The following is a 57,671-nucleotide window of genomic DNA, read 5'->3' on the forward strand; positions in this document are numbered from 1 at the left end:
TTACGCGCGGTCATGTTACTCAGTATATTACTGAGTGAATCAATTTTACGCTTATCAGAAACTTTAAAACCACCATCAATATAACGGTCGTTCGCAATTTTAAGCTGGTTCTTAATGTTTACAATATCTCTGTTATCTGAAATGACACTTCCACCTACGTATGGATCACTACCTCTTAGCTTTGCTTCAATTGCCGCTATAGCACCTTGATTTGACTGTATAGACCTCACTGCCTGAGCTTTTAACTCTTCATTCTGAGAAATCTGACTGTAAACAATTTCACTTTGCTTATCCAGATTCAGGACGCCATTGGCCATCTTGAAATTCCTCAAAGCCTCGTTTTTCTGATTCATCACATCTTCCTTCTTACGCAGCAAGGAATCCAGCATAACGATAGAGTTATTCTGATTGAAATTTACATCAAGTGTATAGTTTGAAATGAATTCCTTTGCCAGCGTATTCACTACATAAGCAGAAAGTTCAGGATTCTCAGAAAGGTATTTTACCGTGATGAAATCACTGCCATCACCATGGCTGATACTCAGTTTTTTATCCAGCGATTTTTCATCATACCCCATTGAGGCCACAATATTATAAAGCGGATACTTCTCTTTATTATCAGCAACAGTTAAGACACTTTTCTTTTCGAGCTTACTCTTCACAAGCTCAATCAATTCCTTTTTTTGAGGAGCTGATAAAGAATCAATCTTCTGGCTGTATTTCTTAAATGAATTCTCAGGACTTTCTAAATCATGCAGGATCAAATTATAAGAAAGAATACTCATGATTTTTTTCATTTTCATCTTCTCCATAATATTGGCGAACTGCTGACTGGTTTGGTAGTAATCCCTCCCCTGTCCGGCTTCCGTATAGACTTGCTTTGATTGATCTACCAACCCTGTTGAAATCTGCGCTTCTGAACTGTATTCATTGGGCATATTTTTCACCATAAAGTATGTTATTGCCACAGCAACAACAGGCACGATGATTACAAGCCACTTGTATCGGTTTAAATGTTTTGAAAAATCCTTAAAATCCATTGAGGTAAAATAATAATAAATATAGTTATTTAACTTCTGATAATTTCACACCAATAATCTCTTCCAATGAATCTTTTGCGGACAGAAGACTTACTTCAGATTGGATCTTAGAGGTTAATGAGGTCGATAAGTTAATTCTGGATTGGTTGTAGATATCTAATGAAATTTCACCCTTCTCAAACTTGTATTTTAAGTTATCCGCCACATTTTTATTGTCTTGTACACTTTGTGTATTTATCTTCAACTGACTAAGCTGCTGAATATAAGCGTAATATCTACGTTTCACTTCTACTTCAATTGCAAGTTCATATTCTTCAGCCTGATACTGAGCGATTTTTAAATCAGATTTAGCCTTTTTTGCGTTAAATGGTTTTTGAAGAAAGTTGCCAAGGTTAAGGTTTATTCCAAACTGGAATCCATTTACATTATATGGATTAATCGGATCTAATACTGTTTTATCCTGAGGTCTATAGAAATAGGACCCATTGAATATATCCAGATAAGAAAGTGATGTGATTGGAATTTCTGCTTTTGCTTTAGTAACCGTTTCATTTAACGCTTTCCTTCTTGGGTAATTTTGCTTAGCCAATGAAATGTATTTCTCCAGATCAGCGTACTTAATATCTCCGATGATTGATTCCTGGGCATACGTATCCAGGCTTAAGAACATTAATACAATTAATGCCATTTTAAATAGATTTTTCATGATTTGAGGTGGTTAATAGGGTTATTCTAAGCGTTTATTTTTTTAATCAGGTTAATTTCAGGCTATACTTCTTCTTTTTGAATCAGTGCAGGAATCGTTTTCAATATAATTTTCAGGTCTAGTAAGATCGAATAATTGTCTGCATAAAAGTTGTCCAACTCTTTACGTTCAGTTTCAGACATATCTTTCTTCCCTCTTTTACTGATTTGCCATAGGCCGGTTAAACCTGCCGGACCCAAAAACCGGGTAGACCATTCATTAGTTGTCAGTTGTTCTGCTTCATACAGTGGCAGTGGGCGATTGCCTACCAACGACATATCTCCAATGAAAACATTGATCAGCTGTGGCAGCTCGTCGATACTTGTTTTCCTTAAAAAAGCCCCTAGTTTGGTAATTCTAGGGTCGTCTTTAAATTTCACAAAAGCGGCTTTACTATTCTTTTTATCAGATTCATTAGCATACTGATTCAGATCAGCGATAGAGTCGAGCATCTTATCTGCATCACTTCTCATTGATCTGAACTTATAAAAATCAAAAATGCGATAACCTGCGCCTACCCTTTTACTCTTATAAATTACCGGTCCTTTAGATTCCAGGCGGACTAAAATGGCCACGATAATAAACAAAGGAAATAAAGCCAATAGGGCCATACCTGATGCAATCAGGTCAAACGCGCGTTTAGCGAAGGGTGTTTGGTATTCTACTTCTACCTGTTGGGCAAGTTCCATCAGCTTGGGTTTGATTAACTTAAATTTAACTAAAAAATTAAGTCTTTCACAGAAATCTTCTAAAGGAAATGGATAGGTGTAATAATCGTTCACCTTTAGCTCCAGGGCTTTCATTCTCCATTTCTTATCTTCTTTAATACCAAGAAGGACAATTATCAATCCCTGAAGTAATGGGTTTTTCTTAATTTCTCTGATCTGATCAAAGCAATTCTTATTGTCGTCTACTTCAATTAAAATAATATCAGGTAAAGTCAACAGAGATTGTTGATCCAGGTATCTTTTAAAATCTTCAGGATCCTCCATTTGCTCCACATTGGCATCAAACTCCTCAGAAATCACACTTTTAAGGAGTTTCCCAAAATGCACAATCTTAGCATTTATCTGAGGACGATTAATTGTAGAGGTATTCATTATACGATAAGTTGAGCAATTTGAGTTTTTAATGTAGCCGGATTAAAAGGTTTTTCCATATAACTGTCTATCTTAAACGGCATATTTTTTACTTTTTCAGCAAGATCTTCAGCACCAGACAACAGGATCACCGGGGTATTTCTGTAGAAGCCACTGATTTTCAAATTTCTGATTAAGGAGCTACCATCAAAGTAAGGCATCATCAAATCAGAGATAATCAAATCAGGATCATTCCCTTCTTCCAACCATGCAATCGCCTCTATTCCACTCTTTTTGATGATTAAATCATAATCTGCGGCTAAGATAAAACTCAACAACTTGAGAATACTAAGTTCATCATCAACAATTAATATACTTCTCTTGTGAGCGGTTTTACTTTCCATGTATTCTTTCGTGTGCGTCTTACCTGAACTCCATAACAAAAATTTATCCAAATATGGAGAATGATCTGTTTCAGGAGACCTGGGTGTACTGTTGTTGTTACTGATTTTATCTGTAAACATAATGCTTTTTCTAGTTAAAACTTTAATTAAACTTTCTTTGATTTAAAAAAAGCAGGAATTACTATACTCTGCATTTCCCATCAGCTCAATTATTTTATTTTGATCACAAACGTCTGCGTACGACTTTCCCCTTCGGTCCAGTCTTTCAACTCATTAGACACTACTCTACCAAAAGAATCCATCACTAAAAGTCTGATTTTTTGCTCCTCTTTTGAAAGTACTTTTGTGATCAGATTAAAGCCATCCGCATAAAAAAAAGCAATATCATTACTTCCCCTGTCGATCCTCACCTGGTAATCCTTATTATTAACCTGATAGTTTATCACACATTTATTACATTCAACTCTTAAAAGCCCTGCATTTTTTAAAACTTCAGGGGCATCACTATCTAAAGCCTCCTTTTTACAGCTGCCCAGTAACACAACAACGAATAACAATAATGGATATAATGCCCTCATTTTCCTGTAGTTTAATGAAATATTAAAGGAAAAAACCAAGCCAGGCCTTTATTTTGGCAGAATCAACCTGAAAATAAAGCAATAAACTTAGATGCAAGCTAACTGAGCGCTATTTTCGATATTAAAAATATAATTGATGATTTCATAAACATCAATTATAGGTGGTTTATTTTCCCAATAAAGACCCCATTGTGGGCATTTTTCTACAACTTATCACCCTAAAATAATAGGTGTTACACCGCTAAATTAGCCTGTAAAGCGTATTTTGAACCATTTTATTTGTCCATCAGCGGACTTGGTTCAGGAGGGGTATTCGGATATCTGAGGTCATTTTCACCATCGGGATTCCCCGAAACCCGTTCATGGTCGCTATTCAGATAGCTGTTAAACGAAAAATCCTCGGAAGAGCCATCGGCATCCAGTCCAAGGTTGTTCTTTTCTTCATAAATTCTGTTGCTAAGCTTGTTTTTCCTGTAATTCATCCTGATATCGTTTATATTATTCTTTAATTTTCCAGCAGACCTGTCCTGTTAAAAATTCAGCTCCTACCTGATGGAATATAAGCATGTTCATACAAGCAATCCTATTGCTCTGGAATCCAGCTAAAACATACCTAAAGTAGATATTAGTCCGGATAAATTAACAAGCAGCGCTGATATAGGTTTTAACAAAATAAAATTTCCTGAATTTAAAATATCCTCCACCCTCATTTTAAGATTTTGATATTAATGTTCAATTCATTATTTTCACCTCGAAATATATATATAAGAATATGCGTACAACAGGAAAAGTTAAATGGTTTAATTCTGCAAAAGGGTTTGGATTTATAACTCCAGAAGATGGAGGAAAAGATATTTTCGTACATTTTTCTGCGATTGCAGGAGATTCATTCAGAGAATTGAATGAAGGAGACAGCGTAGAATTCGAATTGAATGAAGGAAAAAAAGGTCCTGAGGCTTCTAACGTAACCGTTCTTTAGTCTTTACATTCATTTTATAAAGGGGGGTATGCTCAGGCATCACCCCTTTTTTTATTTATAACAGACCATGCTAAACAAGTCAACAGCTATAAAAAAACAGACCATCAGCATTCTTGGCTGTGGCTGGTATGGATTGGCACTGGCCAAACGCCTTCTGGCCGCAGGATATGCGGTGAAAGGCTCTACCACCAGTCCGGAGAAAGTCGAAATTCTTTCTTCCCTGGGCATCCAGGCCTTTCTACTTAATTTTCAGGAGCAGGAAATAAAGAATGATCCCGATTTTTTTAACACAGACATCTTAGTCATTGCTATACCTCCGAAAAGAAGCAGCTCGGAACAGTCTACTTTTTCAGGAAAAATCCAAAAGATCTCTAGCCTTGCGCAAGCAGCAAAAGTTCCACAGGTGATTTTTATCAGCTCCACAGCAGTCTATGGGGAGTCTAATGCTGAAATCACCGCAGCCAGCCAGCCACTACCTGATACTGCATCAGGGAAAGCAATGCTGGAAACAGAGCAATTATTATCTGCCAACACTTCCTTTTCGACAACCATCCTCCGTTTTGCCGGACTCATCGGACCGGGAAGAAATCCAGGAAGGTTCTTTGCCGGAAAGCAAGACATCCCTAACGGGCAGGCTCCGGTTAATCTGGTCCACCAGGAAGACTGTGTCGAATTTACCCTGGCGCTCATCCACCAGGCTGCCTTCGGTGTTATTTACAATGTATGTAGTCCAGACCACCCCAGCAAACAGGAATTCTACGTCAAAGCAGCGCGGCAATCTCAACTTCCTTTACCATCCTTCAACGATGAGCTGTTAAAATGGAAAATTATTTCCGGTTTACCGGCCAATTCTGCTTTCAATTATGAATACCGGATCGCTGATTTTTCAAAATGGATGGACACTGATAGCTTATAAATTGATATATTGCTGCATTTAAGGAATAGCGGAAATATGAAATTGACCATTTGGGGAGCAGCAAGACAGGTAACAGGGAGCATGCATCTGCTGGAATTAGCGGATTACAAAATACTCGTAGACTGTGGTCTGGATTATGAGAAAGACACCTACCAGGAAGAGAATCAGTACTTTCCTTTTGATCCTGCGTCTATAGATGTAGTGATCCTTACTCATGCACATATTGATCATTCCGGAAATCTCCCTACCTTAATCAGGATGGGTTTTGAAGGGCAGATCCTCTGCACCCCACCTACTGCCGATCTTACAGAATTACTTTTACTCGATTCTGTTAACATTTTTCTCAGCAAACAAACCAAACCAGGTAAAGGGCGTAGAAAAAGAGGCCCGGGTCCGCAGCCACTTTACCTGCACAAACATGTTATGGATACTGTGGACAGGTTTGTAACCGTTAATTTCCATAAAACATTCCGGATTAATCCGGAGGTTTCCCTGGAATTCATTCCTGTTGGTCACCTTCTGGGTGCCGCAGCGGTTGTTTTAACCTTACAGGATCATGGTATCACTAAAAAGATTGCGTTTACCGGTGATATTGGCCGCAGCAACTATCCGGTATTGGGAGATCCTGAACCGATTCCTGAGGTAGACTATCTGGTTTCCGAATCTACTTATGGCGGAAGGCTACACAGCTCAGAGATGAGCCTGGAGCAGAAACTAATCGAAACTATTCAGGAATCCTGTATCAAAAATCCGGGCAGACTAATCATTCCGGCCTTTAGTATCGGCAGAACCCAGTCACTGGTGTTTGCCTTAAATCAAATCTTTAGTAAGGGCTTACTTCCTTATGTTAAAATATTTGTGGATAGTCCACTGGCCGAATCTGCGACCACCATTTACCGCAAGCATTATCATTTGTTAAATCAGGAGGCTCAGGATTTCTACAAACAGGAGGGTGATCAGTTTGAGTTTGAGGGACTCTCCTATGTACATGATAAACGCGAAAGTATTTCCATTTCGAATTACCATGAGCCTTGTATCATCATTTCTTCGGCAGGAATGCTGGAAGGTGGAAGGATACAAGATCACCTATATTATAATATACAGAACTATTATTGCACCATCCTATTTATCGGATACTGTTCAAAAGGCACTCTGGGACACCGTTTACTTCGGGGAGATTCCATTGTCAGACTTAGAAACCGGGACTTAATGGTCTATGCTACCATTCAGAAAACGGATCTTCTAAGCGGCCACGGTGATCATAAAGACCTGGTGAACACGGTAAAACAACAAGATCCTTTAAAACTAAAACAGGTACTTCTGGTGCATGGCGAGGATAAAAGCTTGCAAAGTCTGGCGGAAGCACTACGTGAAATCGACTATAAAGTCAGCATTCCAGAACCGGGAGAAGCCTTCGATTTATAGTTTTTGTATTAAATACTATACACAAAATCTGAGCGTTGTTCGCGTTAGATGGAAATTTCATACGATTTCAACAAATCAATAACCTACTCATTACTAGCTCACTCCTGAATATTTAAGAGCTAACAGGTGTTTGGCAAGATTATTTCAAGGGGGTTTGTAGTTCAGCAATTGAAGAACGCAAATACCTAATTGAAAAGAATATGAAATCTAAAATTACAAAAGCCGCAATGGTAGTGACCCTATTGGGTGCATCATCGCAATTATTCGCACAAGATACAAACCCTGATGCAACTGGTCGCTTCGGGAAAAAAGAATTCCGCACCTGGTCAATTGGTGGTCATGCAGGTATACTTAGCTCAAACACTATTTTTAATGGTAGCGATCGTGATTTTAATACTGCCAGAGAGGCATTAGGATACGGTGGATACATCAAAAAACAAATCCTTCCTGCTTTAGGCCTTCAGGCTGATTTCCTTGCCGGAAAAGTAAAAGGCTCAGGACCGTTGAACCAACTTGGTACTCCAAAATACCTGGGTAACAACAATGCATTTGAGACGCACCTGGAATGGTCGGCAGCTTTAACAGCAGTTTATAACCTGGCTAACATCAGCATCAACAACGAAAATGCAGTTTTGATCCCTTACGTTAAAGGTGGTGTGGGTTATATGTCTTCAGGTAATGAAGTTACTGATGGTACTGTTACACAACAAAATCACTACAAGGACGGATATTTTATCCCTGTAGGTGCAGGTTTCAAACTTGGTATAGCTAAAGGCATTAATTTAGACTTTGGTTATGATGTGAACTTTACAAAAACAGCTGAATTTGATGGCTACAACACTGGTAAGTTTGATAAATTCTCTTACGGCCATGCGGGTATCGAATTTGCATTGGGTAGCAAATCAAAACCACAATTACAAAACTACAGCTCATTGGCTAACCTACGTAACCAAACCGCAGAAGAAAGTGCCGCATTAAGAAATGCATTATCTACAGCTGAGCAGAAGATCGAAAGAGATAGAGAAGTGTATGCTAAAGAAATGGGTGATGATGATAAAGACGGTGTAGCGAACAAATTTGACAAATGTCCTGGTACAGCTTCAGGAGTTGTTGTTGATGGTTCAGGATGTCCATTAAATGCTCCTGCTACCATTATCAGAGAAAAAGTAATCATCACAGAAGCTGACCGTAAGGTTGTATCTGAAGCGATTAAAAACTTAGAATTTGATTTAGGAAAAGCAACCATCCGTGATAAATCTTATGCTTCTTTAAATCGTGTTGCAGCACTTTTAGTAGAAAAGAACTTCAGCCTTAAATTAGCTGGTCATACGGATAACACTGGTTCTATGGCTTTAAACTTACGTTTATCGAAAGACAGAGCAGAAGCAGTAAAAGCTTATTTAGTATCACAAGGAGCTAATCCTTCACGTATTGAAGCAGTAGGTTACGGTCCAAACCAACCAATTGCAAGCAACAAAACTGCTACTGGTCGTCAGGAAAACCGTAGAGTTGAATTTACATTATACTAGTTTAATCAATTCATAAGAATGGAGACCGGCAAGCAATTACCGGTTTTTTTTATGGGCAAAAATAAAAAGACTATTTTCGCATCTGAACATCTGAACATATAGCCCCTAATTATGAAACTACGCTCCTCCTTAATTCTTCTTTTGGCAAGCCTGATCTTTGTATCCTGCAGTACCAGTCCTCAAAAAAAAAGAATGGTATTGGCCATACCAGTTTATGGGCAAAGTTTAGCACTTGGAGAAGAAGCGATCAGAATTACAGATTTTGACACCTTCGGTACGCAAACAAATCATATGGTAGTCACAGAAAATCTGGATGAAAATTTCGGGTATTATTCGGACACCCATTTTAAACAGTGGATGAAAAAGATGCTGAACGACCATGACCGGGCGTTTGAGCTTTCTGTATATGGCATGGCGGAAGTTGTAGCAAAACACCTCAAAGAACAAGGCTATGGCGATAGTCTCCTGATCTCCACCTTCCCGGGGGGACAAGGTGCAACCGGCATTGCTGACATGAGTAAGGGGACCAAAGCTTATAAAAAATTTATAGAAGAAATAGAGGTTTCTTATCAAAAAGCCAAAGATAAAGGCTGGGATTTTGTAGTCCCTGCTTTTTGCTGGATGCAAGGAGAAGATGATATCGTATGGAAGAAATCCGGGAATTACAAGAAAGACCTGAAACAGTTTCAAACAGACCTGAACAGAGATATCAAAGCCATTACTAAACAGCGCGCCGATGTGGTCTGTATTACCTATCAAACCAATTGCTTAACATTGTCAAAAGAATTTAATGAAAATAATTTTAGCGGCAGGGAGACCGAAATACCCCAGGCACAGTTAGAACTGATTAATGAGGACGACCTGTTTATCCCAAGCGGCCCTACCTATCCTTATTCTTTTGTAGGGGAACGTGTGCATATTGATGGTATTTCACAAAAGCGACTGGGCTATCTGGCTGGATTATCAGTCATCAGGCTCCTGGATTCAAAACCTGCAAAAGGCCTCTACCCTATTGGATTCAGTATATCCGGCGACACGGTGCTTGTCAGATTTAATGTCCCGACACCGCCATTGGTGCTGGATACGATCGCCGTAAAGTATGCGGCAAATCATGGCTTTAGCGTCATTGACTCCACAAACACGAATATCCTGAAAAAGGTATTCTTAAAGGACAATGTGCTGAAACTTTATTGTAAAAAATCTCCTTCGGGAGCAAAGACAAGGTACGCCGTAAATGGTATTAAGGATAAAAGTGGTCCTAAATATGGCCCAAGAGGAAACCTACGCGATTCACAGGGTGAGCTACTCAGCACAACAATCGCCAATAAGGTCTACCCATTACACAATTGGAGCTACCAGTTCGACGTATTGGTAAAATAAACAGGATAAGCCGGTAAAAACAACTAGCTTACCTTTAAAAAGAATCCGGTTCGCGTTCCGGTATAAACACTCCTGATACCTTCATCGTTCGGCTAGCCTCATCAATCATGAATGTCAACTTCATGCTTTCGGTATCCGTACGGTCGATGGCACTACAAACATTAAATTCTTCCAACTGGTAGCTTGCGCTGAGGCTCCCCTTCCCTGTTGCTTCCAGTTTCAGATTGCCTGCGCTGAAATTAACATGACGTACCTTTTCTCTGGAATGGTAGCCCTGAATCATCAGTGCCAAAGGTTCTCTGTGGGCATCCATCAGCTGGAGCAGCGCCTTTCCGGCATCACCAGCATACAAAGTATGGAAGTCTTCCGGAAGATTAATTGTTAAAGAATATTGCATAATTCTTGATTTATGAGCTAAAATTAAGGTTTAAACCATAATTATCAGCAGGCTTAAGCGCTTTAATCTGCGCCAGTCAAAAATGCTGGCCCAACCAGCCAGTCCATTTATCCGCATAAAAGAAAAGCTTTAAGCAACAAAAGGCCTGAGTTATAAAACCCAGGCCTTTTCTAATCAACTAATCCGGAGCGTCTTGATGAACTCCAGGGAAGCTATTATACCGCTCCTTCTTTTTCTTTCGGCACAAAAATGATTGAAGCAATCACCGCCAGGATCAATACACCGGCAACAATCGACAATGATACTGGTGAAGAGATGTGATAGAACGGTGCAATCACCATTTTAACCCCGATAAAGGCTAAGATAATGGCCAAACCATATTTCAACAAGCTGAACATGTGAATGAAATTCGCCAACAGGAAATACAGAGCTCTTAAGCCCAGGATCGCAAAAATGTTAGACGTATATAAAATCAGCGGATCATCAGGAGCAATTGCAAAAATTGCAGGAATCGAATCTACTGCGAAAAGTAAATCCGTAAACTCAATTACCGCAACCACTACCAATAAAGGTGTAGCAACTCTAACGCCGTTTTCTACAGTAAAAAACTTCGCACCATCAAATTCCTTGCTCACTTTAAAGAACTTGTAAATCAAACGTGCACCTGCACTTTTGCTAAAGTCTTTTTCTTCGTCATCATCGTCCTCTGACACCCATGATTTGATACCTGCATAGATTAAGAAGATACCAAAAATCAACAAGATCACATTGATTCTCATTACTTCTCCAAACAAGGTCATTTCAGGCAGATAAGTTAAGTTAATCAGTCCTACGCCTGCAAAAATGAAGATAGCACGGAACAATAACGCACCGATAATACCCCAGAACAATACTTTATGGTGTAACTCCTTTGGTACTTTAAAGAATCCGAATACCAGGATAAAGACGAAGAGATTATCGACTGATAATGCCTTCTCAATCCAGTAAGCCGATTGAAATTGTGTGAATTTTTCAAATCCGGAGGTCGCATAAATCACGCCACTAAATGCCATAGACAAAGTAATCCATACTATAGACCATATTGCAGCTTCCTTACTGGTTACGGCATGTACCTTTTTATTAAAAACGCCCAAATCCAGCAGTAGCATCACGACGACCAGTACTGCAAACCCGATGATTACACCAGGATGATTAATCAAATTATTATCCATGTTTTACTTTATTGTTTTAATTTTTCTTTGATAAAAATGCTAAAAAAGATCGGTTTTAAGCATTGCTTTTAAAATATTAGCCTGTACATCGAAGTTGTTCAAATGTTCCAGGAAATCCAGGTCTGAAATCTTCAGGTAATTCTCTTCGAGGAGATCGATAATCTCTTTGGGAATGTAGGTTTTAAGGGCCGCAGCACTACTTTCCAGCTTATCGTTCTTATAAGAAAGTTCCTGAATCATCTTTTCCTTTTCCGACAGATTGTTCGTCCAGTCCATATCCTTCAAGACCTCCATATCACAAAACAGGAAGAGATTCCTGTTGGGGAAAAAGAGGAAATACCGGTCGACCTCTATAAACTTATAGACCTCAATGATCATTTGTCCTGACTTTAATCCGCAGAAGAACTCCGTTTTAAAATCATACTTACAAAGGGTTCCCATTAATTTCTTTTCGATGGTCGCATGTATGTTCAGATACACGTCTTTCGGATCGTACTGAATCAGTTCACTTAACTGATCAGGGGTAATGTTGTAATAAAAATCTTTAGCATACCTGGAGCTAAATGAATTGATGTTTTTTGAAAAAGGAAAATCGGTACTTAGCTCCGACAACACTTCAAACAACTTCCTTAAGGATAAATTGATCTTTAAGGCCTGTTTCTGTTTGTCCAGCTTAAAATTCCGATCTGTAAAGACAGAATTACTCATCCGCTCTATCAGCTCCTTATTCAGCTCTATTTCATCATAGATCAGGCTGACATTCTTTTCATTATTTTTCTTAATTTTTCTTAGCAGCTCAATTACACTGGAGGTAAACTGGACATGAAAAAGCTCCAGTTTATCAATATCCAATTCTTCATTCTGCTCAAATAACTGATGAATCACCTGACTGCGCAGGTAAATTTTATAAACCGCTTCTTCTTCAAAAAACACAGAGAGCAGCTGTAAACGGCTGATCTCTGTGCGGGATTCTTTTAAAATATAATTACGGCGGTCATCCATCGATTTTTATTAGTTAACGCGCGTCACGTTTTTCTTCAATTCAGTTTCCAGAGTTTTCAATTCTCCATCCAACACTCTTCTGCTCTGCTCTCCTTCTTCATGAATTTTCTTCACCTCATTCAAGGTTTCGATCAACGATTGCGTAGTCATTTTCAGCGTATCAAGTGATACTACTGTTTTTTCATTTTCCCTCGCCACATCAATACTATTCTGTTTCAGCATTTCTGCGTTCTTCTGTAGAATGGTGTTGGTGGTATCAGAAATTTTCTTCTGCATTTCTACATTGGCTTTTTGCCTTTGTAATGCTACAGCAATGGTTAGCTGGTTTTTCCATACCGGGATGGTAGTAGAAACAATCGACTGCGCTTTTTCGGCAATAGAAGTATTGTTATTCTGCACTACCCTGATTTGGGCCAGTGACTGCAACATGATAAAGCGGACAATTTTCATGTCTGCCAAACGTCTGTCCAGTCTGGTAATAAAATCTCTTAAATCAGCGATCTCATAATCCTGGTAATCAGCAGGACTGGCTTCCATTTCGGTCAGTTTCTGTTTCAGTTCTTCATACTTCAGTTGTCCCGAAATAATCAGTTCTTCCATCTGGTGGATATAAGTCACATTGTTATCAAACATCGTTTGCAATGAGCTATTATCCTTGATCGAATTTAAACGGCCAGCCTTAATCTTATTAGTGATTTTGTCAATATTATTGACCACCACATCATATTTTTGAAATAGTTTCTTTACATCAACTACCAGATTCTTCAGGAAAGGGATTTTTGAAATGAAAGATTTAAAACCACTCTGTTCCAATTCAGAAACATCAATATAATTTAGCTCACTTAGCAATTCATTAATCAATCCACCTACTTCGCCGCTATTCTGAGTTCTTACAGATGATAAAAAATCATTACTGTATTTCTCCATAGAATTCTGCGCTTCCACACCATAATTCAGGATAGAATTAACGTCAGAAGGCTGTAATGATTTATTAATCTCACTATATTTTCTCACCTCTTCCGGAGTGATGGTTGTCAAATCAACATTTCCATCTTTATCCAGTTTTACCGGAACCGGAGTGAGGCTTTGGGTATTATTCGGGGTTATTTCCATAATTCAATAAAATGTTCCTTTGCCTTTAGCGTCTAAAGATAGCTTTGTGTTACTGTATTTACAGTTTCTTCTAATTTCTTGTCTTTGGTAGGCTCTCCGATGGCGTTGAACTTCCATTCTCCGTTTTTCTTGTAGAATACACCTAGTACCATAGATACATGACCAGCAAATCCTGCGCCATTTGCAATATCATAAGTTGCAAATACTTCTCTTACCTGTTTTGGATTTCCTTCGTAAATACGAATAGATGCGAAAGGAATGGTTCCAAAATCGTGACCTCTAAAGCTATTCAATACGAATGCCACATAATCAACAGATGGGTTAAGCTGGGTGAAATCTAAGGTAATTACCTCATTATCCAATCCATCATCACCACCCATATCACCGGTTAAGTCGTCACCACTGTGTTTTACTGCACCATCTTTAGATTTCAAACTACCGAAATAGATTACATCTACCAGTTGTTTTTTCTCATTATACAAGGCACAACTTGCGTCTAAATCTACTGCTTCTTTTGTTTTACCAAAACCAAACATGCCTTTTTTCTCAATGGCACCCCAGTTAATTCCTACACAAATATTTTGAAGCTTGCTTCCGTTGCTCTTTTCAAGACTGATACGCTGTCCTTTTTGAAGATTAATTGCCATAATTCTTATTGATATTTATTTAAATAATCCTGTAAACCACCTTTCATTCCCATTCCTACAGCTTCGAATTTCCATTTTCCTTCACGTTTGTAAATTCTACCGAATTCTACAGCTGTTTCGATTGAGAAATCTTCTTCCAGTTCATATTTCAAGATCACCTCATTTGTAGCGGCATCAAAAATACGTACAAAAGAATTTCTAACCTGACCGAAATTCTGTTTTCTGTTTTCTGCATCATGAATCGTTACCACTACGCAAATCTCATTAACTTTAGGATCTATTTTGGTCAAATCAATCTTGATTTGCTCATCATCGCCATCACCATCACCTGTTAAGTTATCACCCGTGTGTTCTACGGAACCATCAGGAGAAACCAGGTTATTGTAAAAAATCAGATTTTGATCCGACACCAATTTCTTTTGATCATCTAACATAAAAATGGAAGCATCTAAATCAAATGCTGTACCCGTAGTAGAACTATTGGTATCCCATCCAAGACCGATCGTAAATTTAGGAGCATCAATGTTCTCCCTTTGTCCTTTTTGCAAGTTAATTGCCATATTTAATCAATTTTAAATTATAATCAATAATTAACAATACTGACTCCAGCGGCTGTTTTGTCCATGAAATCTGTACGATTACAAATTTCGTTTAGCAAAATCATCAACGCTTATCAGTACCTGCAAAATATCAATTTTTAAGGGAAAAAACTAGCTTTTAAATGTAAAAATCGTGTTTTTCATCTCCTGATCCCCTCCTATTTGAATATCGCATGACAATTGTTTTTCATCAGGGATTTCCAGTCCCTTATTCCCGACTTAGATTTTATGATTTTGTAGGAAAATCCAGATTAATGCACCTGAATTATGGTCAATAACTCAGGTTTCCTGAACGGAGCAAAATTCCGGATGATCATAGAATAAGTCCTCCATGGGAACAGGCAGGGATGAGTTGAGCTAACCCTCATGATGAGTTCGGGATGCATCCCGAACGCATGGTCAGGCATCCATGAACTCAAAATCACTCTGCCATGCGCCCGGATGCAGCGCGGCCTGCTGAAAATCCTACCTCAGTACAAGAGATCCTAAAACACAAAAAACTCCTGCATTTTTCTTGCAGGAGTTCCATTCTTAAAACAAAAAATCTTCTTAACTTACCTTATAAGACTGCTGGTGCAGCTGGTTTTTCAAATGATTTAGATTCCCTTCATATGATGGAATCGTATGGTAACTATTGCCCAATGATAAATCATACAGACTGTTCATAAATTCCGCGGTTTGTCGCTCGATAAAAATGCTGAAATCTTCAAAATCACTATTCAGAATATATTTTACAATCCTTGTGTTTACTGCAAAATTTCCGCTTTTAATGATCTCATCAAGGTCAAAAATAGTTTTCACCAAATGATAGTTTAACTGATTTTCAATATTCGGATGAATGTCTTTATTCACTAATTCCGCAAAGTAAAGCATATGAATATCGTTTTTCAATCCATATTCTTTCACCATTTTCAGGATCATCCGCTCATGACTGCCGGTAATTTTAATATCATCCAGAAAAAGCAATGTTTTGCCTTCTAAAAAGTCCTTATCAATATGAAAAGAATCGTTTCCAATCAATTTCATTCTTTCTTCTGCGCTTAGTCCGCCGTAATCTTCTTTATAAGTAATGGTTCTGTGTACTTTTGCTTCCTGAACTACCAATCCACCATGGGCAACCAGCCAACGGTTCAACTGCGACACAAATGCGTTTTTCATCGCAAAGGTTGCTGTAGGAATGAAACAATAAGGACTGGAAATGACTACAATTTGCTCTGTAATAAAATTCTCCTGCAGGTAGTATTTGATGAAGCCATCGGCCAGGTCTTTTCCGAAAGACTTAGACACCAGGTCGTCACCAAATTTAAACCGACTGTAATCATCTGCTGAAAACCCAAAATTAATCTGATCATTTATTTTGTGCAGGGAGTAGGTATATGGAATCATGAGCGTAAGTGTGAAATTAATAAGTCATTTGAATTGATTAGCAGGGTATTGATTCCCATCGCCTTTGCCCCTTTTACATCTGCAACAGGGTTATCACCGATATGGATGATCTCATGGAGTCCGATTTCGGGATGTTTCTCCCGATCAATCATATTCAGCATCAGCTTAAAAAATTCGGGATTGGGTTTAGATAAACGCACTTCATCGGAGTATAATTGAAAATCCAACAACTCAGACAGCTTCAGGCTTGACAATACTTTTCTTAAAGTTTTCCCTTTGATAAAACCGGTATTACTTAAAATATTCAGGGTACTCAGGCCAGAAGCCTTCAGCTCGCTTAACACGGTTAAAGATTCCGGATTATAGAGTAAAGGCATGTTATTCAACAGCAAGGTCTCCATTTCCAGATACAATCCTTCGGTATCCACATCTTGAAAATCCGTTGAATAATCATTAATGATACTGATTACCATCAGATACATCTCATCGGCATCTATATTTTTACCCGTTTTTTCATTGATGGCATTCACCATTAAGTCGACCTGCCTGAAAACCGTGGCTACCTCTTCAATGGTTTTCTTTTTGGAATTAAAACGGGCATGAAAATATTTTGTCCTTTCCGTTTTAAAAGCAGGATTGGACTTGATCAATGTCAGCCAGAGATCAAATGAATAGTGTTTATAAAAAGGCATCTGTGTGTTTAAATTTCCAGTTTAGAATGTATTAAGCGAAGTAATGTTACAAATTTCGCGGGGCTTATTTGATTTTGTCTAAAGGTTTTCGCTTGTTAGCACTGGAGTCTTTGTATTTGCTGGGACTTAAACCGGTCACCGATTTAAACTGTGCAGATAGGTGTGCGCTACTGCTATAGCCCATTTTCCAGGCGATTTCGTTCAGATTCAACTCTCCGTATTCCAACAGTTCTTTTACCTTTTCGATCTTCTGTTGAATGATATATTTCTCAATAGTGATCCCTTCTACGTCAGAAAACAACCGGCTCAGGTAGGCATAGTCTTTGTCCAGTCGCTCCGCAATCATCGTGATCAGACTTTGATTGATCTCGTTCAGATTTGAATAATGAACCAACTCAATCACCTTATTCTTAACCTGCTCTACCAGTTGGTCTTTCTCTTTATCCATTAACTCGAAACCCAGCATTTGCATCGTTCCCGATATATCCTGCAATTGGGTGGCATTAGGATCCGGAGACACTTCCACCTTACCTAAAGTGATGTCTTTTACTTCGAAATGAAGCTGCTCCAGCTGCTGACGGACAATCATCACACAGCGGTCGCAAACCATATTTTTTACATATAACATCATAATTCTATCTCTCCGGTGGTTTAAAGCCAATTACAAAAATAAGGTATTTCCTTTCTCCGGACTTACAAAATCCTGCTTAAAACTTATATAATTAAAAACGAAATGCGAAAGATTATGTTTTGATAAAATTCAGGATAATGTTTAGACAAAACGAACGATTCGGGCGGATGCCAAAACTACAATTCCTATATTTGCAAAATCTAATGACAAAACAAAAATACTTCCTACTGATTGTATTATTAGGCTCACTAACCGCGTTAGGACCATTTTCAATCGACATGTACCTTCCTGGATTTCCAGCTATTGCCAAAGATCTGAACACAACTGTTCTTAAAATATCATTGTCCCTTTCCAGTTATTTCATCGGAATCTCTGCCGGACAACTCCTTTACGGACCATTATTAGACCGTTTTGGCAGGAAGAAACCATTGTATATCGGACTGCTGGTTTACATCATTGCTTCCGCATTTTGTGTATTTGCAACTAGTCTGGATGCCCTGATCATTTTGCGTTTCCTGCAGGCAATAGGCAGCTGTGCCGCAGCCGTGGCTTCCATTGCCATGGTAAGAGACCTTTTTCCGGTAAAGGAAAATGCTAAGGTTTTCGCCTTGCTGATGCTGGTCGTAGGTGTTTCACCGATGATTGCCCCTACTTTAGGCGGCTATGTAACCGTTGCCTGGGGATGGCACTCTGTATTTATCATTTTAATGGGTTTAGGTGTATTGAACCTGATCGCCAGCTGGCTTTGGCTGCCGGATAGTTATAAACCTGACACCAGCCTTTCGCTGAAACCAGTCCCTATTCTCAAAAACTTTCTTTCTGTAATCAAAGAGCCACAGTTTTATACCTATGCTTTTACCGGTGCACTGGCTTTCGCCGGATTGTTCGCTTATATCTCCGGTTCACCACTCGTTTTTATCGATATTTTTCAAGTCTCGGAAGAAGGTTATGGCTGGATCTTCGCTTTATTAGCGACAGGTTTAATCGGCTCAAGTCAGATCAACACCTTTTTATTGAGGAAATACAAGAGCGAACAGGTGATTTTTGCCGCCTTAAGCACACAGGTTGTACTGGTCTTATTTTTCCTGTTGGGCAGCATCAATAACTGGTTTGGCCTTACAGAAACGGTATTATTACTTTTCTTATTCCTCTCTTGTCTGGGCTTAACCAATCCAAATACATCTGCTTTATCCCTTGCACCATTCCGCAAAAACGCGGGTAGTGCATCCGCTTTAATGGGTGCGGTACAAATGGGACTTGGTGCTTTGGCTTCCTTTGGCGTAAGCATGTTTGAAGTGAAATCTGCGGTCCCTATGGTCGCCATCATGACCGGAACCACTATCATCGCTTTAATGATTCTGGTGATTGGAAGAAGAAATATTAAGGTTCAAATCGAGGAAAGTAAAGACGCTTCCGCTTTTATTCATTAATTTTTCAAAAGATCGTAGGGGTAAACCCTCATTGCGTTGTCTCATTTCAAAATCAGACAAAAATGAGGACTTCAAACTACAACAAAACATTTAAAACAGTTAAACCTGCTTACCAGGCGGTCGCCCTTACCGGATTCCTACTTTCCGGTTTAACGGGCTTTGCGCAGAGCGAGGCAACTGGTGTTAAAAATACCGCTGCTCATGCTAGCATTAGTAGCACTGAGGGCAGAAATGGTCTTGCTGATCTTAGCACCAGGACTATTCAGCAGATCGAAAAAGGGGTTGAAAAAATCCATATTGGTTTGGTTTATCCTTTGAGCAGCAATGGAAAACATGCCCCTTTAGATACCAACAACCTTTCTATTCACTTACTCGCAGGTGTCTCTTCCGTTGAAAAAGGATTTACTTTCGCAGGCTTTTCAAATATTGTCCGCAACGAAGCAACGGGAACACAGATTGCAATGTTCTCCAATCACATTAGCAAGAAGGCGACCGGCTTACAAATTGCAGGATTTCTAAACACTTATGAGGAAGGTGATGGTGCTGCCTTTGCAGGATTTGCGAATATTGCCAAAGGAAATATCAAAGGTGTTCAATTTGCAGGTTTCAGCAATATCGCGAAAGACGTTAAGGGGGCACAGTTTGCAGGTTTCTTAAATAAGGCCAATTCAGTTAAAGGATCACAGCTTGCGGGCTTTATCAACATCGCCCGGAAAAACGTATCTGCTTCGCAGTTATCAGGTTTCATCAATAAAGCGGAAGATGTAAAAGGCTCACAATTTGCCGGATTCATCAATATTGCTCAAAAGGTAAAAGGCATACAAGGCGCTGGATTTATCAATATTGCCGACAGTAGCGACTACCCTATCGGGATCATCAACCTGGTAAAAAAGGGAGAAAAAAGCCTCAGTTTAACGATGGATGAGACGCAGACTTCCATGCTTTCTTTCCGCTCCGGAGGAAAAGTTACCTATGGTATTATTGGCATCGGCTATAACTTCAAAAACAAGAAGGAAGTCTATGCGATGGAAGCCGGTTTAGGTGCCCATTGGTTTCAAAGTTCCTCTTTTAGACTTAATACCGAGCTAACTGCAACCGTTTTGGAAAATTTCAAGGCAGGGGAATACTTTAAATCTTCGCTAAGGATTTTACCCGCTTTAAGCATCGGAAACCATCTGGAATTATTTGGCGGTCCATCCCTTAATTTTCTAAGCACCAATACAACTGAAGGCAAGGACCTACACCAGAAATTCATCCACACCTGGGGCGATCGCGCGAATGATTTCCAGGCTTTGTATTTAGGCTATTCCGGGGGAATTCAATTTATATTCTAAGGAACTCAGTTCAATTCATTTCTTATCCCGGTTTAATTCTATTCCATCTCATTTTCTCCTCCAATTCATCTTTTAATCCAACACTTATGGCAACCCTAACTACCGAATGGATCGAATTACTTCCTGTATTTGGTGCGGCTAAGATTGACTTCGCAGACAGTTATCTGATGCAGGAACAGGCTCCTGATCTGATCGCTTATGCGCTGCCAGCAGTATTTATCCTGGCCCTGACCGAGTTTCTACTGTCACATTTTGGCACACATAAAACCTATGAAAAAGAAGAAACGATGGGTTCTCTGCTGGTAGGAATAGGAAATCTGGTGGTCAATATCCTGATGAAAGTCGTATTAATTTATGGCGCAATCTGGATTTACAACCTGTTGCCATGGCGCATGGAAATGAATTGGTGGACTTTAATCCCTTGTTTCGTCCTCTACGATTGCTGTAGTTACTGGTCTCACAGAATCTCCCATTTCAACCGTTTCTTTTGGGCTACTCATGTGGTGCATCATTCTGCGGAACACTACAACCTGACAGTTGCTTTCCGTCAGAGCTGGGTGCAACATTTCAAGACCGTGTTCTTTATTCCGGTGGCGTTAATGGGTTTTCATCCGGTAATCTTTTTAGTCGCCAGTCAGCTGAGTACGCTTTATCAATTCTGGGTGCATACTGAAGCCATCGGGAAGTTGCCTGCCTTTTTTGAGAAGTATTTCGGGACACCTTCCAACCACCGCGTACATCATGGGAGCCAGGAGAAATACCTGGATAAAAATTTCGGAGCTACTTTTATGATCTGGGATCATTTGTTCGGTACTTTTCAATATGAAGAAGAGCAACCAATTTATGGGCTGACTACTCCCATCGGAAACAAAACCAATCCTTTTGTACTGAACTTCCATGAATACCGGGATATGTTAAAGGATGTCAAAGAAAGTGATGGTATCAGGGAGTGTTTGTTTTTCATTTTCGCCAGTCCGGGGAAAATATACCGACATAAATTGAATAGAGATCAACAACCAAAAGGGGCTAAAGAAATCCATTCCAAAACAACGGCAATTGTATTGATGATTATGCTGCTGCTGACTCAGGTAGTGGATGCCCGGCCTTTAAAAAACACGGAGCGCCTACCCGTTCCCAATGGGAAAAATCTCTTGTTCTTTCTGCAAAGAACACCTGACGCGAATACAGTCGTTTATGAGCTTAATTTCAAAGAAGACGGGCAACTTGACCCGGAAGCACCTGTTAAGGGCTCCTGGATCAGATATGAAGAGCAGGGACGATTAAAACCGCTCACGAGCATAGAACAGAAGTTCGCTTATGGTGTAAAATCAAAAGCATTGGGAAATGAGGTGTTTGAAATCCGGCTGGCGGCTTATCAGAAGATGCCGATGTACCTGATCAAATCTGAAAACGACCAGCAATATCACATCTACATTAAGGATGAAGGGCGTAACCATTTATTGAAACGGGTATTTGTAAAAGTTAAAGGGGGTTCATTCTGGTTTCCAAAAGTCGTTTACATTGACCTGATTACGACTAATTCTGAAACGGGAATAGAAATGCTTAAAAGAATTGCCCTTTAAAGATTTGGCTGTTATGACATAGCATAAGTGAAAGAAACTAATATATTTGACTAGAACTATACGTGTGAAGTTAACCGATCCCCTATCCCCAAACCTGGAACAATACGACGATGTCGCTTTTGAGCAATTGTTCAAAATGCATTATAAGGCACTGCACGCTTATGCTTTTGTCATGCTGAAAGACCATGATACCGCCGAAGAAATGGTTCAGGGGATGTTTATGAAATTCTGGGAAAAACGTGAATTGCTAAATATACAGTCCTCCGTAAAAGCGTACCTATATAAATGTATTTACCACGATTGCCTGAATTTCCTCAAACATGAAAAGATCAAATTCAAACATCAGGAATATACACAGCATAGCATCCCTCATCCATCTGAGCCTGCTTCTGCCAGAGTAGAAATGACTGAATTAAAAAATAACCTGAGTCTGGCGATGAATGATTTACCCGAGCAGTGTAGAACCATTTTTCAAATGAGCAGGTTTGAAGAACTCAGGTACCGGGAAATTGCAGATCAGTTAGGGCTGTCTGTTAAAACCGTAGAAAACCAAATGGGCAAAGCACTCCGGATATTGCGGTTAAAGCTATCCGATTTCCTTGCCCTGATTCTGTTAGGAATCATGTACTACAAAGATTTTTTTAATTAACACCATGGCAATGACTGATGAATTATTGATAAAGTTTCTATTGAAAGAAACCAGTGAGGAAGAAACCACTGCTATTGAAAAATGGCTGGCTGCCGATCCTGCAAATGTTTCTGCGTTTTTAGAATTGGAGAAAATTTGGGAAAGCAGTCAGTTGCTGGCGCCAAAAAGCCCGGTAAATGAAGAGCTGGCCTGGCTCAGCTTCAAAGAAAAACTGAATAAAAAAGAAAAGGTTGGCCTGCTGCAACACAAAAGCGCGGTACCGGATCAAAACGTAGTATCACTCCAAAGAAAGTATACCTGGATAAATGTAGCCGCCGTATTTATTCTGGCTCTTGGCGCATGGGTATTTTACAAGGTATTGACACCAGCGCAATATATGGATCTGGCCGCAAACCAGGAAGTCATCACCCAAAAACTACCTGATGGATCAGAGCTGACTTTAAACAAGAAATCTGCCCTCAGTTATGCTTCTGACTTTAAAACAGACCGCAGCGTTCGTCTGGATTCAGGTGAAGTATTCTTTAATGTGGCTCCGGATAAAAGCCATCCTTTTATCATAGAGGTAGATCAGGTATCGGTGAAAGTGGTTGGAACTTCCTTTAATGTTAAACACAAGAACCAGCAAACGGAGGTCATCGTAGAGACCGGGATTGTGAAAGTCAGCCTGAAAGGCGAGACTATAAATCTTGTGGCCGGAGAGCGGGTTCTCATCAACTCTTCCTCAGAAAAACTACTGAAAGAACGAAATCAGGACCAGCTTTACAACTATTACAGAACCCGGACTTTCGTACTGAAAAACACCCCGTTATGGAAGTTCAGCGAAGTATTAAATCAAGCTTATGATGTTAAAATCACGGTAGATCCTGCCATTAAAAACCTGACTTTAAGCACCACACTGAAACTCAATGAGACTTTAGATTACAACCTCGGGATTATTTGTCAGACTTTAAATTTAACCTATAGCAGTAAAGGCAAAGAAATCCTGCTGACGAACAAAAAGTAATGAAGACCAATCTATCCGTAATTTTTTTATTCTTTTTCAGTGTTGCTTCAGCACAGCAAGCTCAGACAACGGGCAGCGCTCAGCGGAATCTTTCCAGACTCCTGAGTTTTACGGCGAAACAGGAACCTGTCAGTCAGGTGCTCGACAAGATGAGTAAAGCAGGAGATTTTTATTTTGCTTACAATGGCGCCTTATTTAACCAGGATAGCCTGGTCAATATGAACATCAGAAATGTACCTGTCCGGACGGTTTTAGACCAGATGTTTCAGGGAAAAGTAGATTATAAAGAAAGTGAAAATTACATCATCCTACGTTATGCGGTTAACCACCTGACCATTGAACCGGAAACCATCACTACTGCCGACAACCTTTACCTGATTAGCGGTTATGTAGTTGATACGCAAACGGGCCGAAAGGTGAAACAGGCCAGTGTTTATGAGAAAAGATTGCTTCAATCTACTTTGACAGACGACAATGGTTATTTCAGGTTGCGTTTCAAAGGGGAACATAAAGAGGTGATTTTGACTGCCAGTAAGGAGACCTACCGGGATACTGCTCTGGTTTTCTTAGCAGATATCACCATCAAACCGGAATCTTATGATGATCCTGATAAAGAAAACGGGGCTATATTTTCAAATGCGATTGAAGAGTTGGGTATTAGCAGGTTTTTCATTTCTTCGGCACAAAGAATTCAAAACCTGAATATCCCGAACTTTTTTGCGAATACGCCTTTCCAGGCATCCCTCACTCCGGGCTTAAGTTCTCATGGAATGATGAGTTCCAGAGTTGTCAATAAATTCTCTTTAAATGTCATTGGCGGTTATACTGCCGGTGTGGAGGGTTTCGAAATGGCGGGCTTGTTCAACCTCAATAAAGGAGACGTAAAAGCCCTACAGGCGGCTGGTGCTTTCAATGTAGCTGGTGGTTCTGTAACCGGCTTTCAAATCGCCGGACTACACAATGATGTGCGGGGGAATACCAGGGGTTTTCAGGCGGCCGGCGCATTAAACGTAGTGAAAGGCAATGTGGAAGCCTTTCAGATTGCAGGGATTACCAATCTGGTAAAGGGCGATATGAAAGGTTTTCAGGCAGCAGGTGCGCTCAATGTGAACAGTCGCGGGAAAAACGGCTTCCAGATTGCAGGATTGGGAAACATCAATTCCAGAAACTCCAGAGGGATAGAAATTGCCGGATTGGGAAACATTACTTCAGGAACATCTTCGAGCCTGCAGATCGCCGGTTTATTCAATTATGCAAAGAAGAATACCGGTTTTCAGCTTGCTCTCCTAAACTTTTCAGATTCCTCTACAGGAACCAGTCTGGGCTTGATCAATCTGGTGCAGGATGGTTATCATAAGATCAGTATTTCTACCAATGAGTTGGTGCAGACAAATGTGGCTTTAAAAACAGGAAATGCCAATCTATACAATATCCTTTTTGCCGGAAAAAGCTATTCGGACACGGCAAAAATAGCCACTCTTGGTCTTGGTTTTGGCCATGATGTTATCTTCAGCAAGCACCTCTCCCTTGCTCCTGAGCTCAGCTTCCAATACCTCTATCTGGGAAACTGGAAATATTCCAACATCTTAACTAAGTTCCAGCTGAATTTGCAGATACAGTTATTTAAAGGTTTTACGCTGTTTGGCGGGCCTTCTTACGCTTATTATAACAGCGATGCACCCGCTGGTGCAAGCGCTAAGAATTACAAGCAAGATGTTGTGCCTGCTAAACACCATAGTTTTAGTGGCAATAATAAAGGTTGGTATGGATGGAATGCAGGGATAACTCTATTCTAAGGAGCTTTTTAAGGTTTTAGATTAGCAAATCCATCAGGTCTTTCATGCCTTCAACTGCTGTCTTTTGAATTTTAATCACCTGATGGCTGTTTTTTACTTTTGGAATGACAGGGTCGATGATGTAGGTCGGACTAAGTGCAGGAACGAAATCAATCAGCCCTGCTGCCGGATAAACCGCCAGGGAGCTACCTACAAGCACGAATACTTCTGCGCTGCTGCAAATGAATGCTGCTTCTTCAATCATAGGCACTGGTTCTCCAAACCAAACCACATGTGCACGAAGTTGTGTTCCCAGTTCACAAAGATCACCCATTTTCAATTCCCAACCGTCGATTGGATAGGTTAAATCAGGGTTTATATCCGACTGTGAACGGGTGATCAGGCCATGTAAATGGGTTACCCTGGTAGAACCTGCTCTTTCATGTAAATCGTCCACATTTTGAGTGATGATGTGTACGTCGTAATCTGCCTCTAATGCCGCCAGTGCTTTATGGGCTTCATTAGGTTGTGCCGCCAGCACCTGTTTTCGGCGCTGGTTATAAAAGTCCTGAACCACTTCGGGGTTTTTGCGCCATGCTTCAGGCGTAGCCACATCATAAATATTGAATCCTTCCCATAGCCCATCCGTATCCCGGAAGGTTTTCAATCCGCTTTCTGCACTGATTCCGGCGCCGGTAAATACCACTAGTTTCTTTTTCATGGGGAGGTCGATTGAGGTATGCTATGCTACAAACAGCTTGAATCAAAGATAACTAAAATACCGTGCATGAACCAGGAGGCGGAGATTCCGGCCTCCCAAAATGGCATCAGCATCTGGTTACATCAGCTGGTTAACGAAAAAATCCCGGGAGGTTGAAGAGTTTCCTCTGCAACAATCCCGGGATTGCTTATGATTTTGCTTACTATTTATACTGTTTTAGCTAAACTTAAAGCTGGGTATTTAACTTTCAGGGCTTCAAATGCGCCGAACATTACTGCTCCATAGGCTACTGTGCCATAAAGGAAGTTTAATTCGAAAGGAATTGCATTGATTAAGCATTGTCCGTAACCAGCTAATGTAGCAGGGTAAATGCTTGGTGCATACATTGGGCCGATATCACTCAGGATCCAGTGTAAGAATACACCAATGAAAGAAGAGGCCATAAAAGTACCTACATTCACTTTTTTCATCATCAGTTTACCAACTGCCACCATCGCGATAATCGCAATGTATGTCCAGTACCATCCCGCATAGAAGAAGCCGTATCCTGACATTTTTGCAATAAAAATATCGCTCAGCACCAATACTAACATCGGGAAAGCAAATGCTTTAACATTGTTATTGAAATATGCGCCGCCAAATAAGGCAATAGCTCCTACAGCTGAGAAATTAGCCAGCTCTTTAAAGTCGCCGGATAAAGGGGCTGCAATACGGATAATGCTTACAAAGATGATAATCATTAACAGGATTATCGAACGCGGGTTGAATTTAGATTCAGACATATTCATTTATATATTATAAAACAAAGTTATATTTTTTCCACGGCATAAAAAAGCCCTTGATGACAAGGTTTAATGGAAAGCAAACATCGAAGGGAAATGATAACCAGTAAATGGAACTGTTTTCTTCAATGCTCCTGTTTTTGCATCATAAATATTCAGGTTGTTAGTGGCAGAACCTGCTCCCCATCCTTCTACAAAGGTAGTCGTAACAATCTGATCCGCTTCTGCATAGTAACCAAGGTTCTTTTTATAGAAAACCTGTTTATCAGCAACTGTAATGAAAGGCTTGTCTAAAGAAGATTTATCACCGGAAATATATTTATAAATTTCCTTACCTCCACCCCATCCACCAGGGAGTTTGATCATGAATACCGCGTTTTCTTTAGTAGAGGCAATGATTGGCGAAGAAAACCAGGCATTATAAGTAGTATAAGTGCTAAATGGCAATTCTATCGTTTCTGTTTCTAAAGTTACCGGATCTGATTTATACAGGTTTTTTCCACCTGTGAACCATACTTTACCATCTGGTGTTTTTACAAAACCCATGGTTACGCCAGCGATTTTCTTTTGAACAGACAGGTCGGAAACATTATAAATTACCGCACCTTCTGTTTGAGAAAGCGTATAGATATATTTATCTGTTTTCAACATATCGCCCATTTGTCCTTTAGAACCCAGCAATTTAGCAGAAGGCTTGAAGGTCTTTAGATTCACTAAATAAACGCCATCACTGCTGCTCAAAAGGCCATTGTTTTCGTCTATGCCGACAAATGCACGCCAGTCATACTCCGAAGATCCAGGGATTCTGCCTACTTCTTTCATCGTCTTTGCATCCGCTACTACAACTGGTCCTCTAACCTTACTGATGACATATAAATTCTTATTGAAAACCGTACCATATTGTACCGTTGAGCTTGCCGGCTCAAATCCTTTTCCAACATTCTCTTTTTGGAAAACACTATCTTTCAGCGTTCCACTAGCCGCATCATAAAATGATACTGACCCGGTTCCATGACCAAACCATCCTTCATTGATAATAAAAAAGCCATTTTCATATTTTCCTGCAACTTCTGTTGGGTCTACGCCAATAACTTCAGGGGTATCTTTCTTACATGAGATTAGTGCAGCCGATAATACAGCTGCTACTGCTAATCCTTTAAAACTTGTGATCTTCATTTAGTTGGTTGAATTGTATTTGTATATTAGTTGGTATTGTTGACTTTGTTAATTGCATATTAATCCGTTTTACCGAACACTTTTTTGTTGTTCCATAAAACGGATTGCTCATTTGGGTTTAAGGTGCTACTTTGATCAGACTGATGTCTTCTACGCCGACAACCTCTGTAGATAGTTCTCCCAACCATCCCATATTTGCCTGTACACCTGTTTGGATTTTAATGAAGTTGATTCCTTTCAAAACCACTTTCTTTCCGGCTTGATCTACCGCATTTGCGATGTCAACTTTATCACCACCGAATGTATTATCGGCATAACCCCAGGCGAATGGTACGCTGGTGATCATGGTAGGAACTGTCATGTTTATATTTGTAGAAGGCAATTTAGAGCCCTTTAACGTATATTCTGTGATCAGTTTTCCGTCCTTATCTTTCATGACAGGGAAATAGGCTTGTCTATGAAAAGTGTTCGTTTCGACAACACCAGTCAGGCCATCGCTATCTTTCCATGGTACCGGATCAGCATCGGCTGCCGGCTTGGTATAGGTCACAGCATAACCGCGCTTATAGGAAGGCTTACTGAATTCGCTACCTGCAACTTCATACCAGGTATCATCTGCCAATCCATTTCCATTGGTATCCTGCATCACCCATACGATGCCCGGTTCTGCAAATTCAGGTAGTGGGTTTCCGTAAATAATGATATCGTCTTTATCGGCCTGGTTGATCACCATGTGGTCGAAACCGAGCACAATTGATCCGCCCCATGCGCCAAGACTAACCAGTCCTTTTTTCCCAATGACCGAATTTGCCCCTTCTATACTCCCAAGACTCTCATTGATAAATTGTCCGGGAGCCGGTAGGTATTCGATTAATTTAGAGACAAAGCTAGTGCCCACAATCGGTATTGGTTCTGGTGCTGGATCTGAGTCTTTAGAACAGGAAGCCAGGGTGGCAATGCCTATAAAAGCCAGGTAGTACTTAATTTTCATTATATGATGATTTTAGATATGATTTAAAGGGTTTTAATAACCGTATTGGAATACGGCCATTTTAGGAACAGCTCCTGTTGCAAAAGAGAATAACTGTTTACCCGCTTTAGTATAGCAAGAGATTGCGCCAGCATTGGTATAGTCTTTTCCATCAGTTACATAAAAAGTATTATCTAATGGATTTAACGTTACTGAGTAAGCCGAAGCGATGCTCGTAGCAGTACCATCCGTGATCAGATCGTTTCCTAATGCACCGGTAGTGGTGTTGAAAGATTTAATATAAAGCGCAGGATTGTAACCAATCGCAAATCCTGTTGTTCCCGTGATGCTCAGGAATGCAAGTCCTAAATCAGAACCCGTACCAATATTAGTATCAGAAATACTGTTTAATCTGTCAATTGCTCTTGGAATGTTTGGATATTGACCGGAAGTCTGCACAAATAAATCACCGGTAGATGTAGCGAAAATTGCTGTTGGATTAAGGGCAGTAGTGATTTCTTTCAGTTTGCTGAAAGTATTCAGGTCGACCACAGATACAGAAGAGTTAGTTGGAGAAGGGAAGAATATATGCATAGAATTGGTCACATAAATTTTGTTGTTTACAATGGCCAGTTGCTCTAAAGCACCACCTACAAGTAATCTGCTGTCGATAGTTAAACTCGCAGTATCCAGTTTAGTCAGTTTGCCATCATATCCGGAGATATAGGCTTTGTTTTTATTGAACACGATATTCCTTGGCATATAGCCCCCTTTATCATCTGAAAAAGGAATACGTTTTAACGATTTCCCGGTAGCAATGCTGATTACTTCCAGGTAAGAATCTTTAGCGCTAGCCGTTGTTCCGGTGATTACGCAATACATTTTACTACCATATTGCTTCAGGTCGTTCGCATTAGCACCCAGTGCAATACCATTTTGTGTTCTAAAGTAATCGTTGTCTAATTTCTTAGTACCGATTTGATAATAACTGATGGTACTTGGGCCACCTGCACTATAGGCACCTTCGTTTAGCACATATACGCCGGTTGTAGTTAAAGCTGAAGGTTGGATCTCAGGTAATTGATCTTTTTTACAAGCGCTGAGCGATAAGAGGCCTGCTGTAGCAAGCAAAAGAAATAATCTTCCGTTTTTGGTCATTGAGGTATTCATGTTATCAGTGTTGTTTAGTTTTATTTAATGTTGTTTATATATTCTTTACTTAATTATTTATATACCATGGCAAAATGGGCAGGAATGTCTCCGGTAACCACCGACCATTTCTTTTTTCCTGCCGGATCAAAGCAATACAACACCCCCGGGGAAACATAATCCCGGGCATCCGTTACAAAAACTTCTTTGGTGTATTTATCGACTGCAATACCATAAGGAATCATAATATTGGCTTCCGTACCATCGGTGATGAATTTCTTGTTCAGGATTTTTTCGTCTTTTACATCGAGCATCCCATAACTAAGGCTGAACTTTCCGGTATTGCTGCTCCATTCTGAGCCATATAAATAAGCGACATCATCATCAATAACCATATTACTGGCACCAATATCAAAACGTGTTTTGACTAGATCAGTCTGAGTATCAATCACAAATATTTTAGAATGAATATCCAGATAATTCCCTCTGGAAGTCACATAAAGATCTCCGTACTTATCTGCTTTTACGCGATGTAAATTGATGGCAACTTCGATGTTCCTGACTACGGTAAACGTATTTAAATCAATCACAGAAACTCTGGTATCATAATTTAAAGGGGTATATCCTCCGGAATTGGCAACATATAGCTTTCCTGCGACTATCGCCATTTCTTCCGGCTGTCTGCCTACTTCTATTCTCTTTTCTTCCTTCAGTGAGGCTGTATCGATTTGTATCACTACCCCATTTGGCGCATTCGGCACGCCGACTTTTCCGAGGTAAGCACTTACATAAGCTTTTCCATCCTTGAAAGTAATGTAACGAGGATTAGTCACGTTAATCTGCTGAATGCGTTTACCGGATTTTGCATCCAATACTTCAACTTTGTTAGAAATATTGACAACGATATAAAGCTTTGATCCATAAATCCCGACATCATTAGCTACATCTCCCAACCCGTTGATTTGTGCAGGATTCATTTGATTGTAAGTATTTCTTCTATACACACCGGTTGAAAAGTCCATGTAGTCCAGGGAAGCTTTATTCATCCCCATATTGCCTTCATTTACCAGGTAAAAACCTTGTAACCGGCGCGAAGGATCTGCTGGTATAACCCCTTCCTGCTCCTCAGGAATCACCTGTAAGTCCTTGCGACAAGCACCCAAAAATGAGGTCAGCAAGATCAGCAGTAAACAGGTATATCTGCTATTATTGGCTTTCATTTTATTTACAAGTTTAGTCATCATTTACGCATTGGTTTAATTTCATTTCCCTGGAGATTTAATAATCATAGGTTAAACTGAATCGATAAGATCGACCAGGCATCGGGTAATTCGTAATGACCGCATATGCCTGATTTAACAGGTTATTTACCTCCGCGGTAAGTCTTATTTTTCTTTTCTGGATCTGCGTATTGTAGTGCATCGCCAGATCATGGGTATAAAAAGGTTGTACGTAGTTTTTTGGAATATTGGCACTTTGATCGTAGCGTTCGCCGGTATACATATAGCTATAGTTCAGTGCAAATTTCTTGTAAGACGCTCCTGCGAGGAAAGTACCGTTATGCAAAGGAATATATGGGATCTGATTTTTATAGGTAGTAGATTTAGGATCCGCATCGATTGCCTGTTGATAGGTATAGCTGAGGCCTAAACTTAAATTAAATGCCTGCGCCAGTTCCCAGGCGGATTGAATATTGACGTCAATGCCTTTTATCTCTACTTTTCCTAAATTTCTCATACTCCACATGGCTTGTGAGGTTCCCGGAACTGCTACAATCTTGTCCTTTACCTGATTAAAATAGGCATCGGCCTGAATAGAAAATTGTGTTAGTGCGCGGTTTTCATATCCTTTAATATAAGTAAAGCCGAGGTCATATTGTTTGGTGTATTCCGGACGAAGTACGGTAAACTGGTAAAAAGTATAATAGAGGTCGTTAAAAGTTGGCATCCGGAAAATGCTCTTATAAAAGGACCTGATTCTGAATTCCTTTTGATCGAAAGGCTGCCAGGACACCATCACCGTTGGTGTGAGCTCATTTTTAGTACCTGCTGAGGGGCCGGATTTCACTTTATCACTGACTACTGTACTCAGTAAATTGGCTTGAATATCGAACCTGTCGAAATGTAGCCGGGTGGCCAAAACGTTCAGTAAGGTGTTTCTGGTGGGGTAAGCAAAACGATCCAGATTCGCGTTCATATCATTGAGCTGATAATCTGCCGACCATACCACATCCCAGTATTTATTAATTTTCAATTTATTCGCCAGGGAGAAGTAGAATTCCTGCTGATGATAAGTATTGTTCAGAAAACCTGAAGTGGTCACAATATCCGGATTCAGGTAGCGCATGTAATCATTTGAATATTTGGCGGAAGCCACCAGACTGTATTTCCCGATGTTCTTTTCATAGGCGGACTGTGCAAAGAAGTTTCGGTTCCACATCCGCTGAGAAAAACGGAAAACATTGGCTACGATTGCTCCGGGTAAACCCTGATCGTCTTTATAACCATATAATTTTACGCTCCATTTACTACTGTCGGCCAGGAAGCCGTTTAGCCCCAGTTCCAGGCGCATCGTTTCTACATCTCCATCGGTACGTACGGCCGTGGTATCATATACACCGTTCGTGATGCGGTATTTATAACGTCCGTTTGCTTTTTTTAATTCTGCACTAACGGTACTGTAGGTGCGCTCGCTCAACTTACTTTGCCACAATATCGATGGATTTAACAAGCCAAAAGACCCTGTTCTGAACGCCGCTTTTATACGGTTACTTCTACCAGGTTCAAAGTTTGGCTGTCTGGCTTTGAGGTATAAGGAACTTGCCGAAGCAAAGCCTTTTGCGGACTGCAAAACACTGCTTTTCTGTCCGTTGTACAGTTCAATCTCTTCTATATTGTCTAATGAAAATTTACCCAGATCTACCTGCCCGTTTTGTGCATTCCCCAACTGTACACCATCATAAAATACTGCGGTATGGTTACTCCCCATACTGCGCACATTGATGGTTTTTAATCCGCCAATTCCGCCGTAATCTTTCAGCTGTACACCGGAAAAATAACGTACTGCATCAGCAACAGAAAGGCTGTTCAGCTTTTCCAGTTCTGCACCGGAAAGAATTTGTAAGGGAGTAGAAGAAGTTTGACGTCTGCTGAGTTTGATGGTCTTGATCTGTACTTCTTTTAAAGCGTTTACCTTTTCCAGTTTTAACGCGTTTAGCTTTTCCAGAGAGTCCTGCTTTGCCGTTTTAACCGGATGAGTTTGGGCCTGTAAATTTAAAGGCACAGCTCCCCCGACACCGGTAAGGGCTAGAAAAGTAAAAAAACAAGCGCTGATGCCTTGATGGGCAAATTTGTTTCTTCTCATTTTTGTTGTGAGTTATTTACCCACAGCAAACAGTTAGATCATGGAAATGAAATACAGTAAATAAGCACTCACTCCAAGCTTCAATCCCCGAAAGCTATGAAATATTATACTTATGGCAGGTCTTCTGACTTACTCCCGGTGATCCTGCCTTCCCAATCTGTTAAAAAAGTGGCTTTGATTTGAATACCGTTATAGAGCTTACAGCTGCGGGACAGTTACGGATTCACACCGTATTCCCTTTTAATCCCGGTAAAAAGATTACCGGGAACCAAAAGCGTGGCAAATGTACTTAATTATCCGACTAAGAACAAACTTTCGTCATTGACATCATACTTGAAAGGGGGATTGCCTTTACTTTTAGCCCCTGCTTTACCTCTGCAACCTGCTTTCTGAACCCTACCTCTACCTTTGCATCCTACCTCTACCTTTGCACCCTACCTCTACCTTTGCATCCTACCTCTACCTCTGCACCCTACCTCTACCTCTGCACCCTACCTTTACCTCTGCACCCTACCTTTACTCCCGGAAAAGGAGTTTACTGCGATGTGGCTTAGAAAATTTTGCCCTCTTCCGGGCAAAAGATTTCAGCCACCGAGCAGTAAGCTCCTTTGTATCTCTTCTAATTTTGCCATTTCCTCCTCACCCAACACCGGAAACTTAAGGTTCATCTCTTTTAAATGATGTTCAAGAATCTGGCTAATCAACAACCTGGCGTACCATTTTTTATCCGCAGGAATGACATACCATGGGGCCTGTTCTGTAGACGTTTCGCCAATGGCTTCCTCATATGCGCCCATATAATCTCCCCACTTTTCCCGCTCTGTAATATCCGAGGAAGAGAATTTCCAGTTTTTAACCGGGTTCTCTATCCGCTCTAAAAATCTTTCTTTTTGTTCATCTTTGGAGACATAAAGGAAAAACTTGATCACCAGGGTACCATTATCAGAAATGTGTTTTTCAAAATTCCTGATACTTTCATATCTCCTTTTCCAAAACTTATCGTCCAGTTTCTTTACCGCATCATAGCCCGGGATTTTCTCATTCAGTACATATTCCGGGTGAACTTTACAGACGAGTACATTCTCATAATGGGACCTGTTGTGAATTCCGATACGCCCTCTTTCCGGTAAAGCTTTATAATGACGCCATAAAAAGTCATGGTCATATTCTTCAGAAGTTGGCGTCTTAAAACTGTATACCTGACATCCCTGAGGATTTAATCCGGACATCACATGTGCAATTGCGCTATCTTTTCCGGCAGCATCCATTGCCTGAAATATAACCAGAACAGCATGACTATCGGCGGCATATAAAGTTTCCTGCAATTTATTCAGCTCTTCTTTAGTCAGATCCAGTTCGGCTTTGCCAGCATCCTTTTCCAGGTCACCGGTATAACTGGTATTGTGCTCTTTAAGTGAAAATTTCCTTCCGGGAAGAACCCGTGATTTTTCGATTTCCTTTTTCATTGGCAGATAGGTTTCTTTACAATTTTCTTTACAGAAGTAGAACGTTGTACTGCCTCAGAATGTTTAAATTAAATAATGCTTAAACTTAAAGCACTGAACTATTCTCGAAACAGAGGGCAAAACCCCCATTTAAACACCGATTTGCACTTTTCGGAGGGAAGAGGCTAACGGCGGCGGTTTTCATAGCTAAACAGACACTCAGACATATTGTAAAAATATATCTCTTTTTTAGTCCTGTTTCGTGTAATGTATTCATCAATTTTCTCACTTCCGTAAACAAGCGGTGTGAATTTTCACAATGTGAATTACAACTTGAAGAGTTACTCATTTTATGGGTTAATATTTATCTAACTTTATTCTAAGAATTCCGGGGAATATCAATTAGTTAAATCATTTAACCTCCTACAAAATGAAAAATTTAACCTTTGCTTTACTCATTTCGCTGACTATACTAGGCTGTGCACCACAAAGGGACCTGGTTTATTTCAGCAACCTTTCAAAAGTCTCGAATGATCAAATTCAAAATGCACCAGAGTTGAAACTTCAAAAGAACGACCAGCTGAGCATCTCACTCACCAGTTTAAATACGGAATACAACGTACTATTTGCCAGTGCAAATGCCAATAACAGTAATACGCCAATAAACAGCAAGGGCGGATTCAAGGTAAACAATGCGGGGAATATAGCTTTACCACTGGTTGGCGACGTAAAGGTGGAAGGATTAAGTCTGGAAGAAGCGAAGGCTCTAATCACTCAGGTATTAAAAAGACAGATTAAAGATCCTTATGTAGATCTTCAATTAGTCAATTTCAAGATCACAGTTATTGGAGAGGTGAACCGTCCAGCGTCATTGAACGTTCCGGGGGAACAAATTAACTTATTGGAAGCTTTAGGTATGGCCGGCGATATGACTGTTTACGGCAAAAGAGAAAACGTACTGGTTATCAGGGAAGAAGATGGGGTACGTAACATGGTCCGGTTGAACCTTAATGACAAGAACAGCTATTCTTCTCCGTACTTCAATCTAAAACAGAATGACATCGTCTATGTGGAGCCGGACAAGGCTAAGGAAAAACAGGCCAATCCTAACAATCAGTTGATGCCTATCGTATCTACCCTTGTTTCGGCGGCAGCAGTAATCCTTACCATAGTCTTAAGATAATCCGTTCTATTTTAAACCGAAAAAACATGAACTCACAGTTTTATCAAAAAGCACCTTCTGCGCTGGAAAACGCAAAGGAAAACATATATCAATACTTAAAATACTGGTATATCTTTCTAATCGCCTTTATCTTATGCCTTGCCGGCGCCTTTCTTTACTTGCAAACCCTTACTCCAAGGTATAAAGTTAGTAGTACTTTAATGGTTCAGGACGACAGAAAGGGACAAGGAGAAGTTAAAGAAAGTGCATTTAGCGACCTGAATATGTTCCGGACCGATCGGAAAGCGGACAATGAGATGGAAGTACTGCGCTCCAGAGATCTGATTTATAAAACATTAAAAGCGCTCTCCTTAGAAACGTCTTATTTCATTAAGGGCAGCTTAAAAAACGATGAATTATACGGAAAAAATTCACCTTTAAAAGTGACACTTCTTGGTGTAAACGCTAGTGGATACCTTAAAAAACCAGAGGTAAGCCCATACAGCGACAGTCAGTATACTTTAACTGATAAAGACCAGAAGTGGATATTATCATACGACAGTGTGGTTCAAAAACCGGGTTACAAAATCATTGTCAGCAAAGGTCAGGCTTTTCAGCGCTTTACTAAACCAGTGATGTTGAAATTCAAAAACCTGCATCGCATGGCCGAATCCTATAGCTTAGCGGGATTAATAGTGTTACCGGTTGTTAAAGATGCCAATACCATTAACATCAGTCTAACGGATAACATCCCTCAAAGAGGCCTGGATATCCTAAATGTACTTATCAAAACCTATAATCAGGAAGATGTGATCAGAAAAAATCTGATCGCTGTAAATACCATCAAATTTATTGATAAACGACTGACTGCCTTAAGCCAGGATTTGACCGGCGTGGAACATGATGTGGAAAATTACAAACAAAACAACATGGTGACTGATGTCAATACTGATGCGCTAATGAATGTGACCAAATCTGGTGAATACGGGCAAATGCTGTCTACCACAAACACACAGCTTAATGTCCTGTCCTCGCTTGAAAAGTACCTCCAAAACAACAACTTAAACGTTGTTCCCAGCGCATTAAACATCAACAATGCGACCTTGAATGACTTAACTGCTAAATATAATGCAACACAGCAGGAAAGGGCAAAAATGCTACGGACTTCCGAAGAAAGCAACCCATTGGTACAAAACCTGACCGCACAGCTGGTCAGTTTAAAATCGAACATACAGGAGAACCTTCAGAACATCAAAAGGGGCTTACAAATTGAAAGAAACAGTCAGCAGGCGATGAGCTCAAGATTTAACTCTAAGGTGCGTTCGGTACCCGCAGTAGAGCGCGGTTTACTGGAAAGAACCAGAGAGCAAAGTGTGAAATCAGGATTGTACAGATATCTGTTACAAAAAAGGGAAGAAACCACACTTTCCTTATCAGCCACTGTTCCTACCTCTCAAACGATTGACAAACCTTCTTACAACAGCTTACCGGTATCACCAAAAAAGGAATTGATTTACCTTTGCGCCTGCTTTGCAGGACTTCTGATTCCGGGTGCATTCATTTATGGCAGATCAATACTAAATAATAAAGTCCGCGATGTAAAAGACATAGAATTCCTGACTGGCGTACCGGTTCTAGGCATATTAAATCATGTCGAAAAGAATGAAGTAGCCGTGATAGACCACAATAGCAGGTCTACCATTACTGAGCTGTTCAGGTACATCAGAAGTAACCTTAATTTCATGAACAATGGTCTGCCTGACCAGGTCATGTTGGTCACTTCCTGTATGAAATCTGAAGGAAAAACATTTTTCTCTATCAATCTTGGACTGACGTTGGCTTCTGTAAATAAACGGGTCGTGCTACTGGAATTCGATATGCGTGAGCCACAATTGCTTCAAAAACTGCATTTAAACTCAAAAATGGGTATTACTGATTACCTGCTAAACCCAGATGTTACGATAGATGATCTCCTGTCAAATTCCAGGAAATACCATGATTTAATTGTGGTGGATTGCGGGCCGATTACGAAGAGCCCTGCTGAGCTGATGATGCATCCAAAAATTGGCAGGCTGGTGGAGGAGTTGAAAAGCAGATTTGATTATGTCATTATTGATACTGCTCCTGTTGGCCAGGTTGCTGATGCTTTCAGCCTCTCTCCCTATACTGACCTGAGCATTTACCTGATACGCTATAACTACACTGACAAATTACAACTTAACATATTAAAAGATATTATGTATTATAAAAAACTGACTAACCCTATGGTCGTATTTAATGATGCAAAAGTTGAGAACAGTAATACCTACGGCTACGGCGGTTTTGGCTACGGTTATGGTTTTGAAGTCTCAAAAAACTAGTAAACAATCACCCCTGATTTAAGTGCTTCCCTACCCTACTCATGTAAGTGATGTAGCGAAGCTCTGTCCATTTTTTTTTACAGTACTTATGAATCTTTTTACAAAAAAAACTTCTCGACATGGAAAATCAATTCGGCTCCAGATGCACATGGAGCAGACACTGGCTTGTAATTTACACCCGCCCAAGGTGGGAAAAAAAAGTAGACAAATTATTGAAACTGCAGGACATTAAATCCTACTGCCCGATCCGAAGCGTTACCAACCAATGGGCCGACAGGAAGAAAATTGTTGATTTACCTCTTTTTAGCGGTTATGTATTTGTTTGGATAAATGAGCGTGAAGAATATAAAGTCCGACAAACATTAGGGGTATTAAACTTTGTTTATTACATGGGAAAACCTGCGGTAATCAGAGATAAGGTCATCGAAAATATTGAAGAATTGATGAGTAAAAATGTGGAATGTGAAATCATCAATTCGCAGGAAATCAATCTTGGTGACCGCGTCCGAATTAAACACGGCATCTTTTACAACCAGGAAGGAACCGTCATTAAGGTGCATGGAAAACACGTTTTAATGCTCCTGGATCATTTAAACTGTGCAATAGTCAGCAGTGTCCCCATTGCTGATGTGATGTTGAATACGGCAATATAATAAGGTTCCGGCTCATCTCCTGAGCCGGAACATCAATTTCTATATCCCTTTTCTACTTTCCGAATACGATCGATGACCATTGATGTCCCACATTAATGGCCGATGCTTCATGCAATAAAAGATTCACCATTAAACTTAAAAACATGATTCCTGTAACCAAACCATTTCTTCCAAAGGAAGATGAATTTAAAGAATACCTTGACAGCATTTGGGAACGTCAATGGCTCACCAATAATGGTCCTTTACTCAATGATCTTGAACTAAAGCTTAAGCAATATCTGAATGTAAATCATATGTTGTTCGTGTGTAATGGCACTTTTGCTTTACAACTTGCCATTAAAGCATTAGAGCTGACCGGTGAAATTATTACCACGCCATTTTCTTATGTAGCCACAACCAGCAGTATCGTCTGGGAAGGCTGTAAACCAGTATATGTTGACATCGACAGCGAAACCTTTAATATCGATCCAACCAAAATAGAGGCGGCTATAACCCCGCGTACCTCAGCTATCCTGGCAACACATGTTTATGGGAATCCATGCGACATTGATGCCATCCAGGCCATCGCAGATAAACATGGCTTAAAAGTTATTTATGATGCGGCACATTGTTTTGGTACGCAGTACAAAAACAAATCTGTATTTGATTACGGTGACATCACTGCAACCAGCTTCCATGCTACAAAATTATTCCATACCATAGAAGGAGGAGCTGTATTTACCCGTGACCCGGATCTTTTAAAGAAAATGCAATATATCCGGAATTTTGGTCACAGCACCCCCGAAACTTTTGCAGGATTAGGTATAAATGGCAAAAACTGTGAATTTCATGCGGCTATGGGCTTGTGTAACTTAAAATATGTAGATGAGATTCTGGAAAGAAGAAAACTCTTGTCTCTTCATTATTATCAGCGGTTAAGTCAGATCAAAGGAAGTTTTCCAAAGCTAAACAAGGACAAGGATTACAATTATGCCTATTTCCCTGTATTGTTTGAAACTGAGGAATTAAGACAGCGATGCACAGAAAAACTTGAATTGTCAAAAGTGTATTGCAGAAGATATTTTTCTCCTTCCCTATCCACCCTACCCTATGTAGACCCGGTCTCCATGCCTGTTTGCGAAGACATTTCCAACAGGATCGTTTGTCTGCCACTGTACCATACTTTAACACTTCCTGACCTGGACATGATTTGCCGTGTCATTTTAAGGACTCAGAATTATGAAGATGTGACCCCGGTTGCGACAGATAATTTTGGCATACTCGTGACCAACAAAATCGCAACAGAAATTAACGACTTAAACGCCGTTACCAAACCAAATACACCCATGTAATCAACTTAAACTAGACAAATCATGAACATTCCATTCTCACCCCCGTTTATTGACCAAAATGTAATCAATGAAGTAATGGACACGCTTAAATCCGGCTGGATTACTTCCGGACCAAAAGTATTGGAACTGGAGAGAGAAGTGAAACGGTTAACCAAATCTAAGGCAGCCGTATGCATTAACTCCTGGACTTCTGGTGCAATTATGATGTTAAAGTGGTTTGGTGTGCAAGAAGGAGATGAAGTAATTATACCTGCTTACTCCTATTGTGCTACTGCTTTATCTGTACTACATTGTGGTGCAACTCCGGTAATGGTTGATATAGCTGACGATCTCACCATAGATCCCCAGCGGATTAAAATGGCCATTACTCCAAGAACAAAAGCCATCATTGCAGTTGATATTGCGGGTTTACCCTGCGATTACAATACCATCAAGACTTTAATCAGAAGTGCCAGGATCAGAAGCTTGTTTGTTTCGAATTCAGATGAGCAGCGAAAACTCGGCAGAATCCTTTTGATTTCAGACGCGGCACATTCTATAGGTGCCTCTTACATGGGCCATTCCGCCGCTTTAAGTAGTGACGTTACCATTTTCTCTTTTCACGCTGTGAAAAATGTTACCACCGCTGAAGGCGGATGTGCCTGCTTAAACCTACCAGGTAATTTTGACCACGATGAAGAGTATAAGTTTCTCAAAATATTCTCCTTAAATGGTCAAAACAAGGATGCTTATGCGAAATCAAAGGGGGCAAACTGGAAATATGATATTTTATACAAAGGCTTAAAAATTAATATGCCTGATATCTGTGCGGCGATAGGTTTAGCACAAATCAAGCAGTACAAGCGCTTCTTAATGCCGGAACGTAAAAAGATCGCGGAAAAGTATTGCAGCATTCTAAGTAATTATGAATGGTTTATCCCTCCAACATTAAAAGACTTTTCAAGAGAATCCTCTTACCATATCTTCCCAATGCGCATCAAGCACATCACGGAGGCACAGAGAGACCATATTATTGAAGATATCGTAGCGTTCGGGGTAATCGTGAATGTTCATTTTATCCCTATGCCTATGTTAAGCTATTTTAAAAAAACAGGGTATAATATCGTGAATTATCCAAATAGCTATAAACAATATGCCTGTGAAATCTCTTTACCTATCTATCCAACGCTATGTGATGCAGACACTGACTACATTATTGATGCAGTGATTAAAGCGGTCCAGTCGCAAATGATACAAAGCAAACACAAAGAATTATCCCTGGTTAAATCATCGTATTTACCTGGATAGAATTTCTGTTTTTTCCGTCTCGTGATAAAAAAAAGGATGTCTTACAGACATCCTTTTTTTTTGCCTAAAACCGAGATGCCTTTTGACGCCAGAAGATCAGCTATGGATTAAATAAATACTTACAGCAGCAGCCTTGATGGAGAATAAGCATAAAAAAAGGCGTCCAAAACGTTTGGACACCTTTTCAGCGTTTAGCTGAATTGATTTTGCAGAATAATGCAAGTGGGGGTAATTACTCGTCGGACCTCATGTCAGTATATTGTTTAGGATATCTCTCGCTCAATAGCTCATTGTATTTTTCGAGCAATTTGATGTACTTATTCATCCAATAATTTACAGCGGTTGAGTAATTCGCTGTTGAATTATCCTCGTTACTCATTAGATCCTGCTTCTTCTCTCTAGCTTCTTCCTGTAAACGAGCAAAGTCATCCGGAAACTCTTTAGAAAAATCATGGTTTATGACATTTCCAATTTTACAAATAATATCAAAACTTAAAGACTCCTGATCGAACCAATTATAAATGGTTCGTCTACTAACGTGTAATTTCCTTGAAAGTTCAGTGATCCCCATATGATCCTTTCTTACAACATGTTCAATTACCTGACCTACATTTAAATTCATAGTAAAAAGTTTTATTGATGATAACTAGAATTGAAGGGATGAGATCTGTATTAAAAATAACAAAAAAATGACAATAAAACAAGAGAAAAAACAACAATTAAAAAGTATTTATCATTCCTACGGGATATTGATCTATATTCTCGTATTTTGAGTTCTTACTCTTAAAATCTGGAATGATTTCCTTCATTTTTTTAACCATTGCGTAGTCGTTATTCGAATTATTTAGCAATAACAGCTCTTCAATTACACTTTGCACATAAAAGATACTGTGGTTAATGATTTTCGATATCTTAATTTTTGGATGATAGGTTGGTATGGTTTGTTCTTCGACCATTAAAAGTTCTTCATATAACTTTTCTCCCGGTCTTAGTCCGGTAAATATGATTTTAATGTCCTTATCGGGTACTAATCCCGCTAATTTGATCATACTAATGGCTAAGTCCACAATTTTAACCGGATCTCCCATATCAAAAATATAAATCTCTCCCCCATTGCCCATTGCAGCGGCTTCCAGTACCAATTGCACCGATTCGGGGATGGTCATGAAATATCTTGTGATTTCGGGGTGCGTCACTGCAACTGGTCCGCCACGCGCGATCTGTGCTTTAAACCTTGGGATAACTGAACCATTGGAACCCAGAACATTACCAAATCTGGTGGTTATAAATTTAGTCCGGATTTCCGTTGGCTGGACGATTGTATTTTCATCTGATATAGTTAAGTTTTTATCATTGTTCAGGGATTGAATGTACATTTCTGCGAGGCGTTTAGAGGCCCCCATGATATTGGTTGGCCGCACGGCTTTGTCTGTGGAGATCATTACAAATTTCTCAACGCCATATTCTATGGCGAGGTCTGCAATATTCTTTGTTCCAAGTACATTGGTTAAAATGGCTTCAGAAGGATTATTCTCCATCATCGGTACATGTTTATAAGCCGCTGCATGAAAAACAATCTGGGGTTTATATTCCTCAAAGATCGTTTTCATCCGGCATCTATTCTGAATATTTGCCATAACAATATGAGTCTTTGCCCCTTTAAAATCATCTTCAATCTCAAGCTGCAGATCGTGCAAAGGCGTTTCGGCCTGGTCACACAACACCACAAACTCAGGGTTAAACCCTATAATCTGACGAACAATTTCGGAACCTATTGATCCGGCAGCACCGGTGATCAGGATACGTTTGCCCTGCATTTCCCTTAAGATATTATTCTTAGTCAGCACGATAGGCTCTCTATGTAATAAGTCCTCTATTTTCAGGTCTTTGATTTGATTTAGGGTGAGTTTACCGTACAGCCATTTATCAGATTGTGGTACGGTAACTACTTTTATTCCTAATTCAATGCACTTATCAATGGTCACTTTCTTTCCATTGATGTTTAAATCATCCCCTATAAACAATACTTTCTGTATGTTAAATTTATGCTTTAAGGCTTCGATGGATTTGGAATGGTATACATTTTTCTGTTCAATGTGTTTGTTTATTTTATCTGAATTGTCATCTACAAAAGCAAACACATTCAAATTATTCGAATTCCCTCCTTCCAACGCTTTTTTAACCAGAATGGAATCGCTCCCTGAGCCATAAATTAGAATATTTTCTTTTTTATCGCAAGGCTCCATCGTTTTCATATAGGAAAAAAGGCTTTTTACAGCAACCCTTAAAATAATCAGGAGTGATGAAGACACGAAGAAATTCATAATCATGATCTCAGGAAACCATTTTGAAGAAATTTCAAAATACTGCATCAACAATAATTTGCTACCAATGGTGAATATAAAACTGGTTAAAAGAACCGCCAGAAAGATCCGTATGATATCCTGAGTATTGGAATACCTGATGATACCGGTATGGATGCGCATCCCTATAAATACACACACAGCAATCATGCTATAGAAAGCAGTATACACCAGGAAGTTAGAATTAAACAATTGTATATACTCAAACTTATTGATCAGCATAAAAGACATAAAAAGTGTCCAGGATATGATGATCTGATCAATCATTAAAATCAACCAACGTGAGTATGTTTTGTCGCGAAATAGGAGCCTTTTCATAATATTAGATTTTAAACTATTAAATGAAGACAACCGTAGGTCAGAAAATTAGTTACAGCCCGGTATAGTGGAAAGAAATCAATATTGACGTTTATGTTGATTCCCTTTTTTTCGACCAGAGACTCGTAAACTGAGGGATTAACTATATATCTAAAACTTTTATAATCCATAAAGAGATCGGAGAAAGATGATTTCCATTTAAATAAAGAATCATCTTTAAAGCCTAGTCCCCCACCCAGATTCATATATTTCATGCCCTCCCTTCGGCCAATTAAAGTAATTTCATCTACTAAAAATTTAGCTGGTGACTCCTTTAGATAAGCATTTTTAGTCGCAATCAAATGCCCCTGAATTATGCCATGTGTTAAAATGATAAGGGTTCCACACATCACCTCGTCACCAACATAAACCAATAGGAGGCGACAATCAAATTCAACCGAATTTACTAAATCCAGAAAATATTGCCGGTTAAACAGGTAATATTCTGTAGAATTAATGCGCAGCATATTTTCTTTATAAATTTCAATAAAGAGGTCAATGTCTGCTAATTCCTTAGATTCTTTGATCCAAAAACCTTTTGCCCAACTTTTTTTAATCGATCTAAAGGTCTCCGGCTTATATTTTCCACGTTGCACCTCAATCGGTAAAGTCAGGTCTATTGCCACAGTTTTTCCATTTTCATAAACACCATTAAAAAGATTGATCAACCTATCCTGAGGAAAAAAAGGATGAAGTCTGGAGAAGACAGATATGATTTTCTCTTCTGTAAGAAAATTTAAAAATGCGGTTTTAAAGTTATGTAATAACGTTGCATTTATAGTCTTAATTTCTTTATTGGCAATGGGACCCGGATAACCATAAACAGAACATAAATCAAAAAAACCGGAATCAGGAATTCCCCTTTTAATCAGTGGAAATGCAATAAAATCGCTATTTTCCTCATAAACCAATAGCATAGCAATACCACTATTGTCCAGGGTATGATACTGCCAGGTATGGTAAAAATCATGAACATAAGCATTTTGGACATAGAAGTCCCAATCCTTTTTCTGAGATAATGTGATCGTTTTAATCATGATTATTAATTTAGTGATGAAAATAAAAGAATAATGAGCTTAATTCAATTTGTATTGCCCTACGAGTTTGTTGTCCTCAGGTACGGCTTCATTTCTTAACGGACTAAACAATACGTCTACTTTGCTCGTGCTGGCGCTTCTCAATTTATAGGTTTGATGATAAAGCCACAACGAGGTAAACAACACCAGGTAGTTATCAAAATAATTATGAGTGGTTAACATAAAGAGAACCAGCGAAAAAGACAGAAAAAAGATAGAGGGATTCTTCTTAAAGAAATGCAATCCATTTACTAAAATGTAACCATAGATCCATAGAAAATAGAGCAGTACAAAGATTCCTGCTTCCCCTGCTATCATCAAAAAGGTATTGTGCACGCCGAGCTTAACCACAAAACGATTAGTCTCTACTCCAGCACTTTGACCACTAAATGAATGGTATCCGTTTCCCCAGATGGGGTGGTCTATGATCTTATCGTAATAAAGTGCCCAGGTTTCTGTTCTGGACCCTTCCTTTAAATCATTGTCGATTTTTCCGTCAAGAATCTCGGAGAAAGCGTTCAATCTTTTAAGATTAAGGTCTAATTTATTCCCAAATGAAAGAAATACTGCAAACAAAGCTACGCAAGCCAGCATTCTATAAATATTCTTATAGCTGATGAATAGAGATAAAAGATTGATCAGTACCCAGATGAGTAAAAATGTTCTCGAAAAAGTAACCAGTCCGGCGATAGAGAATAAAAGCTGTCCAACGAACCTGATTTTCTTTTGCTCAATTGATAAACCAACAGCATATCCCAAAATACAGGCACAACCTGCCAAATTTGGATTTAAATAAAAACCACTGTATCTCCCCCCAATCCCAATCACAAAGGCAGCTTCATAAAGTATACTTAAACTGCCAATCAGTAATATGCAATAGATATCTATACCTTTAACGTCCCTAATGACGCTCGGCGCCATAATGATAAAAATAAAATACTTTATAAAGGTGACCAGAAAAGTATCTGAAAATTGCGAACTGACCATCAAAGAGATGAAAGAAAATAAAACACCAAACACCAAAAAGGGAATGATCGGTTTTTCTTTTTCACCTAACAAATAATAGCCAATGATTAAAAGAAAGATACTATAACTGAGCATAGAGCCAACTCCACCATCGAAGTGAATCAGAGCATAACTTGGCAGATTGCAGAAAATTAACAGCAAAATAGCGAGCTTAATTAGTTTCATAACTATTTTTTTTAGAATGAGAAATACTATGGTAAAAAGAACTCAGTCTTTTTTAGCCTCATCTTTATAAATCCAGTTTCGGTATTATTTCCAACAGGCAGAAAACCTATTTTTTTATAAACTGTCCAGGCAGGGATGTTTAATGGATGAACTTCCAGCGATACCATTTTTAAGCCCAAATCGGAGAAAGCATAAGACAACAGGAGATTTGTTGCTTTCTGTGAGATGCCTTTCCCCCAAAAAGTCTTTTCTCCAATAAACACATGGTAGGAAGCTGTTTCAGCATCTATATCCAGCAACTGAATATTGCCGATATACTGATCATTCTCTTCTACACAAATGGCGAATCTTTTTTCATTGGTATTGGCAAGTTTACTTTTCAGCCATTCTTCTTCCATCTCAGGCGAGATGAATCGATCAGGTTTAACCTCTGTAAAAGCCCAGATATCCGGATCATTTCTCCAGTTACATGATGTCCTTGCATCTTCTAACACCAATGGTCTAATATAAACTGATGGTTTCATAGTAGTTTTTTCAAAACACCTAACATATAAGCCATGTCTTCTAAATCGTACCGATGATCAACAGGCAGATAAATTACCTCTTTAGCGAGTTTAAATTCCAACATATCCGGAGTTGTCCATTTTAAAACATTAGGCCAATAGGTAGGAATAAAAATCTTGTTAGCTATTAATTTGTCCTTTAAACCGTCCTTCGAAATCATTAAAGGATAAATCATGGCGGCGGTTTGCGTTGGAAATTCGAATGTTAATTCATTAATAGCTGATAAATTTTCATGCAGGAATTTAAAATTCTCTATGCGTTTATTTTTGCAAAATTCATAATCTATGCCGGCAAGGATCACCTGTGTTAACGTCGACATGGCCATAATTTCATTGTCAACCAATCCTTTTTCATTTTCAACAAAATCAGCATAACTACGCTCAATGCCAAAATCAATGCTTTTAATCAAATGCGAAAATCGATGGACAGAAATGTCATTGTCAAGTGTTAAACGGTCATCTGTATTGATCTGGAGGTATGCTCCATCAGAAACACCAAAAAATTTACGGCAGGAATAAATAGTATCTACTCCAGGCAGCGGTTTTGAAAAAAAGGCCTGAGCATTGTCAATAATCACATGATTTACGCTCTCACTTAACTTTTTAACCGCTGCTTGCTTTAAACCAAAGTAATTGGTATATAACAGACATTCTCCCTGCCCAACTTCAAAATCAAGTATCGGTTCCAACTGAGCGTTAATATGATAAAACTGATATGGAATACCTAATTTAAACAAGGGCTCCAGCATCACTTCACAAGTAAAATACGGGATATACATCTTGCTGTATTTTTTTATTTCCAGCAGATACTCCAATGCGTTTCTTGAGGTATTTAATTTGATCAGATCCGGATAGTACTCCTTATTTTTTGGCAATTGCAAATGAAGATATCCTCCCATTGCTTTAATTTCCGCGTTTTGCATGTACATATCATCTATGATTAGCAATATTTATCCTTGTCCTGGCTGGTACATTCTTAAATGAACAGGTTGATAAAATTCATATAAATTAGCAGGAACACGGGCATTATAACCAACAATCTGTCTTAAGTTTGCATTCAATGATTCTCCGAATTCATACCCCAGGAATCTTGGAAAATCCAGTTGAGGCTTAAAGAAGGGTTTCGTAAAGCTCAGGGTAATCACTCTTCGTGGAAGCTCTGTATAGTTCTTACCTGCAGCATGCCATAAATTGGAATCAAATAAAATGATGCTCCCTTTTTTTGCGATTGCGCGATCAGCATGTTCATAGAAATAAGCATCATCAGGTTTAACATCTTCTTTGTGCGAACCAGAAAGTAAATAGGTTGCGCCATTGTCGACTGTAAAATCATCCAATAAGACGATCATTTGAATCATCATTTTTAAGCTCCCTGTAAAACTCCTTAAATCACGATGTACATTTTGAACATAGGGCCGGTCATTTTTCATATTGATCACCCCACTCATCCCATTTAAGATGTAATTACCTCCTAAAAACAATCTCATTTCTTTATCACAAAACATTTCTTCCAGAAAATGCAACCCAAAATTATCACGTTCCAGTATATGATGGAGTGTACCTTCCATATTAGTATCTATCCCGTTTTCTATTTGAATTTGACGCCTGGTGTGATAAGCGTCTTTCAGATCAGATGTAATTTCATTGATCAATTCATCACTTAAAGCGTTTTCATAAACAACCCAACCAAATTGATTGATCGCCGACTCGAAATTAGGAATAGTGGCCTCTGTATAGTTAAATTTGTTTTTCATCTTAATATGATTTTAGTTTTTAACATTACACTAAACGTTTCTATATAATGGAAAATAATCTTTGTGAATGCTGATGCTTTTCTGTTCAACCAGCTTATTATATGTGGATTCATCAGCTACAAAACACCAGATATTATCTTCCAAAAGAAGGTCAGAAAATAAGGCTTTGAAATTAAAAAGAGTATCTTGTTTCCCCCCTACTCCCCCTCCGAGGTGAAAAAACTTCATTCCAAGCGTTCTCCCGATCAGACTGATTTCATCCATCATTAACTTACTTGGAGAGAAATGGATATGAGACTCACTGGTAGCTGACAAATGATTTCTGATCACATCATCAGACCAGATAACTGTAGCGCCACAAATCATTTCATCTCCGTCATAAATCAGGATTAGCTTACAGTTAAACTCTGAATTTTTAAGAAGAGAAGTAAAGTATTCTTCAGTAAAAAAATAGCTTTGATCTGCCTCTAACCGCTGCATATTTTTATTATACATGTTGGTAAACCGACCAATTTCCTCCTGTGTATCTGCTTCTTTTACCAAAAAACCTTTTTTCTGGAGTTGTCTTATTTGCCTGCCTAACCTTTTGTCATATTTAGATCTTTGTTCTTCAATTGACTGCATTAAATCAATGTATATTGTTTTTCCATTGCTTCTGATCCCCCCCAGTTTTTCCAATAAAAAACGCTGGTTTATGAATGGATTTAATCTGGAGAACACGCTTATAGCCTGATTTTTCTGCATAAAATCGACAAATGAGTACTTAAAGTTCGCGATTAAGCTATTACTCAGGGTCTCAAATTTTTTATTAGAAATCGGACCTGCGTACCCATAGCTGGAAGTAAAGTCGTAATAGCTGGTATTTTCAATTGCCCTCCTTAAAAGAGGTAAAGCAATAAACGCCTCTCCTTCTTCATATACAAAAAGAATGGGTTCCCCTCTCTTATCCAGGGTGTGGTAATGGAGCGTATGATAAATATCATAATCCACTGACTTTTTCACGTAACTAAACCATTTTTCCGCATCCTGATCCGTTACGATATGATACATAGGGACTGGTAGATCATTTTCGATGTATGACATTGTTATGTTTTTTAGTTCACTTGCATAATTTTTAACATTTCAGCATTCACCAGGTTAACATCAAATTTTTGCTTTGCAAAACTTCGTCCGTTTAGCCCGTAATTAAGAATGTCGTCGATATTATTGATGTAATGTTCCATTTTTAAAACCAACTCATCTATATTTTTAATCGGGATTAAAAAACCGTTGGGTTTCTCCGTTGAAGTGTCAACGGTTTCTCTACAACCTACAGAATCGCAGGTAATTAAGGCTCTTCCCATTGCCATTCCCTCTAGCATACATCTTGGCACCCCTTCTCCATAATAAGAAGGTAAGACCAAAATAGAAGCTTGTTTAATGTGTGGGCGGACGTCATTCACCTCACCAAGATATTCAATGACCTGGTCCGACTTTATACTGGCATATAATTCTTTATTAATCGAGTCAATATTATCATCATAGGCTCCAATGAGCTTAAAACTGATGTTGGAATATTTTTGACGAACCAATTTAGCAGCTTCATAAAACTCCTTAATGCCTTTTGCATTAATTAGCCGGGAAATCATTAAGAAATTAATGTTTTTGGTATCTGGAATAGAATAATCATAGTGTTCTAAATCCACTCCAGAGCCATTCACTACAAATGCCTGGTGTTGATTACTTATGATTCCTGTTTCTATGAGTTTGTGGTAATCATCAGCATTTTGAAAAATGATCTTCAGATGATCACTCCTTAGCAGACTCCACTTTAAAAGGCTTTTAGTGATGGTGCTGACCAGGCTTTTTTTAACACCATGACTGGTGAAATTGTAACCTAAGCCAGTTAACATAGGTGTAATACAATTTACCTTACAGAATTTAGCGATTACGGTTCCGTATATCACCGGTTTAAAGGTATAAGGGAAAAAGACATCTGGCTTGATCGTTTTGATTAAGCTGTATAGTTTAGAAATATACTTTAGATCAGAAAATATGGAGACATTACTTCCATTCAATTCATTCTCATGGACGATCACCTTTAGATCGTTCAATTTATCGCTCACCTCTTGTTGAGAGATCGTTGGCGTAAATACGTGGACTTCATTTTTCTTGACGAGCTCCTCGATTAATTTACCCCTAAAACCCAATAAGGTACGCGAAGAATCGCAGGCTATTAAAACCTTTTTTCTGTGGATGTACATTTCGATAAATTTAAGAACAAGTGAAAACTACAAAGCCACCTGCTCCAGGTGGCTATTGTAGTTTAATGAGGTATGATTTGACGGTTAAGTCTTTTGTGTTTTTCTACTTATAGTGTAGCTCCTGCTCCTGCACTTACTACAGATGGAACATTTGCAGCTGCAATAACAGCAGTTTTATAAGTATAAGTTGGCTCCCAGGTTGATGCTGAAGAGGTAATTCTATTTGCTCCACTAGCTTCAAATATATTCGAGCTTAATCCGCTGATTACTCCTGGAGTTGAACTTAAATCTGTTCTTACCGGCAAGCTTGAACCTTTAAAGTAGTTGTTCTCAAGACGGATAGTTGCACCCATAAATGCTCCTACATAAGCGGATTGATTGAAGTAGTTGTTAAACATGTGAACACTTCCGAATTTTGCATCAGGTGTACGCTCAGAGATATTGCTGAAGTAGTTATTGTATAAAGTTACTTTAAGCGTTCCTTTATCATCAGTATTTGTATATCCAGCACCAATCAGCATTGCAATATTTGAATCATGTATTTTATTCCATGATACGGTAATATAATTTGACTTGTTGGTAATATCTAACAATCCATCATAATAATCCCAACCATGGCTTTTATCTGCTGATAAATCGCAATGATCTACCCAAACATGATGCGTTGATTCTTTAATGGTAATCGCATCTCCACCTACAACGTTTGCAATCGTCATGTTTTGGATAATTACATTATTTACAGTGTATAGCAATAGACCAACACCATTTAATTTAGAACCTTTTAAACCGATAATTGATTTATTTGAAGATACATTGATCATTCCGGTACCAGTAATTGTTCCAGAAACCTGGATGATTGTCGGAGATGACGAAGCTGCTGCACTTTTAAGTGCTGCCAACGTAGATACCGTAACGGTTTGACCACCTTTACCACCTGTTGTGATACCATTTTCAGCGGCATATCCTAATAAACCTTGTGCTGCTACACCAGTTTCTCCTGTTGGAGGCGTCGTTGGCGTAGTAGGCGGGGTAGTTGGTGGTACGACAGTACCAGGAGTTCCACCGGTTGTAAAGGTATATTTTCTACCATTTTTACGGGGATCGCTATTATCTGAAGTAGAGAAAATCAAACTATTCGACCAATGGCTGAATTTCCCTTTACCTGTAGTGCGAATACTCGCATGTGTAGAATGGGCTGCTCCAAGTTCTTTGCCATCTTCAAAAATTCTAAGTTTGGAAATTGTCGGCTGCGAATTTGAGTCGCCGGTAATACCAAAGTTCTTTGAAATTCTGAAGGCAAAGCCTTCATCTACTGTAGCATTTGATAAATCTAAAGGTACAACTGTTGTATTCGAGACAACAGACTGTGAATCACTGAGGTGTGAATCATTCACACTTGGAAAGTCATTTGGAGCAGGACTTTCTTTCTTACACTGACTAAACGTTAAAACTGCTGATAGTAATAAACCTAACACACACACTCTTTCTAATTTTTTTTTCAATCTTTCCATTAATACTTCTCTTTTTTTAATTTACCCCTTTTAAACGGGGAGGTTGTAAAAAAATTGTATCTTAAAAGTTACAGAGAAGGAAAGAGAGAAAATGGGGTGAACTTTAAAAAATTGGCTCTACGCGCTTAAAATAAAGATCATACACCTGTATATGAGGCGTAAAGGGATTTCACAATTATTGCACAATTTTGTTTAATGACACTTTAGTGACAAACAAAATCGGGTTATTGGTTAAATTTTAGTGCCATACACTACGTTTTGATCCGACATTCTTATTCTTGGACGTTTCTTTAGTTCCTTCCCGGATCCATAAAACATCTTGTACCAATCGACAAACTGATGTACCCCTTCTTTCACCGAAGTTTTAGGTTTATAGTCGAATTCAGTTTCTAAGCCTGAAATATCTGCCCAGGTGTCGCTAACATCTCCATCTTGCATGGGCAAAAATTCTTTATCAGCTACAAGACCAACGTTTTCTTCTATTTCTTTAACAAAGTCCAAAAGTGTGACCGGGGCTCCCCTACCAATATTGAATACACGATATGGAGCTTTAGAACTCGCAGGATCTGGATTGCTGGCATCCCAATCCGGGTTACTTTCTGCTGGTTTATCTATCAGGTGAACGATTCCTTCTACAATATCATCTATATAGGTGAAATCCCTACTCATATTTCCAGCGTTAAAAACTTCAATAGGTTTGCCTTCCATTATTGCTTTGGTGAATATATACAGGGCCATATCTGGTCTACCCCATGGGCCATAAACAGTGAAAAAACGCAAAGCAGTATTTGGCATATTAAAGAGATGGCTATAAGCATGCGCCATTAACTCATTAGATTTTTTAGATGCGGCATACAGAGACACTGGATGATCTACATTATTTTCCACAGAAAATGGCATGTGTTTGTTTAAACCATAAACACTGGAAGAACTGGCATACAGTAAATGTTTAATTTTTGCATACCTGCAACATTCCAGGACATTCAGGAACCCACTAATATTCGATTCGATATAAGCCTCCGGATTAGTTAAGCTATAACGCACCCCTGCTTGTGCAGCTAAATTACATACTGCATCAAAATAATTGGTATTAAAGAGTTCCATCATCCCGTCCTTATCGTTTAGATCCAGCTTAACGAAAGTGTAGTTATTATATTTACTACTTACAATTGCTTTATCGTAAACGATATCTTCTTTGGCAATCCCACTCTCTGCTAAACGTGCATACTTTAGATTGACATCATAATAATCATTAATGATATCTATCCCTACGACTTCATCTCCTCTTTCCAATAAACGTTTTGCTAAATGAAAGCCAATAAATCCGGCTGTACCAGTTACTAAAATTTTCATAATGTTTATTTTAAGTGTTTATTTATAAGAATATTAATTCGGGGATGTGTTTCCATTCTGGATTGGATCAGATGGAAATCCTATTTACTATAAAAACCTTTGAACCAAACTTCCAGCCCAAATACACAAAAAAGGATTTTGGCTCTTCTTTCATCAGAGATTTGAATTTTGTGATCGAGCAGGTCTTCTATAAAGCTTCGCTTAATAATATTGGCGTATAAAGGTTGTGGGGCAAGAAGGTAATCGCTGATAATGGTTTTTAATTCCCCGTTAACCCAGGTCTTTAATGGAATTTCAAATCCTCTTTTAGGTTGGTTGATCAGTTCTGATGGCAGATATTTCAGTGCCAGGTCCCGCAGAATAGATTTGGTCGTAATTTTATTGATCCGGTAGCGATCGGGTAAGCCAGGTGCGAACTCTAAAATCTCCTTAGACAAAAATGGACTTCTGCCTTCGAGAGAATGAGCCATCGTCGCGATATCCATTTTTGGAAGCAGCCTGCTGAATAACATGGATTGAAAGTCGGTTAGGATGATCTTTTTTAAAGGAGATATAGGTAACTCATTAATGACAACCAGGTCCTTCGAAATCTCTTTCATCAATGGCTTTTGTAAAAATTGATCTTCAAAACCAACAAACAGATCGCATGATGCAGAATTGTAAACCTTGAGGATATCATCATAGCTGGCCATTTTCAGCAATCTGTACAAATAATTATAACTACTTTGCTTTTCATTTGCGATCGGTAAAACACGGGCAAGCAATCTTGCAGTACTGGTCGTTACCTGGCCCGAATTAAAGAAATCAAAGTGCCTGAAGGGAACATAACGTCGATATCCACCAAATAATTCATCTGCTCCATCTCCATTTAAAACCACAGTAATATATTTTTTTGCTTCTTTTGCTACATAATAACTTGGAATAGCAGAATTGTCACAATTTGGTTCTCCATGATTAATCAGGATCTTTTCTATGTCCTTTTGCAGATCTGTAAAAGAGATATCCACTTCGGTATGATTTGTATCATACTTTAAGGCCACCTTCTTTGCCAAAACAGATTCATCATAACTCCCTTCTACTCTAACGGTAAATGTTTTTAGACGATTGGTATGCGCTGCCGCAATGGCTGTCACTAATCCGCTGTCGATCCCCCCACTTAAAAACGAGCCCACATCCAGATCAGAACTATCTATTCTTCTTTTCACTGCCAACTGCAGGTTCAGATCCAGCTGTTCCACCACCTCCGTACTACTCAATTTATGTTCATTTTGATAAAAGGAAGAAATATCAAACCATTTTACCTTTTTACACTCATTCGTAACGGTATCGATCTCCAGATAAGATCCGTTCTCCAGCTCCGAGACCAGCTTGTAAGGCGTAGACTGACGGTAATGATAGCCCAGATAAAGATAATCTGCAATTGAGGCATAATCAATTTCCGGACGTATCACTTTAAACAGAACATTTAATTCAGATGAAAAAATACATTGTTCATCTTTAGTGTATACAAATAGAGGCTTCTTCCCTGCACGGTCTCTGGCCAGATATAACTTCTTGTTGATCGAATCATACAACGCAAATGCAAACATCCCATCAAACTCCTCTAACATCTGCATCCCAATGCGCTCGTACAGCATTAATAGCGTCTTGGTATCAGAATTTGAAGGATTCACCATTCCGTATTTTGCTCTGATCTCCAAATGATTATAGATCTCTCCATTAAATACAATAGTAAGTCCGTTGTGCGTCATGGGTTGTTGTCCCAGATCACTCAGCTCTTGAATGGCAAGTCTGGTATGGTACAATTGCAAATTATCCTGTTGATGATGACGCTGTTCATCAGGTCCCCGATGAAATAATTCACGAAATATTTCATCATTATTTTGACTGGAATTAAAATTCAACGTTCCAAATATTCCGCACATTATTTCTGAGTTTTATAAGTGAAAATTTTCCTGTCTTCCAACAGCCTGATGTTACCGGGGCAATAGCTCTGTTAAGGAACTGGTCTTATTTTCTGAGAATTGATTCACCAATGACAACCAATCTTGCAAAACCTTTTCTTCGGAAAAGTTCTGCTCAATATGTTTTCTTCCGTTTTCCCCCAATACATAGCGCTCCCGGGCAGACATTTTCATCATGCGAATCATTTTTCCGGCAAGGTCCTTTTCATCCCCTTGCTTAAATAAAAATCCACAATCAATATTTCTAATTAACTCCTCAATGCCATCTACAGAAGACGCGATGATCGGTTTATGATAAGCCATTGCTTCCAGAAGCGCATTTGGCATCCCTTCTAAGAAGGAAGAAAGTACAAATCCATCTGCGGCGGCCAGAAAAGGAGTAGTTTCTGTTTTTAACCCGAGGATGCGCACATGATGTGCGATTCCCAATTCCTCAATCACCTGAAAAGGCCATTTCTGATCAAATAAATTCCCCAAAATATCTATTCTGAAAGATTCATGATTCATTAAAGCAACGGCTTTAAATAAGGTCATATAATCCTTTTCAGGAACAAAATGAGCCATTGAAATCCAGACAAATGGTTTATTGCCTATAATATCAGTATGATTAGTCTGCCCCATTTCCGGAATTGATATGGCATTATTTACCACCAGACCTACTTTTTTCACCAGCTTACTCTGTTCAAAATTTGATTTTGACTTATAAGAGTTGTATACCACTACATCGTCCAGGCCAGAAGTTAATTTAAACGGTATATACCATTTGTTCGAAATTACAGGTGTTCTTATCGATGAAATCAGGTTAAAGCCAAACCACATTTTAAGAAAACGGGCAAAAATGATGGCAATAAACATAAAAGCGATGACCACCTCTGGCTTAAACGCGTTAACTTCCCTGAAGATTCTGACAACGTTTGAAATGGGATGGCTCATCCAATTTTTCAAAAATACAACTTCAAGACCTTCTTGTCTGAAATCGACATTAAAGTCATTAATTGGCTTCAATGATATGATTTTAACGTCATATGGCACCGATCTTAAAAACCTGGCTATTTTTAGCAACTGAGTTTCTGCGCCTCCTTTACGTAAACCAGAAACAATAAATAAGACTTTGGTATTCATACGAATTGATTAAAGTACTTCCACCCTGGAGAACACCGGTTTTTTATGTTGTTTATTCAGCCATTGAGAAAGCACCAATAATTTCCATATTTCTGGATATCGGTTCCATTTACCACTCATGTGCTCTTCGATGACCACCAATGTTCGGTTCACATCAATGCCAGGGATATTCTCTAATGCTTTTTTAGATAATTTATCTAAAACATACTCTTTTAATTCCGCACGAAACCAATTTTTGAAAGGCATGG

At 39.1% G+C, this 57,671-nt stretch carries 53 protein-coding genes and 1 riboswitch (2 of these 54 only partly in view); of the genes, 16 read left to right on the forward strand and 37 right to left on the reverse strand.

Going from position 1 to position 57,671, the window contains the following annotated elements; genetic code table 11:
- From OQX61_RS01205 to OQX61_RS01230, 6 genes are all read right to left on the reverse strand, one after another.
- Positions 1-1,040 carry the 5' end (the start) of a Wzz/FepE/Etk N-terminal domain-containing protein gene (locus tag OQX61_RS01205; protein WP_265839814.1) on the reverse strand. The gene continues 1,111 nt to the left of window position 1, outside the view, so only the first 1,040 of its 2,151 coding nucleotides appear in the window; its start codon is at positions 1,038-1,040; the stop codon falls past the left edge of the window.
- A gap of 25 nt (positions 1,041-1,065) precedes the next feature.
- Entirely contained in the window at positions 1,066-1,746 is a 681-nt protein-coding gene (locus OQX61_RS01210; RefSeq protein WP_265839815.1) for a TolC family protein, read from the reverse strand.
- Between the two features lie 62 nt (positions 1,747-1,808).
- Positions 1,809-2,885, reverse strand: coding sequence for a sugar transferase (locus tag OQX61_RS01215; protein WP_322973516.1), 1,077 nt, complete (start codon positions 2,883-2,885; stop codon positions 1,809-1,811).
- Positions 2,885-3,388: a response regulator gene (locus OQX61_RS01220; RefSeq protein WP_265839816.1), complete on the reverse strand. Its 504-nt coding sequence runs from the start codon at positions 3,386-3,388 to the stop codon at positions 2,885-2,887. The genes OQX61_RS01215 and OQX61_RS01220 overlap by 1 nt, the downstream gene beginning before the upstream one ends.
- 89 nt (positions 3,389-3,477) lie before the next feature.
- Positions 3,478-3,846, reverse strand: coding sequence for a hypothetical protein (locus OQX61_RS01225; RefSeq protein ID WP_265839817.1), 369 nt, complete (start codon positions 3,844-3,846; stop codon positions 3,478-3,480).
- A gap of 275 nt (positions 3,847-4,121) precedes the next feature.
- Entirely contained in the window at positions 4,122-4,328 is a 207-nt protein-coding gene (locus OQX61_RS01230; protein WP_265839818.1) for a hypothetical protein, read from the reverse strand.
- A 290-nt stretch (positions 4,329-4,618) separates the two neighbouring features.
- Between OQX61_RS01230 and OQX61_RS01235 the strand changes: the two genes are divergently transcribed.
- The 5 genes from OQX61_RS01235 to OQX61_RS01255 all read left to right on the forward strand — a co-directional run bounded on the left by OQX61_RS01235 (position 4,619) and on the right by OQX61_RS01255 (position 10,075).
- A complete protein-coding gene (locus OQX61_RS01235) occupies positions 4,619-4,825 on the forward strand; it encodes a cold-shock protein (protein ID WP_062548063.1) in 207 nt (68 codons plus the stop codon).
- 67 nt (positions 4,826-4,892) lie between these two features.
- On the forward strand, positions 4,893-5,741 hold the full coding sequence (locus OQX61_RS01240; protein WP_265839819.1) for an SDR family oxidoreductase: 849 nt from the start codon (positions 4,893-4,895) through the stop codon (positions 5,739-5,741).
- Positions 5,742-5,777: 36 nt separating this feature from the next.
- Positions 5,778-7,166 (forward strand): MBL fold metallo-hydrolase, encoded by a 1,389-nt coding sequence (locus OQX61_RS01245; protein WP_265839820.1) that lies wholly within the window; start codon positions 5,778-5,780, stop codon positions 7,164-7,166.
- A 200-nt stretch (positions 7,167-7,366) separates the two neighbouring features.
- Positions 7,367-8,695, forward strand: a complete 1,329-nt coding sequence (locus OQX61_RS01250; RefSeq protein ID WP_265839821.1) for a DUF6089 family protein — start codon at positions 7,367-7,369, stop codon at positions 8,693-8,695.
- Between the two features lie 111 nt (positions 8,696-8,806).
- A complete protein-coding gene (locus OQX61_RS01255; protein ID WP_265839822.1) occupies positions 8,807-10,075 on the forward strand; it encodes a sialate O-acetylesterase in 1,269 nt (422 codons plus the stop codon).
- A gap of 34 nt (positions 10,076-10,109) precedes the next feature.
- Here the strand turns inward: OQX61_RS01255 and OQX61_RS01260 are convergent, their stop codons facing one another.
- From OQX61_RS01260 to OQX61_RS01300, 9 genes are all read right to left on the reverse strand, one after another.
- On the reverse strand, positions 10,110-10,472 hold the full coding sequence (locus OQX61_RS01260; RefSeq protein ID WP_265839823.1) for a hypothetical protein: 363 nt from the start codon (positions 10,470-10,472) through the stop codon (positions 10,110-10,112).
- Positions 10,473-10,687: 215 nt separating this feature from the next.
- Positions 10,688-11,683, reverse strand: a complete 996-nt coding sequence (locus OQX61_RS01265; RefSeq protein WP_265839824.1) for a TerC/Alx family metal homeostasis membrane protein — start codon at positions 11,681-11,683, stop codon at positions 10,688-10,690.
- 39 nt (positions 11,684-11,722) lie between these two features.
- Complete coding sequence (locus tag OQX61_RS01270) at positions 11,723-12,685, reverse strand: hypothetical protein (protein ID WP_265839825.1); 963 nt, start codon at positions 12,683-12,685, stop codon at positions 11,723-11,725.
- A gap of 9 nt (positions 12,686-12,694) precedes the next feature.
- Entirely contained in the window at positions 12,695-13,798 is a 1,104-nt protein-coding gene (locus OQX61_RS01275) for a toxic anion resistance protein (RefSeq protein ID WP_265839826.1), read from the reverse strand.
- 32 nt (positions 13,799-13,830) lie between these two features.
- A complete protein-coding gene (locus OQX61_RS01280) occupies positions 13,831-14,445 on the reverse strand; it encodes a TerD family protein (RefSeq protein WP_265839827.1) in 615 nt (204 codons plus the stop codon).
- Between the two features lie 5 nt (positions 14,446-14,450).
- The gene (locus tag OQX61_RS01285) at positions 14,451-15,005 is read right to left on the reverse strand and encodes a TerD family protein (protein ID WP_265839828.1); all 555 of its coding nucleotides are present in this window, start codon (positions 15,003-15,005) and stop codon (positions 14,451-14,453) included.
- Between the two features lie 588 nt (positions 15,006-15,593).
- Entirely contained in the window at positions 15,594-16,430 is an 837-nt protein-coding gene (locus tag OQX61_RS01290) for a phosphoribosyltransferase family protein (protein ID WP_265839829.1), read from the reverse strand.
- A complete protein-coding gene (locus OQX61_RS01295) occupies positions 16,427-17,122 on the reverse strand; it encodes an HAD family hydrolase (protein WP_265839830.1) in 696 nt (231 codons plus the stop codon). Before OQX61_RS01295 ends, OQX61_RS01290 begins: the two co-directional genes overlap by 4 nt.
- Positions 17,123-17,186: 64 nt before the next feature.
- The gene (locus OQX61_RS01300) at positions 17,187-17,753 is read right to left on the reverse strand and encodes a helix-turn-helix transcriptional regulator (RefSeq protein WP_265839831.1); all 567 of its coding nucleotides are present in this window, start codon (positions 17,751-17,753) and stop codon (positions 17,187-17,189) included.
- A 203-nt stretch (positions 17,754-17,956) separates the two neighbouring features.
- Between OQX61_RS01300 and OQX61_RS01305 the strand changes: the two genes are divergently transcribed.
- From OQX61_RS01305 to OQX61_RS01330, 6 genes are all read left to right on the forward strand, one after another.
- On the forward strand, positions 17,957-19,183 hold the full coding sequence (locus OQX61_RS01305) for a multidrug effflux MFS transporter (protein WP_265839832.1): 1,227 nt from the start codon (positions 17,957-17,959) through the stop codon (positions 19,181-19,183).
- 62 nt (positions 19,184-19,245) lie between these two features.
- Complete coding sequence (locus OQX61_RS01310; RefSeq protein WP_265839833.1) at positions 19,246-20,517, forward strand: hypothetical protein; 1,272 nt, start codon at positions 19,246-19,248, stop codon at positions 20,515-20,517.
- An 86-nt stretch (positions 20,518-20,603) separates the two neighbouring features.
- Positions 20,604-22,100 carry a DUF4833 domain-containing protein gene (locus tag OQX61_RS01315; protein ID WP_265839834.1) on the forward strand — a complete coding sequence of 499 codons (1,497 nt, stop codon included), beginning with the start codon at positions 20,604-20,606 and terminating at the stop codon, positions 22,098-22,100.
- 46 nt (positions 22,101-22,146) lie between these two features.
- Positions 22,147-22,749, forward strand: a complete 603-nt coding sequence (locus OQX61_RS01320) for an RNA polymerase sigma-70 factor (protein ID WP_265839835.1) — start codon at positions 22,147-22,149, stop codon at positions 22,747-22,749.
- Positions 22,750-22,759: 10 nt separating this feature from the next.
- On the forward strand, positions 22,760-23,752 hold the full coding sequence (locus OQX61_RS01325) for a FecR domain-containing protein (RefSeq protein ID WP_265839836.1): 993 nt from the start codon (positions 22,760-22,762) through the stop codon (positions 23,750-23,752).
- Positions 23,752-25,548: an STN and carboxypeptidase regulatory-like domain-containing protein gene (locus OQX61_RS01330; protein ID WP_265839837.1), complete on the forward strand. Its 1,797-nt coding sequence runs from the start codon at positions 23,752-23,754 to the stop codon at positions 25,546-25,548. Before OQX61_RS01325 ends, OQX61_RS01330 begins: the two co-directional genes overlap by 1 nt.
- A gap of 16 nt (positions 25,549-25,564) precedes the next feature.
- On the opposite strand, the gene OQX61_RS01335 is transcribed toward OQX61_RS01330, so the two are convergent.
- The 8 genes from OQX61_RS01335 to OQX61_RS01370 form a co-directional block, all read right to left on the reverse strand.
- The gene (locus OQX61_RS01335) at positions 25,565-26,248 is read right to left on the reverse strand and encodes a Sir2 family NAD-dependent protein deacetylase (protein WP_265839838.1); all 684 of its coding nucleotides are present in this window, start codon (positions 26,246-26,248) and stop codon (positions 25,565-25,567) included.
- 206 nt (positions 26,249-26,454) lie between these two features.
- The gene (locus tag OQX61_RS01340; protein WP_322973517.1) at positions 26,455-27,036 is read right to left on the reverse strand and encodes a DUF6580 family putative transport protein; all 582 of its coding nucleotides are present in this window, start codon (positions 27,034-27,036) and stop codon (positions 26,455-26,457) included.
- 63 nt (positions 27,037-27,099) lie between these two features.
- A complete protein-coding gene (locus tag OQX61_RS01345) occupies positions 27,100-28,206 on the reverse strand; it encodes a DUF5074 domain-containing protein (protein ID WP_265839840.1) in 1,107 nt (368 codons plus the stop codon).
- A 118-nt stretch (positions 28,207-28,324) separates the two neighbouring features.
- On the reverse strand, positions 28,325-29,197 hold the full coding sequence (locus OQX61_RS01350) for a cell surface protein (protein WP_265839841.1): 873 nt from the start codon (positions 29,195-29,197) through the stop codon (positions 28,325-28,327).
- Between the two features lie 33 nt (positions 29,198-29,230).
- The gene (locus OQX61_RS01355; RefSeq protein WP_265839842.1) at positions 29,231-30,346 is read right to left on the reverse strand and encodes a DUF5074 domain-containing protein; all 1,116 of its coding nucleotides are present in this window, start codon (positions 30,344-30,346) and stop codon (positions 29,231-29,233) included.
- Between the two features lie 53 nt (positions 30,347-30,399).
- Complete coding sequence (locus tag OQX61_RS01360) at positions 30,400-31,569, reverse strand: DUF5074 domain-containing protein (RefSeq protein ID WP_265839843.1); 1,170 nt, start codon at positions 31,567-31,569, stop codon at positions 30,400-30,402.
- A 34-nt stretch (positions 31,570-31,603) separates the two neighbouring features.
- On the reverse strand, positions 31,604-33,688 hold the full coding sequence (locus tag OQX61_RS01365) for a TonB-dependent receptor (RefSeq protein ID WP_265839844.1): 2,085 nt from the start codon (positions 33,686-33,688) through the stop codon (positions 31,604-31,606).
- A 96-nt stretch (positions 33,689-33,784) separates the two neighbouring features.
- Positions 33,785-33,976: riboswitch (cobalamin riboswitch) on the reverse strand.
- Between the two features lie 296 nt (positions 33,977-34,272).
- Positions 34,273-35,154 (reverse strand): polyphosphate kinase 2 family protein, encoded by an 882-nt coding sequence (locus tag OQX61_RS01370; protein WP_265839845.1) that lies wholly within the window; start codon positions 35,152-35,154, stop codon positions 34,273-34,275.
- Between the two features lie 409 nt (positions 35,155-35,563).
- Between OQX61_RS01370 and OQX61_RS01375 the strand changes: the two genes are divergently transcribed.
- From OQX61_RS01375 to OQX61_RS01395, 5 genes are all read left to right on the forward strand, one after another.
- Positions 35,564-36,316, forward strand: coding sequence for a polysaccharide biosynthesis/export family protein (locus OQX61_RS01375; RefSeq protein ID WP_265839846.1), 753 nt, complete (start codon positions 35,564-35,566; stop codon positions 36,314-36,316).
- Positions 36,317-36,342: 26 nt separating this feature from the next.
- The gene (locus tag OQX61_RS01380; RefSeq protein ID WP_265839847.1) at positions 36,343-38,655 is read left to right on the forward strand and encodes a polysaccharide biosynthesis tyrosine autokinase; all 2,313 of its coding nucleotides are present in this window, start codon (positions 36,343-36,345) and stop codon (positions 38,653-38,655) included.
- A 119-nt stretch (positions 38,656-38,774) separates the two neighbouring features.
- Positions 38,775-39,308 (forward strand): UpxY family transcription antiterminator, encoded by a 534-nt coding sequence (locus tag OQX61_RS01385; protein WP_265839848.1) that lies wholly within the window; start codon positions 38,775-38,777, stop codon positions 39,306-39,308.
- A gap of 143 nt (positions 39,309-39,451) precedes the next feature.
- Positions 39,452-40,639, forward strand: coding sequence for a DegT/DnrJ/EryC1/StrS family aminotransferase (locus tag OQX61_RS01390; RefSeq protein ID WP_265839849.1), 1,188 nt, complete (start codon positions 39,452-39,454; stop codon positions 40,637-40,639).
- A gap of 21 nt (positions 40,640-40,660) precedes the next feature.
- Positions 40,661-41,926, forward strand: a complete 1,266-nt coding sequence (locus tag OQX61_RS01395) for a DegT/DnrJ/EryC1/StrS family aminotransferase (protein ID WP_265839850.1) — start codon at positions 40,661-40,663, stop codon at positions 41,924-41,926.
- A 232-nt stretch (positions 41,927-42,158) separates the two neighbouring features.
- Here OQX61_RS01395 and OQX61_RS01400 read toward each other — a convergent pair whose 3' ends face one another.
- The 14 genes from OQX61_RS01400 to asnB (OQX61_RS01465) all read right to left on the reverse strand — a co-directional run.
- Complete coding sequence (locus OQX61_RS01400; protein ID WP_265839851.1) at positions 42,159-42,548, reverse strand: helix-turn-helix domain-containing protein; 390 nt, start codon at positions 42,546-42,548, stop codon at positions 42,159-42,161.
- Between the two features lie 97 nt (positions 42,549-42,645).
- Entirely contained in the window at positions 42,646-44,607 is a 1,962-nt protein-coding gene (locus tag OQX61_RS01405) for a nucleoside-diphosphate sugar epimerase/dehydratase (RefSeq protein WP_265839852.1), read from the reverse strand.
- A gap of 11 nt (positions 44,608-44,618) precedes the next feature.
- Positions 44,619-45,683, reverse strand: a complete 1,065-nt coding sequence (locus OQX61_RS01410) for a GNAT family N-acetyltransferase (RefSeq protein ID WP_265839853.1) — start codon at positions 45,681-45,683, stop codon at positions 44,619-44,621.
- 39 nt (positions 45,684-45,722) lie between these two features.
- A complete protein-coding gene (locus OQX61_RS01415) occupies positions 45,723-46,913 on the reverse strand; it encodes an O-antigen ligase family protein (protein ID WP_265839854.1) in 1,191 nt (396 codons plus the stop codon).
- Between the two features lie 26 nt (positions 46,914-46,939).
- A complete protein-coding gene (locus OQX61_RS01420; protein ID WP_265839855.1) occupies positions 46,940-47,437 on the reverse strand; it encodes a GNAT family protein in 498 nt (165 codons plus the stop codon).
- The gene (locus OQX61_RS01425; protein WP_265839856.1) at positions 47,434-48,405 is read right to left on the reverse strand and encodes a hypothetical protein; all 972 of its coding nucleotides are present in this window, start codon (positions 48,403-48,405) and stop codon (positions 47,434-47,436) included. The genes OQX61_RS01420 and OQX61_RS01425 overlap by 4 nt, the downstream gene beginning before the upstream one ends.
- Positions 48,406-48,426: 21 nt before the next feature.
- Complete coding sequence (locus OQX61_RS01430) at positions 48,427-49,230, reverse strand: phytanoyl-CoA dioxygenase family protein (protein WP_265839857.1); 804 nt, start codon at positions 49,228-49,230, stop codon at positions 48,427-48,429.
- A gap of 30 nt (positions 49,231-49,260) precedes the next feature.
- A complete protein-coding gene (locus OQX61_RS01435; protein WP_265839858.1) occupies positions 49,261-50,313 on the reverse strand; it encodes a GNAT family N-acetyltransferase in 1,053 nt (350 codons plus the stop codon).
- A gap of 11 nt (positions 50,314-50,324) precedes the next feature.
- The gene (locus tag OQX61_RS01440; protein WP_265839859.1) at positions 50,325-51,473 is read right to left on the reverse strand and encodes a glycosyltransferase family 4 protein; all 1,149 of its coding nucleotides are present in this window, start codon (positions 51,471-51,473) and stop codon (positions 50,325-50,327) included.
- A gap of 107 nt (positions 51,474-51,580) precedes the next feature.
- Entirely contained in the window at positions 51,581-52,984 is a 1,404-nt protein-coding gene (locus OQX61_RS01445; RefSeq protein WP_265839860.1) for a pectate lyase, read from the reverse strand.
- 231 nt (positions 52,985-53,215) lie between these two features.
- Positions 53,216-54,337, reverse strand: coding sequence for an NAD-dependent epimerase (locus tag OQX61_RS01450; RefSeq protein WP_265839861.1), 1,122 nt, complete (start codon positions 54,335-54,337; stop codon positions 53,216-53,218).
- An 80-nt stretch (positions 54,338-54,417) separates the two neighbouring features.
- Positions 54,418-56,262, reverse strand: a complete 1,845-nt coding sequence (asnB, locus tag OQX61_RS01455) for an asparagine synthase (glutamine-hydrolyzing) (protein WP_265839862.1) — start codon at positions 56,260-56,262, stop codon at positions 54,418-54,420.
- A gap of 51 nt (positions 56,263-56,313) precedes the next feature.
- Positions 56,314-57,423, reverse strand: a complete 1,110-nt coding sequence (locus OQX61_RS01460) for a glycosyltransferase (protein WP_265839863.1) — start codon at positions 57,421-57,423, stop codon at positions 56,314-56,316.
- 9 nt (positions 57,424-57,432) lie between these two features.
- Positions 57,433-57,671, reverse strand: partial view of an asparagine synthase (glutamine-hydrolyzing) gene (asnB, locus tag OQX61_RS01465; RefSeq protein WP_265839864.1) — the end only. It continues 1,606 nt past the right edge of the window; 239 of the gene's 1,845 nt are visible here — the last part of the coding sequence; its start codon lies beyond the right edge, outside the window; its stop codon occupies positions 57,433-57,435.

This window comes from Pedobacter sp. PLR (genome assembly GCF_026239675.1).
Classification (GTDB): Bacteria; Bacteroidota; Bacteroidia; order Sphingobacteriales; family Sphingobacteriaceae; genus Pedobacter.

Excerpts from the sequence above, each read along its gene's own strand:
- OQX61_RS01350 (WP_265839841.1), bottom strand. The coding sequence starts at position 29,197 with ATGAAAATTAAGTACTACCTGGCTTTTATAGGCATTGCCACCCTGGCT.
- OQX61_RS01290 (WP_265839829.1), bottom strand. The coding sequence starts at position 16,430 with ATGATTCCATATACCTACTCCCTGCACAAAATAAATGATCAGATTAAT.
- OQX61_RS01210 (WP_265839815.1), bottom strand. The coding sequence starts at position 1,746 with ATGAAAAATCTATTTAAAATGGCATTAATTGTATTAATGTTCTTAAGC.
- OQX61_RS01430 (WP_265839857.1), bottom strand. The coding sequence starts at position 49,230 with ATGAAAAACAAATTTAACTATACAGAGGCCACTATTCCTAATTTCGAG.
- OQX61_RS01240 (WP_265839819.1), top strand. The coding sequence starts at position 4,893 with ATGCTAAACAAGTCAACAGCTATAAAAAAACAGACCATCAGCATTCTT.
- OQX61_RS01245 (WP_265839820.1), top strand. The coding sequence starts at position 5,778 with ATGAAATTGACCATTTGGGGAGCAGCAAGACAGGTAACAGGGAGCATG.
- OQX61_RS01420 (WP_265839855.1), bottom strand. The coding sequence starts at position 47,437 with ATGAAACCATCAGTTTATATTAGACCATTGGTGTTAGAAGATGCAAGG.
- OQX61_RS01395 (WP_265839850.1), top strand. The coding sequence starts at position 40,661 with ATGAACATTCCATTCTCACCCCCGTTTATTGACCAAAATGTAATCAAT.
- OQX61_RS01230 (WP_265839818.1), bottom strand. The coding sequence starts at position 4,328 with ATGAATTACAGGAAAAACAAGCTTAGCAACAGAATTTATGAAGAAAAG.
- OQX61_RS01340 (WP_322973517.1), bottom strand. The coding sequence starts at position 27,036 with ATGAATATGTCTGAATCTAAATTCAACCCGCGTTCGATAATCCTGTTA.
- OQX61_RS01305 (WP_265839832.1), top strand. The coding sequence starts at position 17,957 with ATGACAAAACAAAAATACTTCCTACTGATTGTATTATTAGGCTCACTA.
- OQX61_RS01415 (WP_265839854.1), bottom strand. The coding sequence starts at position 46,913 with ATGAAACTAATTAAGCTCGCTATTTTGCTGTTAATTTTCTGCAATCTG.
- OQX61_RS01460 (WP_265839863.1), bottom strand. The coding sequence starts at position 57,423 with ATGAATACCAAAGTCTTATTTATTGTTTCTGGTTTACGTAAAGGAGGC.
- OQX61_RS01410 (WP_265839853.1), bottom strand. The coding sequence starts at position 45,683 with ATGATTAAAACGATCACATTATCTCAGAAAAAGGATTGGGACTTCTAT.
- OQX61_RS01330 (WP_265839837.1), top strand. The coding sequence starts at position 23,752 with ATGAAGACCAATCTATCCGTAATTTTTTTATTCTTTTTCAGTGTTGCT.
- OQX61_RS01390 (WP_265839849.1), top strand. The coding sequence starts at position 39,452 with ATGATTCCTGTAACCAAACCATTTCTTCCAAAGGAAGATGAATTTAAA.
- OQX61_RS01375 (WP_265839846.1), top strand. The coding sequence starts at position 35,564 with ATGAAAAATTTAACCTTTGCTTTACTCATTTCGCTGACTATACTAGGC.
- OQX61_RS01265 (WP_265839824.1), bottom strand. The coding sequence starts at position 11,683 with ATGGATAATAATTTGATTAATCATCCTGGTGTAATCATCGGGTTTGCA.
- OQX61_RS01275 (WP_265839826.1), bottom strand. The coding sequence starts at position 13,798 with ATGGAAATAACCCCGAATAATACCCAAAGCCTCACTCCGGTTCCGGTA.
- OQX61_RS01300 (WP_265839831.1), bottom strand. The coding sequence starts at position 17,753 with ATGATGTTATATGTAAAAAATATGGTTTGCGACCGCTGTGTGATGATT.
- OQX61_RS01260 (WP_265839823.1), bottom strand. The coding sequence starts at position 10,472 with ATGCAATATTCTTTAACAATTAATCTTCCGGAAGACTTCCATACTTTG.
- OQX61_RS01385 (WP_265839848.1), top strand. The coding sequence starts at position 38,775 with ATGGAAAATCAATTCGGCTCCAGATGCACATGGAGCAGACACTGGCTT.
- OQX61_RS01355 (WP_265839842.1), bottom strand. The coding sequence starts at position 30,346 with ATGAATACCTCAATGACCAAAAACGGAAGATTATTTCTTTTGCTTGCT.
- OQX61_RS01365 (WP_265839844.1), bottom strand. The coding sequence starts at position 33,688 with ATGAGAAGAAACAAATTTGCCCATCAAGGCATCAGCGCTTGTTTTTTT.
- OQX61_RS01255 (WP_265839822.1), top strand. The coding sequence starts at position 8,807 with ATGAAACTACGCTCCTCCTTAATTCTTCTTTTGGCAAGCCTGATCTTT.
- OQX61_RS01380 (WP_265839847.1), top strand. The coding sequence starts at position 36,343 with ATGAACTCACAGTTTTATCAAAAAGCACCTTCTGCGCTGGAAAACGCA.
- OQX61_RS01310 (WP_265839833.1), top strand. The coding sequence starts at position 19,246 with ATGAGGACTTCAAACTACAACAAAACATTTAAAACAGTTAAACCTGCT.
- OQX61_RS01435 (WP_265839858.1), bottom strand. The coding sequence starts at position 50,313 with ATGTCATACATCGAAAATGATCTACCAGTCCCTATGTATCATATCGTA.
- OQX61_RS01295 (WP_265839830.1), bottom strand. The coding sequence starts at position 17,122 with ATGCCTTTTTATAAACACTATTCATTTGATCTCTGGCTGACATTGATC.
- OQX61_RS01450 (WP_265839861.1), bottom strand. The coding sequence starts at position 54,337 with ATGAAAATTTTAGTAACTGGTACAGCCGGATTTATTGGCTTTCATTTA.
- OQX61_RS01345 (WP_265839840.1), bottom strand. The coding sequence starts at position 28,206 with ATGAAGATCACAAGTTTTAAAGGATTAGCAGTAGCAGCTGTATTATCG.
- OQX61_RS01325 (WP_265839836.1), top strand. The coding sequence starts at position 22,760 with ATGACTGATGAATTATTGATAAAGTTTCTATTGAAAGAAACCAGTGAG.
- OQX61_RS01285 (WP_265839828.1), bottom strand. The coding sequence starts at position 15,005 with ATGGCAATTAACTTGCAAAAAGGACAAAGGGAGAACATTGATGCTCCT.
- OQX61_RS01250 (WP_265839821.1), top strand. The coding sequence starts at position 7,367 with ATGAAATCTAAAATTACAAAAGCCGCAATGGTAGTGACCCTATTGGGT.
- OQX61_RS01220 (WP_265839816.1), bottom strand. The coding sequence starts at position 3,388 with ATGTTTACAGATAAAATCAGTAACAACAACAGTACACCCAGGTCTCCT.
- OQX61_RS01315 (WP_265839834.1), top strand. The coding sequence starts at position 20,604 with ATGGCAACCCTAACTACCGAATGGATCGAATTACTTCCTGTATTTGGT.
- OQX61_RS01400 (WP_265839851.1), bottom strand. The coding sequence starts at position 42,548 with ATGAATTTAAATGTAGGTCAGGTAATTGAACATGTTGTAAGAAAGGAT.
- OQX61_RS01445 (WP_265839860.1), bottom strand. The coding sequence starts at position 52,984 with ATGGAAAGATTGAAAAAAAAATTAGAAAGAGTGTGTGTGTTAGGTTTA.
- OQX61_RS01270 (WP_265839825.1), bottom strand. The coding sequence starts at position 12,685 with ATGGATGACCGCCGTAATTATATTTTAAAAGAATCCCGCACAGAGATC.
- OQX61_RS01440 (WP_265839859.1), bottom strand. The coding sequence starts at position 51,473 with ATGTACATCCACAGAAAAAAGGTTTTAATAGCCTGCGATTCTTCGCGT.
- OQX61_RS01280 (WP_265839827.1), bottom strand. The coding sequence starts at position 14,445 with ATGGCAATTAATCTTCAAAAAGGACAGCGTATCAGTCTTGAAAAGAGC.
- OQX61_RS01335 (WP_265839838.1), bottom strand. The coding sequence starts at position 26,248 with ATGAAAAAGAAACTAGTGGTATTTACCGGCGCCGGAATCAGTGCAGAA.
- OQX61_RS01405 (WP_265839852.1), bottom strand. The coding sequence starts at position 44,607 with ATGAAAAGGCTCCTATTTCGCGACAAAACATACTCACGTTGGTTGATT.
- asnB (WP_265839862.1), bottom strand. The coding sequence starts at position 56,262 with ATGTGCGGAATATTTGGAACGTTGAATTTTAATTCCAGTCAAAATAAT.
- OQX61_RS01370 (WP_265839845.1), bottom strand. The coding sequence starts at position 35,154 with ATGAAAAAGGAAATCGAAAAATCACGGGTTCTTCCCGGAAGGAAATTT.
- OQX61_RS01235 (WP_062548063.1), top strand. The coding sequence starts at position 4,619 with ATGCGTACAACAGGAAAAGTTAAATGGTTTAATTCTGCAAAAGGGTTT.
- OQX61_RS01215 (WP_322973516.1), bottom strand. The coding sequence starts at position 2,885 with ATGAATACCTCTACAATTAATCGTCCTCAGATAAATGCTAAGATTGTG.
- OQX61_RS01360 (WP_265839843.1), bottom strand. The coding sequence starts at position 31,569 with ATGATGACTAAACTTGTAAATAAAATGAAAGCCAATAATAGCAGATAT.
- OQX61_RS01225 (WP_265839817.1), bottom strand. The coding sequence starts at position 3,846 with ATGAGGGCATTATATCCATTATTGTTATTCGTTGTTGTGTTACTGGGC.
- OQX61_RS01425 (WP_265839856.1), bottom strand. The coding sequence starts at position 48,405 with ATGTACATGCAAAACGCGGAAATTAAAGCAATGGGAGGATATCTTCAT.